The 55710-nt window shown below is 56.4% G+C and carries 59 protein-coding genes (1 of these 59 only partly in view); 24 read left to right on the top strand and 35 right to left on the bottom strand.

What is annotated here, in order from left to right; all coding sequences use genetic code 11:
- The 8 genes in view from flgH to ACR0IU_RS08140 are tightly spaced (at most 21 nt apart) and all read right to left on the bottom strand, a layout consistent with a single transcriptional unit that may run on beyond the window.
- Positions 1–404, bottom strand: partial view of a flagellar basal body L-ring protein FlgH gene (gene flgH, locus ACR0IU_RS08175; RefSeq protein WP_170781788.1) — the 5' portion only. It extends 328 nt beyond the left edge of the window; the window shows 404 of its 732 coding nt (coding positions 1–404); the start codon lies at positions 402–404; its stop codon lies off the left edge, out of view.
- Positions 404–817, bottom strand: coding sequence for a flagellar basal body P-ring formation chaperone FlgA (gene flgA / locus ACR0IU_RS08170; RefSeq protein ID WP_010442499.1), 414 nt, complete (start codon positions 815–817; stop codon positions 404–406). Before flgA ends, flgH begins: the two co-directional genes overlap by 1 nt.
- Positions 817–1602: a flagellar basal-body rod protein FlgG gene (gene flgG / locus ACR0IU_RS08165; RefSeq protein WP_480715903.1), complete on the bottom strand. Its 786-nt coding sequence runs from the start codon at positions 1600–1602 to the stop codon at positions 817–819. Before flgG ends, flgA begins: the two co-directional genes overlap by 1 nt.
- 21 nt (positions 1603–1623) lie before the next feature.
- The gene (locus ACR0IU_RS08160) at positions 1624–2334 is read right to left on the bottom strand and encodes a flagellar hook-basal body complex protein (protein ID WP_480715902.1); all 711 of its coding nucleotides are present in this window, start codon (positions 2332–2334) and stop codon (positions 1624–1626) included.
- Positions 2334–2606, bottom strand: coding sequence for a flagellar biosynthetic protein FliQ (locus ACR0IU_RS08155; protein ID WP_039541098.1), 273 nt, complete (start codon positions 2604–2606; stop codon positions 2334–2336). Before ACR0IU_RS08155 ends, ACR0IU_RS08160 begins: the two co-directional genes overlap by 1 nt.
- A gap of 3 nt (positions 2607–2609) precedes the next feature.
- The gene (gene fliE / locus ACR0IU_RS08150) at positions 2610–2900 is read right to left on the bottom strand and encodes a flagellar hook-basal body complex protein FliE (protein WP_480715901.1); all 291 of its coding nucleotides are present in this window, start codon (positions 2898–2900) and stop codon (positions 2610–2612) included.
- Between the two features lie 12 nt (positions 2901–2912).
- Positions 2913–3299: a flagellar basal body rod protein FlgC gene (flgC, locus tag ACR0IU_RS08145; protein WP_480715900.1), complete on the bottom strand. Its 387-nt coding sequence runs from the start codon at positions 3297–3299 to the stop codon at positions 2913–2915.
- An 11-nt stretch (positions 3300–3310) separates the two neighbouring features.
- On the bottom strand, positions 3311–3697 hold the full coding sequence (locus tag ACR0IU_RS08140) for a FlgB family protein (RefSeq protein WP_480715899.1): 387 nt from the start codon (positions 3695–3697) through the stop codon (positions 3311–3313).
- A gap of 87 nt (positions 3698–3784) precedes the next feature.
- On the opposite strand from ACR0IU_RS08140, the gene ACR0IU_RS08135 reads away from it, so the two are divergent.
- From ACR0IU_RS08135 to ACR0IU_RS08110, 6 genes are all read left to right on the top strand, one after another.
- The gene (locus tag ACR0IU_RS08135) at positions 3785–5128 is read left to right on the top strand and encodes a FliI/YscN family ATPase (RefSeq protein ID WP_480715898.1); all 1344 of its coding nucleotides are present in this window, start codon (positions 3785–3787) and stop codon (positions 5126–5128) included.
- Positions 5129–5211: 83 nt separating this feature from the next.
- Positions 5212–6051, top strand: a complete 840-nt coding sequence (locus ACR0IU_RS08130; protein WP_480715897.1) for a flagellar motor protein MotB — start codon at positions 5212–5214, stop codon at positions 6049–6051.
- A 98-nt stretch (positions 6052–6149) separates the two neighbouring features.
- Positions 6150–7445, top strand: a complete 1296-nt coding sequence (locus tag ACR0IU_RS08125) for a flagellar hook protein FlgE (protein WP_480715896.1) — start codon at positions 6150–6152, stop codon at positions 7443–7445.
- A gap of 33 nt (positions 7446–7478) precedes the next feature.
- The gene (flgK, locus tag ACR0IU_RS08120) at positions 7479–8930 is read left to right on the top strand and encodes a flagellar hook-associated protein FlgK (protein ID WP_480715895.1); all 1452 of its coding nucleotides are present in this window, start codon (positions 7479–7481) and stop codon (positions 8928–8930) included.
- Between the two features lie 2 nt (positions 8931–8932).
- Complete coding sequence (locus ACR0IU_RS08115; RefSeq protein WP_480715894.1) at positions 8933–9940, top strand: flagellin; 1008 nt, start codon at positions 8933–8935, stop codon at positions 9938–9940.
- Complete coding sequence (locus ACR0IU_RS08110) at positions 9937–11031, top strand: flagellar basal body P-ring protein FlgI (protein ID WP_480715893.1); 1095 nt, start codon at positions 9937–9939, stop codon at positions 11029–11031. Before ACR0IU_RS08115 ends, ACR0IU_RS08110 begins: the two co-directional genes overlap by 4 nt.
- A 45-nt stretch (positions 11032–11076) precedes the next feature.
- On the opposite strand, the gene ACR0IU_RS08105 is transcribed toward ACR0IU_RS08110, so the two are convergent.
- From ACR0IU_RS08105 to ACR0IU_RS08045, 13 genes are all read right to left on the bottom strand, one after another.
- Positions 11077–11721: a DUF1523 family protein gene (locus ACR0IU_RS08105; RefSeq protein ID WP_170775858.1), complete on the bottom strand. Its 645-nt coding sequence runs from the start codon at positions 11719–11721 to the stop codon at positions 11077–11079.
- Between the two features lie 10 nt (positions 11722–11731).
- Positions 11732–11998, bottom strand: coding sequence for a hypothetical protein (locus tag ACR0IU_RS08100; protein WP_480715892.1), 267 nt, complete (start codon positions 11996–11998; stop codon positions 11732–11734).
- Position 11999: 1 nt separating this feature from the next.
- Entirely contained in the window at positions 12000–13337 is a 1338-nt protein-coding gene (locus ACR0IU_RS08095) for a DUF6638 family protein (RefSeq protein WP_480715891.1), read from the bottom strand.
- Between the two features lie 57 nt (positions 13338–13394).
- On the bottom strand, positions 13395–14111 hold the full coding sequence (locus ACR0IU_RS08090) for a hypothetical protein (RefSeq protein WP_480715890.1): 717 nt from the start codon (positions 14109–14111) through the stop codon (positions 13395–13397).
- Positions 14108–16042, bottom strand: a complete 1935-nt coding sequence (locus tag ACR0IU_RS08085; protein ID WP_480715889.1) for an AAA family ATPase — start codon at positions 16040–16042, stop codon at positions 14108–14110. The genes ACR0IU_RS08090 and ACR0IU_RS08085 overlap by 4 nt, the downstream gene beginning before the upstream one ends.
- A 75-nt stretch (positions 16043–16117) precedes the next feature.
- Entirely contained in the window at positions 16118–17236 is a 1119-nt protein-coding gene (locus ACR0IU_RS08080; protein ID WP_480715888.1) for a hypothetical protein, read from the bottom strand.
- Between the two features lie 270 nt (positions 17237–17506).
- Positions 17507–18586: a hypothetical protein gene (locus ACR0IU_RS08075; RefSeq protein ID WP_480715887.1), complete on the bottom strand. Its 1080-nt coding sequence runs from the start codon at positions 18584–18586 to the stop codon at positions 17507–17509.
- Between the two features lie 301 nt (positions 18587–18887).
- Positions 18888–19355 (bottom strand): Hsp20 family protein, encoded by a 468-nt coding sequence (locus tag ACR0IU_RS08070; RefSeq protein WP_170775845.1) that lies wholly within the window; start codon positions 19353–19355, stop codon positions 18888–18890.
- Between the two features lie 121 nt (positions 19356–19476).
- Complete coding sequence (locus ACR0IU_RS08065; protein WP_480715886.1) at positions 19477–20295, bottom strand: trypsin-like serine peptidase; 819 nt, start codon at positions 20293–20295, stop codon at positions 19477–19479.
- Positions 20292–21077: a trypsin-like serine peptidase gene (locus tag ACR0IU_RS08060; protein WP_480715885.1), complete on the bottom strand. Its 786-nt coding sequence runs from the start codon at positions 21075–21077 to the stop codon at positions 20292–20294. The genes ACR0IU_RS08065 and ACR0IU_RS08060 overlap by 4 nt, the downstream gene beginning before the upstream one ends.
- A 117-nt stretch (positions 21078–21194) precedes the next feature.
- The gene (gene glcF, locus ACR0IU_RS08055; RefSeq protein ID WP_480715884.1) at positions 21195–22508 is read right to left on the bottom strand and encodes a glycolate oxidase subunit GlcF; all 1314 of its coding nucleotides are present in this window, start codon (positions 22506–22508) and stop codon (positions 21195–21197) included.
- Between the two features lie 3 nt (positions 22509–22511).
- Positions 22512–23606, bottom strand: a complete 1095-nt coding sequence (locus tag ACR0IU_RS08050; RefSeq protein WP_480715883.1) for an FAD-binding protein — start codon at positions 23604–23606, stop codon at positions 22512–22514.
- Between the two features lie 45 nt (positions 23607–23651).
- A complete protein-coding gene (locus ACR0IU_RS08045; protein ID WP_480715882.1) occupies positions 23652–25091 on the bottom strand; it encodes an FAD-linked oxidase C-terminal domain-containing protein in 1440 nt (479 codons plus the stop codon).
- Positions 25092–25171: 80 nt separating this feature from the next.
- Here ACR0IU_RS08045 and ACR0IU_RS08040 point away from each other — a divergent pair, with 80 nt between their 5' ends.
- Entirely contained in the window at positions 25172–25882 is a 711-nt protein-coding gene (locus ACR0IU_RS08040; protein WP_010438777.1) for a DUF599 domain-containing protein, read from the top strand.
- A 35-nt stretch (positions 25883–25917) separates the two neighbouring features.
- On the top strand, positions 25918–26265 hold the full coding sequence (locus tag ACR0IU_RS08035; RefSeq protein ID WP_480715881.1) for a hypothetical protein: 348 nt from the start codon (positions 25918–25920) through the stop codon (positions 26263–26265).
- Between the two features lie 3 nt (positions 26266–26268).
- Here the strand turns inward: ACR0IU_RS08035 and ACR0IU_RS08030 are convergent, their stop codons facing one another.
- From ACR0IU_RS08030 to ACR0IU_RS08015, 4 genes are all read right to left on the bottom strand, one after another.
- Complete coding sequence (locus ACR0IU_RS08030; RefSeq protein ID WP_480715880.1) at positions 26269–26754, bottom strand: flavodoxin family protein; 486 nt, start codon at positions 26752–26754, stop codon at positions 26269–26271.
- 1 nt (position 26755) lies between these two features.
- On the bottom strand, positions 26756–27226 hold the full coding sequence (gene rlmH / locus ACR0IU_RS08025; RefSeq protein WP_480715879.1) for a 23S rRNA (pseudouridine(1915)-N(3))-methyltransferase RlmH: 471 nt from the start codon (positions 27224–27226) through the stop codon (positions 26756–26758).
- 44 nt (positions 27227–27270) lie between these two features.
- A complete protein-coding gene (rsfS, locus tag ACR0IU_RS08020) occupies positions 27271–27630 on the bottom strand; it encodes a ribosome silencing factor (RefSeq protein ID WP_039541351.1) in 360 nt (119 codons plus the stop codon).
- Positions 27631–27795: 165 nt separating this feature from the next.
- On the bottom strand, positions 27796–29166 hold the full coding sequence (locus tag ACR0IU_RS08015) for a mechanosensitive ion channel family protein (protein ID WP_480716125.1): 1371 nt from the start codon (positions 29164–29166) through the stop codon (positions 27796–27798).
- 85 nt (positions 29167–29251) lie between these two features.
- Here ACR0IU_RS08015 and ACR0IU_RS08010 point away from each other — a divergent pair, with 85 nt between their 5' ends.
- From ACR0IU_RS08010 to ACR0IU_RS07985, 6 genes are all read left to right on the top strand, one after another.
- The gene (locus ACR0IU_RS08010; protein WP_224857982.1) at positions 29252–29347 is read left to right on the top strand and encodes an isopropylmalate isomerase; all 96 of its coding nucleotides are present in this window, start codon (positions 29252–29254) and stop codon (positions 29345–29347) included.
- 43 nt (positions 29348–29390) lie between these two features.
- Complete coding sequence (gene leuC, locus ACR0IU_RS08005) at positions 29391–30794, top strand: 3-isopropylmalate dehydratase large subunit (RefSeq protein ID WP_480715878.1); 1404 nt, start codon at positions 29391–29393, stop codon at positions 30792–30794.
- A 38-nt stretch (positions 30795–30832) separates the two neighbouring features.
- Positions 30833–31387 carry a DUF308 domain-containing protein gene (locus ACR0IU_RS08000; RefSeq protein WP_170775819.1) on the top strand — a complete coding sequence of 185 codons (555 nt, stop codon included), beginning with the start codon at positions 30833–30835 and terminating at the stop codon, positions 31385–31387.
- Between the two features lie 42 nt (positions 31388–31429).
- Complete coding sequence (gene leuD, locus ACR0IU_RS07995; protein ID WP_010438759.1) at positions 31430–32035, top strand: 3-isopropylmalate dehydratase small subunit; 606 nt, start codon at positions 31430–31432, stop codon at positions 32033–32035.
- A gap of 330 nt (positions 32036–32365) precedes the next feature.
- Positions 32366–33196, top strand: coding sequence for a hypothetical protein (locus tag ACR0IU_RS07990; protein WP_010438756.1), 831 nt, complete (start codon positions 32366–32368; stop codon positions 33194–33196).
- Positions 33193–34215 (top strand): endonuclease/exonuclease/phosphatase family protein, encoded by a 1023-nt coding sequence (locus tag ACR0IU_RS07985; protein WP_480715877.1) that lies wholly within the window; start codon positions 33193–33195, stop codon positions 34213–34215. Before ACR0IU_RS07990 ends, ACR0IU_RS07985 begins: the two co-directional genes overlap by 4 nt.
- 10 nt (positions 34216–34225) lie before the next feature.
- Here ACR0IU_RS07985 and ACR0IU_RS07980 read toward each other — a convergent pair whose 3' ends face one another.
- Complete coding sequence (locus ACR0IU_RS07980; RefSeq protein WP_480715876.1) at positions 34226–35131, bottom strand: Rossmann-fold NAD(P)-binding domain-containing protein; 906 nt, start codon at positions 35129–35131, stop codon at positions 34226–34228.
- Positions 35132–35214: 83 nt separating this feature from the next.
- Between ACR0IU_RS07980 and ACR0IU_RS07975 the strand changes: the two genes are divergently transcribed.
- Positions 35215–36108, top strand: a complete 894-nt coding sequence (locus tag ACR0IU_RS07975) for a LysR family transcriptional regulator (RefSeq protein WP_480715875.1) — start codon at positions 35215–35217, stop codon at positions 36106–36108.
- 6 nt (positions 36109–36114) lie between these two features.
- Here the strand turns inward: ACR0IU_RS07975 and ACR0IU_RS07970 are convergent, their stop codons facing one another.
- Positions 36115–36642 (bottom strand): redoxin domain-containing protein, encoded by a 528-nt coding sequence (locus ACR0IU_RS07970; RefSeq protein ID WP_480715874.1) that lies wholly within the window; start codon positions 36640–36642, stop codon positions 36115–36117.
- Positions 36643–36733: 91 nt separating this feature from the next.
- Between ACR0IU_RS07970 and leuB the strand changes: the two genes are divergently transcribed.
- Entirely contained in the window at positions 36734–37837 is a 1104-nt protein-coding gene (leuB, locus tag ACR0IU_RS07965; RefSeq protein ID WP_170775807.1) for a 3-isopropylmalate dehydrogenase, read from the top strand.
- 56 nt (positions 37838–37893) lie between these two features.
- On the opposite strand, the gene ACR0IU_RS07960 is transcribed toward leuB, so the two are convergent.
- Positions 37894–40080, bottom strand: a complete 2187-nt coding sequence (locus ACR0IU_RS07960; RefSeq protein WP_480715873.1) for a transglycosylase domain-containing protein — start codon at positions 40078–40080, stop codon at positions 37894–37896.
- A gap of 257 nt (positions 40081–40337) precedes the next feature.
- On the opposite strand from ACR0IU_RS07960, the gene ACR0IU_RS07955 reads away from it, so the two are divergent.
- Together ACR0IU_RS07955 and ACR0IU_RS07950 are read left to right on the top strand one after the other, a co-directional pair.
- A complete protein-coding gene (locus ACR0IU_RS07955; protein ID WP_039541190.1) occupies positions 40338–40676 on the top strand; it encodes a P-II family nitrogen regulator in 339 nt (112 codons plus the stop codon).
- Between the two features lie 33 nt (positions 40677–40709).
- Positions 40710–42032, top strand: coding sequence for an ammonium transporter (locus tag ACR0IU_RS07950; RefSeq protein WP_480715872.1), 1323 nt, complete (start codon positions 40710–40712; stop codon positions 42030–42032).
- A 67-nt stretch (positions 42033–42099) separates the two neighbouring features.
- Here the strand turns inward: ACR0IU_RS07950 and ACR0IU_RS07945 are convergent, their stop codons facing one another.
- The 4 genes from ACR0IU_RS07945 to ACR0IU_RS07930 form a co-directional block, all read right to left on the bottom strand.
- The gene (locus ACR0IU_RS07945; RefSeq protein ID WP_010438736.1) at positions 42100–43284 is read right to left on the bottom strand and encodes an amino acid aminotransferase; all 1185 of its coding nucleotides are present in this window, start codon (positions 43282–43284) and stop codon (positions 42100–42102) included.
- Positions 43284–44138: a 3-mercaptopyruvate sulfurtransferase gene (gene sseA, locus ACR0IU_RS07940; protein ID WP_480715871.1), complete on the bottom strand. Its 855-nt coding sequence runs from the start codon at positions 44136–44138 to the stop codon at positions 43284–43286. Before sseA ends, ACR0IU_RS07945 begins: the two co-directional genes overlap by 1 nt.
- A gap of 93 nt (positions 44139–44231) precedes the next feature.
- Positions 44232–44501 carry a CBU_0592 family membrane protein gene (locus tag ACR0IU_RS07935; RefSeq protein WP_170473430.1) on the bottom strand — a complete coding sequence of 90 codons (270 nt, stop codon included), beginning with the start codon at positions 44499–44501 and terminating at the stop codon, positions 44232–44234.
- Between the two features lie 12 nt (positions 44502–44513).
- Positions 44514–45071, bottom strand: a complete 558-nt coding sequence (locus ACR0IU_RS07930; RefSeq protein ID WP_170546847.1) for a helix-turn-helix domain-containing protein — start codon at positions 45069–45071, stop codon at positions 44514–44516.
- 104 nt (positions 45072–45175) lie between these two features.
- Here ACR0IU_RS07930 and ilvD point away from each other — a divergent pair, with 104 nt between their 5' ends.
- The gene (ilvD, locus tag ACR0IU_RS07925; protein WP_170473424.1) at positions 45176–47008 is read left to right on the top strand and encodes a dihydroxy-acid dehydratase; all 1833 of its coding nucleotides are present in this window, start codon (positions 45176–45178) and stop codon (positions 47006–47008) included.
- 164 nt (positions 47009–47172) lie between these two features.
- Here ilvD and ACR0IU_RS07920 read toward each other — a convergent pair whose 3' ends face one another.
- The gene (locus tag ACR0IU_RS07920) at positions 47173–47991 is read right to left on the bottom strand and encodes a sulfotransferase family protein (protein ID WP_480715870.1); all 819 of its coding nucleotides are present in this window, start codon (positions 47989–47991) and stop codon (positions 47173–47175) included.
- Positions 47992–48130: 139 nt separating this feature from the next.
- Here ACR0IU_RS07920 and ACR0IU_RS07915 point away from each other — a divergent pair, with 139 nt between their 5' ends.
- Positions 48131–49708, top strand: coding sequence for a DUF5928 domain-containing protein (locus ACR0IU_RS07915; RefSeq protein WP_480715869.1), 1578 nt, complete (start codon positions 48131–48133; stop codon positions 49706–49708).
- 55 nt (positions 49709–49763) lie between these two features.
- On the opposite strand, the gene amaB is transcribed toward ACR0IU_RS07915, so the two are convergent.
- Together amaB and ACR0IU_RS07905 are read right to left on the bottom strand one after the other, a co-directional pair.
- Complete coding sequence (gene amaB / locus ACR0IU_RS07910; RefSeq protein WP_480715868.1) at positions 49764–51260, bottom strand: L-piperidine-6-carboxylate dehydrogenase; 1497 nt, start codon at positions 51258–51260, stop codon at positions 49764–49766.
- Positions 51261–51278: 18 nt separating this feature from the next.
- On the bottom strand, positions 51279–52385 hold the full coding sequence (locus tag ACR0IU_RS07905) for a saccharopine dehydrogenase family protein (RefSeq protein ID WP_480715867.1): 1107 nt from the start codon (positions 52383–52385) through the stop codon (positions 51279–51281).
- Between the two features lie 701 nt (positions 52386–53086).
- On the opposite strand from ACR0IU_RS07905, the gene ACR0IU_RS07900 reads away from it, so the two are divergent.
- The 4 genes from ACR0IU_RS07900 to ACR0IU_RS07885 are packed head-to-tail and all read left to right on the top strand — an operon-like array spanning position 53087 to position 55532.
- On the top strand, positions 53087–53749 hold the full coding sequence (locus ACR0IU_RS07900; protein WP_480715866.1) for a MotA/TolQ/ExbB proton channel family protein: 663 nt from the start codon (positions 53087–53089) through the stop codon (positions 53747–53749).
- A gap of 31 nt (positions 53750–53780) precedes the next feature.
- Entirely contained in the window at positions 53781–54107 is a 327-nt protein-coding gene (locus ACR0IU_RS07895; protein WP_170775911.1) for a biopolymer transporter ExbD, read from the top strand.
- 4 nt (positions 54108–54111) lie between these two features.
- Positions 54112–54489, top strand: a complete 378-nt coding sequence (locus tag ACR0IU_RS07890) for an ExbD/TolR family protein (RefSeq protein WP_480715865.1) — start codon at positions 54112–54114, stop codon at positions 54487–54489.
- A complete protein-coding gene (locus tag ACR0IU_RS07885; protein WP_480715864.1) occupies positions 54486–55532 on the top strand; it encodes an energy transducer TonB family protein in 1047 nt (348 codons plus the stop codon). The genes ACR0IU_RS07890 and ACR0IU_RS07885 overlap by 4 nt, the downstream gene beginning before the upstream one ends.
- Positions 55533–55710: the final 178 nt, after the last annotated feature.

Here is a 55710-nt window from a genome sequence, read left to right as displayed (position 1 = left end):
ACAGCCTCATCAAGTGAGGCCCCTTCTGGCAGCCGTTCACCCGCGCGCTGAGGCAGGCCAAACAGATCCGGGACGGCAAGGCTTTCCGATCCGGCGCGTGAGCGGTTGGTATCGTTGGATATCTCCGCCTTTTCATCCAATTCGATCACGACCGTCAGAATGTCACCCTTTTTCATGGCCCGCTGATCCCCCAGCAGCGAATGCTGGCCGCCGCTCCACAACGAGGATTGGTCGACCGTGCGCCGCGGCTGGCTATGCAAAGGAAGCCCCGGCCACAGCATCGCGACATGCTCGGGCGATTCAGTGTTTGGCGTTAGGCTCGGCGGTTTACCCAGATGGTCCAAACGGCCGCAGGCCGAAACACTTAGGACGACAAATAACAGGGATTTGGATAGGCTTGGCATTAATTGACCTCGATTTGACCATCCGGGCGGATAACGCCCTCTACAGTAGTGCGGGACGCCAGGTTCATAACGCGAATGCGCTCTCCGACTGCACCCCGACCCAAGGCGCGACCTTCAGCGGTGATTGACAGCGCGACGTGATCGAAAACCAGCGTGACCAGATCGTTTCGGTCCACGACGGCTGGCGGGCCGATATCACCGGGGCGAATTGGCCGGCCGGGATAAAGCGCAACACGTGCCTCCTGACCGACCAACATCTCGGTGTTGCGAACCGCTCCTTTGACCTCGATAGCTTTGATCTCCAGATCAGATGCAACTATCACCTCTTTGGCGCGGATCGTCCGGATCGGCACGACAATCTCGGCCATGCTTGCGAATGGCGTCAGACACAGGATCAGGATCAGAAACCGCATCACCGCACCTGCGTGGTTGCGCCCATCATCTGATCGACGGCGGAAATAACCTTGGCGTTCATCTCGTAACCGCGCTGTGCTTCGATCAGCTCCGTGACTTCACGCACCGCGTCGACCGAACTGTCCTCAAGATAGCCCTGCCGCAGGGTTCCCAGCCCGTCCTCGCCCGGCGTCCCGACAACCGGAGCGCCCGAGGCTTCAGTCTCCTTGAAAAGATTACTGCCTACGGCCTCAAGACCTTTGGCGTTCGAAAAGCTGGCCAGTGTAAATTCTCCCAACAACTGGCCCTCAGCGGTATCGTCAAAATAGGCATAGACCTCGCCTGCGGCGTTGATCGAGATCGATCTGGCATCGTCTGGAATGGTGACTTCTGGGGCGACTGCGAACCCGTCGGATGTTACAATCAGCCCCTCGGCTGATCGTTTCAGACTGCCGTCACGGGTAAAGGCAGACTGGCCATTGGGCAATGTCACCTCAAGATAACCGCGCCCCTCGATTGCGACATCCAGATCACTGCCGGTTGCCGAAAGCCCGCCTTGTTCCAACTGCACCGTGACCGCGGCAGGCCGTACGCCCAACCCCAGTTGGATTCCCGTCGGAAGAACCGTCCCGTCAGAGGCATTCACGGCACCGGCACGCGCCATCTGTTGATAATGTAAGTCGGCAAACTCGGCCCGGCGCGTGTTGTAGCCCGTTGTATTCATGTTCGCGAGGTTGTTCGAGATCGTCTCGACCCGCATTTGCTGCGCGGTCATGCCTGTTGCCGCTATTTTCAAAGCACGCATTTGAATTTCTCCTTCAGGTGATCAGCGCATCAGCGCTTTGAGCGCCCCGCGAACGCGTTCGTCTTCGGCCTCAAGAAAGCTCTGCCCAAGTTCATACGCCCGTTGAACCTCGATCATTCGTGTCACTTGACCGATAGCATTGACGTTTGAGCCTTCGAGAAAACGGTGCAGCACAATCGGTTCATCGACCGGATCAATCTGCCCAGTGGGTCGAAAATGTGTTTTGCCCTCGCGCACCAGATTTTCTGGGTTCGCAACATTATAGATCCCGATCTGACCCAGTAGTTGTCCGTTGACACTTAGGGTACCGTCGCCGCCAACATCGATCGTTGCGGCATCCTGCGGAACAAAGACCGGCGCGCCATTGCTATCCAAAACGCGATATCCATCCATTGTTAGCAAGTCGCCCTCGGCGCTTGGAGAGAAACTGCCTGCTCGGGTCAGACGATTTCCCGCTGGTGTTTCGATCATGAAGAACCCCTCGCCTTCGATGGCGAAATCAAACGAGCCACCCGTTTCGGTCAGAACGCCTTGTTGCAACGAGGTGTTTCGCACTTGGGCGCGGCTGAGCGACAGCGAGGGATGGCCTGGCAAATCCCGAACAAACTCTGAAAACACCAATCCCTGCTGGCGATAACCGGTTGTGTTGGCATTGGCGATGTTGTTGGCGACCAGCCTCATCTCGTTCATTAGGCCAGATTGGCGGGATAGTGTGACATAGGCGGTGTCCATCAGCGGCCTCCGGCGATAAGCGGGATCAGCGTCCCGGTGAAGAAGGTGACAAGGGTCTGGGTCATGAACCCCATCGACATCCAAAAAACGACGACGATGGCGATCAGTTTGGGCACGAAGGTCAGCGTCATCTCCTGCACTGAGGTCAGCGCTTGGAACAGACCCACGGTGAGGCCCGAAATCAGCGCAACGGCCAAAATCGGAACCGACGTGATGACCGCAACCCAGAGCGCCTGACGGACAATATCGTAGAACAGACCTTCGCTCAGCATAGTTCAGACCGGCATCCGCAGGATTTCCTGATAGGCCTCAACGACTTTGTTTCGGACGATCACAGCCGTTTCCACCGCAAGTTCGGTTTGTGCCAATGCCTGAACCAAAGCGTGCGGATCGGCCTGCCCTACCATCGAAGATTGCGCCACCTGCTCGCTGTGTTTCAGCGTTGCGGCAAAATCCTGAAACGTGGCGCGCAAGCCTTGTGCGGCTCCTTGATGATCGGGATCGGCCTGCGTTGCGGGACGGGCGCCAGCATAGTTCTGCGCGGCTGTAACTGAGCGGATATCCATTCTGGGTTTCCTTTATTTGCGGAGAAGGTCCATCAAACTCGACGACATCTGCCGGGTCTGATCGAACATCTTGAGATTGGCTTCGTAGCTGCGTTGCGCCTCGCGGGCGTCGGCAATCTCGATCATCAAATCGACGTTGGAGCCGCGGTAGTAGCCGGTTGCATCCGCCATCGGATGGCTGGGATCGTAGATTCGGGTTAGATCGCGGCGATCGAGTTTGACCCGCCCAGTCCGCACCACTTCTTTGCCATTACTCTCGACCGTCTCAAACGGGACTGTTTTGCGCCGATAACCCGGCGTATCCGCGTTCGAAATGTTTTCAGAGACGTGACGCAGCCGCGCAGCTTGCGCCCGCAGGGCACTAGCCGACGCACTCAGGGAATGGGAAAAGTCGCTCATCCTGATCACCCTTACGCCCGGCCCAAGCTGGTGCGCAGTACGCCGATTGAAGATTTGTAGATCGCCAAGGCACGATCATGCTGTCGTTTGACCTCGACGGCTTTCAGCATTTCTTCTTCCAGTGAAACACCGTTGCCGTTTGGGTCGCCTGTTTCGGTGGCCGTATATTCGGCCCAGGGCTGTTGGTGCGGATCTCCGTGCAGATGGCCGGCACGGGTTGCCGTCATCGCCACCTCCCGGCCCGTGTTTTCAAATGTTGTCTGAAAGGTCTCGATATCGCGGGGTTTGTATCCCGGCGTATCGGCGTTGGCCATGTTGCGCGAGATGACAGCTTGCCGTTGCCCAGCATGGGTTGCCATTGCGTACGCTGTTTTAAAGACGTTCAGGTCAGAGAACATCGGGGCTTCTCCCTCGATCAATTTCAATCAAGGCTTAACCCCGATTCCTTTAGAAACCGTTTTCAGAAGCAAATTGGAGGACCCGTGATGTCCGAACTCGATCCGATGCACCTGAAATGTCAATTCGACAGAATGTCAGCAGTGCAGCACGTTGGGCGCGTTGCTGATGTTGCCCACGGCGTGATCGAAATCAGCGGTTTGGCCAATCGGGCTCGAATCGGCGATCACCTGATCCTGCGCAGGCGCAGTGGTTCAGAGCTGCAAGGTGAGGTTCTGCGTGTCGGATCAGATCAGATTCAGATGCTGCTTGGCGCCGCGCCTGACGGGGTGAGCCTGGGTGACCCGGTGCTATTGGAGCAGATGCCCGCATTCGCCCCCGGACAGCATTGGCTGGGACGTGTAGTTGATCCGTTCGGCAAGCCCCTGGACGGCAAACCGTTGCTGGCGGGCGTGCACGAGCGCGATCTGATGCAGGCCCCGCCCTCTGCCGTTTCGCGCAAACCTCTGGGCACGCGTATGGAAACCGGGTTGGCGATCCTGAATACTATGCTGCCCATTGTTCAAGGCCAGAGGATCGGTCTGTTCGCCGGGTCAGGTGTTGGCAAATCTACGTTGCTGGCCTACCTCGCCCGCTCGATGCAGGCTGATGCCGTTGTCGTTGCTCTGGTGGGGGAACGCGGGCGCGAGGTGAACGAGTTTGTCGAGACCGCCCTAGGTGCGGACGGCATGAAGCGATCGGTTGTTGTGGCGGCCACCTCGGACCAATCCGCTCTTGCCCGCAGACGCTGCGCGTGGTCGGCCATGTCTGTGGCGGAACATCTGCGGGATCAGGGGATGAACGTCCTGTTTCTGGCCGATTCGGTCACTCGCTTTGCCGAAGCACACCGAGAAATTGCCGTCGCCATGGGTGAGGCACCATCGTTACGAGGCTTCCCGCCGTCGGTTACTTCGCTGATCGCAAATCTTTGCGAACGGGCAGGCCCTGGAACTGCCGAACAAGGAGATATCACAGCTGTCTTCAGTGTGCTGGTGGCCGGATCGGACATGGACGAGCCCATCGCTGATATTCTGCGCGGCGTGCTGGACGGGCATATCGTGCTGAACCGTGAGATCGCAGAGCGGGGGCGATTTCCTGCGATCGACCTCAACCGGTCGGTCTCGCGCAGCCTGCCCCGCGCTGCCACTTCCGAAGAAAACGAAATGATTGCGGAAACCCGGAAACTGGTCGGTAGCTATGAGCAGTCCGAAGTCATGATCAAAGCAGGCCTCTATGCCGAAGGAGCTGATCCATTTCTGGACCGCGCGATTCGGATGCACGAAGAGTTGGACGATTTCTTTGCCAAGGCTGAGCCAGACGGGATCGACAACAGCTTTAATCGGCTGTCCCTGATCTTGCGGCGCGCGGTGGCGAACCCAGTTCAACGAGGATAGAATTCCAAACAGTTTTAACTGTTAAGCCCACCTTAAGACCTGCGCTGCTACCCCGGTAGACGGGTGAATAGAAGGTGGTGGAGATGGGTGCGCAATCCAATGCGGCGCCAATCATCATCAAGAGGAAACGTGTATCGGGTGGCGATGGCCACCACGGTGGTGCGTGGAAAGTTGCGTATGCCGACTTTGTCACGGCCATGATGGCGTTCTTCATGTTGATGTGGCTGCTGAATGCAACAACCGAGACACAACGCAAAGGGCTGGCAGACTATTTCTCGCCCACGATCCCGGTCAATCCGGTTTCTGGCGGAGGCGATGGTGCATTTGGCGGCGATAACATGTTCTCAGAAAAAACCATGGTGATGGATGGCTCTGGTGCGAGCAATCGGCACCCCACCGAAGCGAAACAGGCGCGCGGCTCAACCGGTGTAGACGTCCAAAGCGGTGATGAGGGCGCGTTCGAAGATTTTTCGTCGCTTGAGGCTCAACTGCTCGGGCGCGCTGGCGAAAGTCTCGTGTCTGACAAGATGCTCAAGCATATCGTAACCCGTGTTACCGACGAAGGGCTGGTGGTCGAGCTGTTCGCAACAGATGAACAACCGTTATTCGAATCGGGTACGGGTAAGCCGACGCAAATGATGCGCGCGCTGGCACTGCTGGTGGCACGGTCTTCTGATCTGGTGACAAACGCAATCGCGGTCGAAGGTCATGTGCGGTCTGCACCGGTCGTAGTGGCGCATAATCCGGTCTGGGATCTTTCAACCGAACGTGCACAAAGCACCCGTCAATTGCTGCAAAACAAGGGGGTCCAACCAACGCGGCTCGACCGTGTGACCGGGCATGCCGACCGGGAACTGTCGGTCAATAACCCAATGGCGGTCCGCAATGATCGGGTCGAGATCATATTTCTGCGCAATCCCTGAGAGGTAGAGGATAGACCGCATTTTAGCTGTTAGCGCGCTGTTAAGGGCCAGTAGGGTACGTGTTGCATCAACCAATGACGCAACAAAAGGGCGTGCCGATGACCATTTCCTCTTCGCTGAATGCCGGTGTGGCAGCGTTGAAGGCCAACGCAAACAGGCTGGCCACGATCTCTGACAACATCGCCAACTCGTCGACATTTGGCTACAAAAGGGTTGAGACCGACTTTCACTCCATGGTCACCTCGGGCCAAGGTGGCAGCTATTCGGCAGGCGGTGTCCGAACCACAAGCCAGCGTCTGATCGATCAGCGCGGATCGTTGGTTACTACCAACAACTCAACCGATTTGGCCGTGCGCGGCAGAGGTATGCTACCGGTTCGACCCAGCTCGCAAATCGCGGCGGGCTCGAATGAGATGCTGCTGACCACAACGGGCTCGTTCCGCACCAATGAAGAAGGGTATCTGGTCACACAATCCGGTCTTGTCCTTCTGGGCTGGCGCGCCAATCCAGATGGTTCGATCCCTAGCGTCCCGAGGGATACGCCCGCAGCGCTGGAACCCATTCAGCTGAGCGTCAATCAACTGTCCGGCGCCCCCACAACATCAATGAATCTACGGATGAACCTGCCTGCAACCGCAACCGACGCCGGGGCTCCGGGGGATACGCAACCTCTGTCAGTCGAATATTTTGACAATCTGGGCAAATCCGAAAGCGTCGATATCGAGTTGGTGCCAACCGTTCCCGCAACCGGCAGCAGCAACGAATGGACCATGACATTGCGCGATTCAGCCTCGGGCGGCGCTGTCATCGGAGAATATACACTGACCTTTACCGATAGCCGCACAGCCGGAGGGACGTTGGCCAGCGTCACCGCAGTGTCTGGTGGGGCTTATGACCCGGCAACCGGAAGTGTCGTCGTCAATGTGGCTGGCGGTCCAATGGAGATTAATATCGGCCAGATCGGAGATGCGGACGGAATCACGCAGCTCTCGGACACATTTGCACCGGTTTCGATCACACGCGACGGCTCGGCTGTGGGCACAATGACAAGCGTACAGGTCGACGAGAATGGCTATGTCTACGCATTCTATGACACCGGGGTCAGTCGCCGGATGTTCCAGATTCCGTTGGCAGATGTGCCCAATCCAAACGGGCTGACCGCTTTGGACAGTCAGACTTACGCCCCCTCACGTGACAGTGGCACCTTCTTCTTATGGAACGCGGGTGAAGGTCCGACGGGCGATCTTGTGTCCTTCGCGCGCGAGGAATCGACAACCGATGTTGCCACCGAACTGACGTCGATGATCCAGACCCAACGTGCCTATTCGTCTAGCGCCAAGGTCATCCAGACCGTGGATGAGATGCTGCAGGAAACAACCAATATCAAACGCTGATCCAGTTATTAAGAAACAAAGAGGACGCGCCCGATGAACATGTCGACAGCACTGAACAACGCTCTGGGAGGGTTAAGCGCGGCAAGCCGAGGGGCGGCGGTTGTCTCTGGTAACATCGCAAACGCGCTGACGCCAGGTTATGCACGCAGATCCCTTGAACTGGCGACCAGTCCAATTTCGGGAAACGGCGTTCGTGTGGTCGGGATCACGCGCCATCATGATCCGGTTCTGATCGCTAACCAGCGCGAGACGGATGCGGAGTTCGCAGCCGCCAAGACCATATCTCAGTTTCATTCAAACTATGAAAATCTGGTTGGGTCCGCAGATGACGCCGCTTCGATCGCAGCTCGGCTCGCACAATTCGAAAGCAGCCTGATTACCGCAGCCAGCTTGCCGGACTCGGCGCAACGCCTGGATCAAACCGCGCGCGCTGCTCGCGATTTTAGTTCTGCGCTCAACTCAGCGTCCGATGGATTGCAGCATATGCGATCAAATGCTGATCGCACGATTGGTAAGCAGGTTGATACTCTGAATCAGACACTGAAAGACATCGAGAAACTGAATGCTCGGATTCCTGCGATCCGTAACTCGGGCGGAGACATCGGCGCCCTTCTCGACCAACGTCAAATTTTGATCGATCAGGTCAATGAACTGGTTCCAGTCAATGTGGTCGCGCGTGAGAATGATCAGGTTTCACTCTACGCGGAGGGCGGGCTGATCCTTTTGGAAGAAACCTCCGCCCAGCTCTCGTTCACGACCACCGGCGATACGATGCCACATATGACCGTAGCAAGCGGATTGCTGTCCGGGCTCGAAGTCAATGGGCGCCCCATTCGGCTCAGCGGCGATTTCGCGCAAATCAAGGGCGGCGCGCTGATGGCGCAGTTCGCGGTTAGGGATGAACTTGCCGTCGAAGCACAAGCTGACCTCGACGCTGTGGCCCGCGACTTGATTGAGCGGTTCGAAACAGCCGGGCTTGACCCAACTGCAACAGCCGCCGATCCCGGACTATTCACCGATGATGGCAATCGCTTTGACGCAATTAGGGAAACCGGGCTTGCTTCGCGCATCTCCTTAAATGTCGTCGTCGATCCGGATGCCGGAGGCGACAGCTGGAAACTGCGCGCAGGATTGGGTGCCTTGACACCCGGTGCCCCTGGAGATGCAAGCCAGTTGCACGCCTTCGGTGTCATTTTGTCAGACGCACGCCCGATTCCCAGTGCCAGCTTCGGGACTGGGTCGATGCGTGCTGCTGAAATTACCGAAGCATTGCTCTCAAAAGCCGGTACAAACGCACATGCAGCGGACCAACGCAGCATCTTTGCAGCAAACGCCCAATTAGAGATGCAGAAAATCGTCGCAGAGCAAGGCGTTGACAGCGATGCCGAACTGCAGCGTTTGATGCAGATCGAGCAGACCTACGCCGCCAACGCCCGCGTTGTTACGGTTGTTGATGAATTGATGGATACCTTGTTGAGGCTATAAACATGGCGTTGAACTCTATCGGTGATCTGGCTCGGGGGTTGACCCTCAGGACCCGCAGCACCGAAATCAAATCGCAAATTGAAACTCTGTCCTATGAGATGTCTACAGGCAAGGTGCAAGATATTTCAGGCCACCTGGGCGGCGACTACGCGCACCTGCTGGATCTGGATCGCAGTCTCGAGCGGTTGGACGCATATTCAATCGCCACGGCGGAGGCGCGACTATTCACGGACGCAATGCAATTGAGCCTGACAACGTTCAGCGGATCGGTGGCCGAGATATCTGCATCGCTGCTGTCATTTGGTACTGCAAATCAGACCGTGACACATGAGCAAGCCTCGGTTCAGGCCCGCAACGAACTCGACACAATGATCTCAGCGCTGAACACAAGGGCCGGTGGGCGCAGCCTGTATTCCGGGACCTCAACCGATATCTCTCCGTTACTGTCAGCTGAAACTTTGCTGGGGGCACTGCAAGCAGAGTTGTCAGGCCTCCCAACCGCATCGGACATCCGCCGAGCCGCCGAAGACTGGTTCAACGACCCAACGGGGTTTGACGCGGTTATTTATCAGGGTGGCGCCGACACCCTAGATCCGATGCAAATATCCGAGAACGAAAGGGTCTCTCTTCCAATCACCGCTACCGATCCCGCGCTAAAGTCTGCGCTACGCGACGTCGCTGTTGCAGCACTGGCCACAGATGACGCGCTGGCATGGGCTCCGGGTCTGCGTACCGCGCTATTCACAGAGCTCGGCGTTGAACTGGCAAATACTCAGGACGCGACTATAAACCTGCGCGCCCAGGTTGGCGCCGCCGAAGCACGCATTGAGCAGGCCGGCACTCGCAACGCAGCTGCAAAAACAAGCGCCGAGTACGCACGTAATGAATTGATCTCAGCAGATCCTTACGAAACCGCGGCACGGCTGCAAACTGTGCAGTTCCAGCTGGAAAGTCTTTATTCCGTGACCGTCCGCAACGCCAACCTTTCGCTGGTGAACTTCCTCAGATGAAAATTCTCGCATTCCTGTTGATAATCTTGCCTTGTATCGCAAACGCCGGTGCTATCCGTCTGAAAGATCTGGTTGATTTCGACGGCGTGCGCGGCAACGACCTGGTGGGTTATGGCCTTGTTGTCGGTCTGAACGGTACCGGAGACGGCTTGCGTAACTCTCCGTTTACCGAAGAAATCATGTCCAACATTCTCGAACGGTTGGGTGTGAACGTGAATGGCGAGGATTTTCGCCCGAAGAACGTCGCCGCCGTATTGGTTACAGCCACACTTCCGCCCTTCGCACGTGTCGGTGGTCAGATTGATGTAACCGTCTCTGCGATTGGAGATTCCAAAGGACTTCTTGGAGGTACGCTGATCATGACACCCCTGAACGCGGCAGACGGTCAGATCTATGCCGTGGCCCAGGGAACAGTATTGGCTGGTGGTGCTGCGGTTGAGGGTGACGCAGCTTCGGTCGTAAGCGGCGTTCCCACATCGGGAGTCATACCCTCCGGAGCGCGCGTCGAGCGTGAGATTGACTTTACCCTTTCCGACCTAACGCAACTCAGGCTGGCTTTGAGGGAGCCGGATTTCACGACCGCTAGCCGTATCGAAGCCGCGATAAACAACGAATTTAACCGGGCCGTTGCACTCATGCGCGACTCCGGCACTGTGGAGCTAAGCATCGATGCAACGCGCGCAGTTTCTACCGCCCACGCAATCGGTCGGATCGAGAATATTTTGGTTGAACCCCAAAGCAAGGCCCGTGTTGTCGTCGATCAGAGATCGGGTACAATCGTAATGGGTCGAGATGTCAGGATTTCGCGCGTAGCGGTGTCGCAGGGCAACTTGACCCTCACCGTCGAGGAAGCCCCTATTGCCGTTCAACCCAATCCTTTTGCGCGTGGCGAAACAGTCGTCGTTCCGCGTACTTTTGCCGGAATCGAGGAAGAAGAAGGAACTGGACTGGCGGAAATTCCCGAAGCAACCACTCTTTCCGAAGTGGTTGCCGGGTTGAATGCCTTGGGCGTATCGCCACGCGACATGATCGATATTTTGAAAACCATAAAAGCTGCCGGTGCGCTTCATGCTGAGTTCATCGTCAGATGAGCAGTATCGCAAATGCTATCAACAAAGAACCTCTCTGATTTCGACTTACTTGGATTTCCAACTATCCAGCCAGCGGCGTAATCCTTTGCGTTTTTCATCAATCGCATCACCGGCGGCGTAAAGACCATCTTCCATGTTTTCCAAAACCGGATCGATCTTCTTTTGCCTGAAACGGCGCCACCGGACCCAGATAGCCCATACCAATGCCGCGAATATCGTCAGGAAGATGATATTGAACCAGGGTATGATGCGCACATCAGGTCCATCGACATGGCGAATGAAGATCGCGTTAGGAAAGATCGACATGAACTCATTGCGCCAGCCGTAATGCGTTACGACCACCCAATCGGGGTTTTCCTTGGTCGATTTCGCGTCGTTAGCCTCGGTATAGAGGTTCGCCGTGTCGAACTTGAAATAGGGCGGCCAGCCCCAGCCGGTGTCTTCGTTGCGATAGACAATGGGCTTTCCGTTGGCGCGCACCGCCTGAATGAACTGCACATCGCGGTTTGACAGGCTCGTGGATTGATCCTCGGGTTCAGACCAGAATATTCGGGTCCAATCCGTCAGGTCCTGACGTTCCTCATAGGTGTTGACGATCCGCACAACATCGTGCTGCGGCAGAGAATACTGCAGGATCACGGCAATCGTGCCCCAGAAGATGATAATGAACGCCCATTTTACATAGGCCATGCCTTAACCCTCACATGTAATTCACGATGTAGATCAGCGCGCCAATCGCCACCCAAGGCACAATATAGACACCCAAAATCAATTTGCGCCGGAACGAATTATCGTAGACGTGCAAACCACGCGCAACAAACGCTTCTTTGTTACCGGTTTTGCCCTTTTCGTCCCACCAGGTTTCCAGCTTTTGCCGCCTGACGCTGCGCGAATAAAAGGACAGCGCGAAATAGGCGATCGTCTGGACAACCACCAGGATCAGGAACAGGCGCATTGCTCCGAACATCTCAATCCCTCCCAACCGCGCCCCAGGGGCCAACCCGTGCGATGACCGTTTCGCTGCCCCGGTCGTTACCGCTCATGTCCGGCTCATGGCCAAACAAGGCCGCACGGGCACCAGCCTTGTCCACCTGATACTCGCGCGCAAGGAAATCGGCAACATAGGCTTTCTTGGCCTCGGGCCAGTTAGAGTAGGTCTTATAGAACAGCTCCTTGTGGCAGATGAACAGCTGGCGCGGGTCCAGCGGTGCAAGCTCTGCCAGCAGCATGTTCACCAGATCGCGGTTCGGCGTGTCTGCCGCGCGGAGCGTATAGAAATACGCCGGATGATCTGACGTGATGCGCGGCCACGGCCCACCATCGGTGGCCCAGCGCAGCAATTGCGCGAGGCCGTGATAGGCCTCGGGTAAACGGTCAGAGTGGTTGCGGGCCAGGCGCCGCATATCGCTGCGATCCAGTTCCGTCAGATCGAGATCAGCATCCGCGGCCGCGTCAACGGTCAGAAAGTCCATCTTCTGCTGCAGGATCGCAGCAGCATCCACGCCGCGTGCTTTGACAATCGGTTCGACCAGATCGTTGTAGTCCAGAAACTTGGCGATCTGGTTCCGCTGCGACGGGCCAAATACGTATTTGATCGGCATATCGTTGGGCTTTTCGCCCATGCAAATCGCCGCCGGGTGATCCATATCCGGGAATAGATAGAGCCCGCCGAAATGTGCCGTCCAGAAATTACGCTGCTCAAACGCGGTGTGGCGCAGGTGAACGGGGTTGCGGGTGACGTCGCCGGTTTCTTTGGCCGTTTCGATCATCTTGGCGATCAGAACGTCGTCGAACCAGGCATCCTCTTCGGTTTTGAACCGTTCGACCATGCCCGCAAGCTGCTGGGCCTTGCGCAGGGTGCCGCCTGCGGTATCAGCCTCAATCTCGATCTTGCTCAGGTTCAACAGGTCGCGCGGGGTAGTGAGTTTGATGACAGAGTTCACAAGCTCTCCCGCCACCGCATCGGTGGCGGTCAGGGCGAACAACTGCGCCTCGTTCATCTCGATGAAGTCGCGCAGGATATCGCGCGAGGTCGAGAATTTGACGTTCAGCAAAGGCGCGCGTTTCTGCTCAGTCGTCAGCAGGATGAACTGCCGGTTGACCCCGTTGGGGTTGAGGTAGAGCTCGTCCTCCAGCTCAATCCCCACTTCCGGTGAATAGCCCGAGATATCGACATGGAAATCCGTCAGCGCCGTGGTCTTGCCCGCCAGATGCTGCAGCGCGCGGTTATACCGCTCGACCAGAGCCGGGCTGGAGATGTGAACGAGATTGCCGAACATCAGGCCTTTTTCGATGAGGCGGATCATTGGTCGCTCCCTTTGCCCAGGGCCTCAATTGAAGGGTCGCGAATGCTTCGCAGCAGGTTATTCATCATTTGCCCGCAACCTAGCTAATGTCGCGGCAATCGCTTCGATTTTAGCCAAGTTCTCCTCTGATAACGCTGTATCCTGAACTTCTTCGCCATGTACCAACATGTTTCTTAGCTTACGGAAACCTATAAGCTCCAAAAATAGCTGAGACCCATCTGGTTCGGACGCCAGCATATCTCTTGCGTGTCCGAGGATATTCCCATTACGAAGCGCATTTTGCCCGACAACCGAGCGTTCGATCTGTATCCACGCTTGTAGAAACCGTCCAAGACGCTCTGTAGATTTGGAGCTGGGCAGTTTCGGTGAATAGTCGAACAGGCTTTCAAACAACTTCTCTGCGAGTTCCGCGTAAGCCTCTACCTTTGAGCGTTCGACAGTTAGGCCGTTTCCTTGATGGTATAGTTCGTTGCGGAGCCTGTGAAACCACTCGATGACCCCTAAATCTATTCCAACAATTTTTTCGGCTGCATGGTTCTCAACACCATCAAGTAGCCCCGGAAAATTCTGGCAATACTCGTCTCTTTGTTTCCTCGATATATCTATTCCAGAGATACGCTTCGGCAAAGTTATGAAAGTCTGAAGCATAAGCTCCACAGCGTTGTCGATATTGATCATGGCAAGTCGACGGTTTGTGTCCGTATCATTCACCAAAAGTGAAAAGCCATGACGTAGAATTTCGGCAGGTCCGGTTGCCCAATGCGCTTCGTTCACTTCCCCTTGCCCTCCAGATACCGACGCTTAGCCTCTTCCATCCGGCCCATCTCACGTACGGCGTTTTCGATGGCGACCTCGTCGCTCTTGTCGGCATAGCGGAACTCGCTGTCGGCGTAGCGGTTGATCTCTTGCATCACCATTTCCACCGTGATCGGCTGGCGCAGGTCCTCGATCATAGCCTTCTTGGTGTCGTAGTCGCGGAACAGGAACAGGTCAGGGTTTTCCATCCACTCGTCAGGCAGTTCGAAATCCATCGCGCGGACCTTGACTGCGTCGGTGATGTTCTTGATCGCGCGGCCGGTGAAACGCTCATCCGCCTGTTGGATCGCCTTGAGGTAGGTGCCCAACTTGGCAATCGTGTCCATCTGGCCGATATCGCCGGAGACCTGGTCATAGACCTGCAGCAAGGCATCCTCATGCGGGCGGGAGTGGCTTTCGAAACTGGCGGCGACGGCCTTTTTAATTTCCTGCGCAGCATAGGCTTCATGCTCGCCCAGCGGGATGTCGTGGTTGCGGCCCATCAGCAGGTGCAGAATGTCGATGTAGTCCTCGCGCGTCTGCGGCCCGTCCACCAGGAACCGCGCGCCCGCCCGCTGGCGTAGGGCGTCATCCACATTCTCGGGGTAGTTCGAGAACATGCCAAAGGTGCAGTTGCCACGCACAACGGTATTGGCGCCCGCAAAGCTTTCCATCAGCACGGCGGTGATTTCCAGCTGCCCGGCTGAGGATTGCCGGTCTCCACGTTTACCCGCAAGCTGGTCGATATCGTCGATTGTGCCGAAACCGATGACCGAGGGGTCGATAATCGTATTGATGAAGGCCTTAGCGTTCTGGCCGGATTTACCCTGATAGCTGTCGATATTATCGGTGCTGAGGTTCTGATAGCGGAACGGATAGCCTGCGTTTTGGCAGTAGTCGTTGATCAGCCCGGCCATCATCTGAATCAGAGTGGTCTTGCCAGTACCCGGTTTGCCGTCGCCCATGAAGGTGAAGATGAACCCGCCAAGCTCGGCAAACGGGTTCAGGCGGCGGTCGAAGTCATAGGCCATCACCATCTTGGCCAGCTTCATCGCCTGATACTTTGCGATATGGTTGCCGACCACCTCGTTTGGTTTCTTGAACGTCATGGTCAGGGTGGTGGATTTCGCCTTCGAGGCCGGTTCGAACCCCCGGATGGTCAGGTCGTCGGCTTCAATATGCCAAGCGGCGTTCTGGAACGGGGTCAGATGGCCGGCGGATTGGGCGCGCAAGGCGACCTTATCCATCAGCTGTTCCGCATAAGCGCTGGTGGCTGCGATCAGAAGGGCGTCGTCGGGCGCGTGTTTGGCCAGCGTTTGGTCCAGCTCCCACAAAGCGCCATGCAGAGCGAGTTGGCCGTTGTCGGTCAGAACCTCTTCGATCTCACTGATGTCGACGGTGGTCTCGCCCAGATAAGAGGACATCAGATAGGCCAGCGCATTGCCCAGAACATGGGACGTGATCAGCGCCTCGGCGGTCAGTAATTCCGAGAATTCGGTTTTGCGGGAGGCAGGCAGATCTCCGGCAAGGTTGGCGCGCTTCAGGTCGGCCAGCGGAGTCTGCTCCGCATACGCCTCGGCTACAGCCAGAGCGATGGCTATTGCACGGCGGATTGCCTGCTGCGTTGTGGCCTGAGGCGGCGAGACCAGCGTGTCGCCCTCATCCGAGGCCTCAATCCGTTCGACCAGATGCACCCCGTCGGCGCGCGCAACGCGGCGCGTCACCAGCCCCGGTGTCGTAGACCGAAACCGACGCCCCGTCGAAACACCCGGAGACCGTTCCACCGCAGCCTCAACAGGTTTGGCGATACGCGGCGCATGCTCGAACCCGTTCAACAATGCGGTCGCTGCTGCGTAATGCTTGCGAATATCGTCTTCTCGCAATTCCATCTGATCTGACGTCAAACTCATCTTTTTCCTCGCAATGCCGGGCTGAAACCCGACCTACTCAAATTCTGTAGGGCGGGCTTCATCCCGCCACTTGTCTCAATACCTCAAAACCTGTCCGGCCTTGCTGACCACGAACTTGCGCACATCAGCAAAGCCCGGAGGGTTGCGTTCGGCGAGAACCTGAAACGGACGCTGGGGCAGGATGATGGATCGCTGGGTGCGAGTGGCGCCGGTCTCAGCCCCCTGCCCGCCGAACGGGTCCAGCGCAAAAACCTCGCGCTCGACGGTCGAGAACCACCCGGCACGTTCCTCGATCACGTCTTCGCTTTCCAGTTCCTCGGTGGTCCAGGCCAGTGCCCAATCCTGACCTTGCGGAGATTGCGCATCTTCCAGCACCTGCCGCAGCGGGCCGGATTGCTCGGTATAGGCCGAGGAATACATCGGCCCCACATGGATGCGGCGCAGGTGTTTGGGGTGCAGGTCGTCGAAATCCTGATCGAAGCCCTTGGCGATGGTCACCAATTTCAGCCCGCCCAGCGATTGCGCCATCAGATGTGCCTGCACTTCGGGCCAGCGGCGTTGATCCTTGGGCAGGGCAGTTTTGCCGCTGTCCTCCAACTGCATCAGATAGATAACCGGCAGGTTGATCTGGCTGTCATAGACCGCCCAGTGGATCATGAACCAGCGCCGTTCGCCCTCATTCCCAATCCAGTGGCATTCGGGATCGTTGCGGGCCCAGAACAGCTGACCTTTCAGCAATTCCTCGTAATAGAGTCTTTGGGACAGCGCGAATTGCAGTTTGGTTGGGATTTCCTGATCGCCAATGATCGTCCGCACCATGTCGGTTTTCAGGTCGTCTTCCGAGGGCATATTCGCCAGATGCACCTGCGCCTGTTGCGCGTCATTGGCCATGGTCAACAACTCCGCCGCCACCGGAAACCCGCTGTCACGTTTGTCCATGGCAAGGCTGCCAAAGAACCGCCCCGTATCGCGCCCGACCAGCAGGTATTTCATGCTGAGCGCTCGGAAAGTGTAGAGCAGCCCCGAAAGGTAGCGCGACACAATCCGCACTTCTTGTTTCGAGATCGCCCCTTCGGCCTCCATCGTCGCGGCCACGCGCAGGAGGTGGACAGTGATCACCTCAAATTTGCGGAAGTACCGGCGCGAGGCGAAGGTGTCGGTCAGGCCGACATGGTCTTGGGTGGGGTCAGACATTAGGGGAATTTCTATCACCGGTTCCACAGCATTGATTGAGCCGCCAAGGCAGGAGAAGAACTTCTGAGATCAGGTACAACGCGAAAATGATAAGCCCGAAGATCATGCTGCCCGGCCCGACGTAAAGGGTGAAGAAGCCGAGCAGTTTGTACGCTCCGCCTTCAACACCAAATTTGTGCAAAAGGGCAGTCAGACCATAAATCGGCATCGGCCAAACTACGAGAAGGAGGCCAATCCTTAGCAGCCTTACGTCTTTTCGGCTAAAGCGCTTCATCCGCCATACAAATTCTTATCATGCTTCTCGACGATCGAGGCGAACCGGCGGGCAAAGCGTTCATCCGCCCTGGCCTTTTTCTCCAGCACGTCGCGGGCAAAGACCATGTGATCCTCATGCGCCTCAAGCATGTCGGCCATTTTCTGGTTGGTCGCGGTACCGATGGCGGCCATGGCGGTTTGCGCCTCTTGATCCGTTTGCACGCCGATCTCGTTGATGCGGTGGGCCACGTCCTGCTGCTGCGCGGTTTTTAGCGATTTGGTCAGGGCGTCATACAGCACGACGCGCTGCCGGGTGTCTGTCTGTAGCTTGTTGATCAACACCATCTGCGTCGCCGCCTGGTTTTGCAATGAATCGACCCACGTCTTGCCCTTTTCGATATAGCGCTCAAGTGTCTGCGATTTGGCCAGCTTGACTTGCTCTTCCTGAACCTTGGCGTTGTACTGCTTGTTCAACTCGGCCAATTCAGTCTCTAACTGAGTCCGCGCGGCTGCGTCCTGTTCGACGCTGATCTTGTTTTCCAGCGTTATGATCGTCGGATCCATACCCTGAATCTCAGTGCGCAGCGCTTCCAGTTCGGCCACCGTCGCCTCGCGGTCATCCAAAGTGACGGTCAGATTGTCCTCGACCTTCACACGTTGCTCTTCCAGCACCGACAATTGCCCTTCCAGCAGCTTCACGATCACGTCGGATTTGGCGATCAGGTCCTGCAGTTTGTCGTCGATATTGGCGGTGCGCATACGCTCCTGCCGCATCGACTCGGATTTGGCTTTGGCGAAGATGCCGACAAACGACTCCCACCCGGTTTTCGACCGCATCTCGTCGAAATCTTTGGAGAACGCGTTGGTGACGTCATCCAAGCCCATGATCAGCTCGGCGATGTTTGCGTTCATCACCTCAGTATGGGCATGCACATCTTCAAGCGTTGCATTTTCGATGTCGATATCCGCCTCTGACGTGCCGATCTTGGCGCGTGCCGCTTCGATCCGCGAGGTCAGCCCTTCGATCTGCGACTGGCTTTCGCGCACTTTGGCCTGAGTTTCCTGAATCAACGCTTCAAACTGCTGGTTCGACATCTGTCCTATTCCTTTTTTTCTTATCTACCCAATAAGATAGGGGATGTTACACAGATTTACATCCCCACAAGCGGTAAAATCCCGCAGAGTGTCGCAAACTCGGACATGAAAAGATAGGCGGGACAACCCTAAGACGAACGGAAAGCCTAAGGCGCGCTTCTGGTACAACGCATCAGGATTGAGACGGGAACAAAAGCAACAATTGTACCCCAGAACGACAACGCCCCGCGTCTGGAGGAACGCGGGGCGTGTGTTGCGATAACCCAGAGAGGAGAAGATTATCGCGACGTGATCAAAGGCGTCAGTTCACGGCTTTTGCGTCAACCACATCCTTTTCGATCGCACTAGCTGAAGAGATCTCGATCCGGCGCGGCTTAAGTGCTTCGGGCACTTCGCGCTTCAGGTCGATGTTCAGCATGCCGTTCTCATGGCTCGCACCGGTGACGCGAACGTGGTCGGCCAGGGCGAAGCGGCGCTCAAATGCGCGGGTCGCGATGCCACGATGCAGGTAGCTGCGATCCTTGTCTTCGGCGGATTTCTTGCCAGAGACAACCAACGAATTTTCTTTTACTTCAACTGACAGATCAGCCTCAGAGAACCCGGCAACAGCGACCGAGATGCGATAGGTGTCAGCATCGGTCTTTTCAATGTTGTAAGGGGGATAGCTGGGCTGAGCCACATCGTTGGTCAGAACTCGGTCCATCATGTCTGCGATCTGATCGAAACCGATAGTGGCGCGGTGAAGCGGTGCAAAGTCAAATGTACGCATGTCGTATCCTCATCATTGAGCGATTTACGAATTTGCCCTCCGGTATGGACGGGCGGTGAGTTTCCCGGACCCCAATCGTGGCGATCCGGTAAAATTCAGATGGGAAGCGGTTGGTTCGGGTTCAAGACCCGCCGGCGCTGATGAATTTGGCACCCGAACTGGATTTGTCTGATCCGGGCTGCAATCTGCGGATCGTGGCCGTTGGCCGGGGTGCATCACGGCGCAGGATCGCCTTCAATTCTGAAACGATTCCCGACAACTCCATTCCGTAACCGACTTTCTGACCTCCATTCGTTGAAATTGCCGAGGCAACCGACAATATCTGCCAGCGCGGCCCCTTCTTTGCCAGAATGGCCGAGCCAGACGATCCAAATGTGACGTCGCAGTTAAAGACGATCAGGCCCTGTCCACGCTGAAGAATGTGACAGGATCGCTGCCGCAGGATCGCGTCTTCCCTGCCGAGTCCATAAGATGCGACGCTGATTTCATTGTCGGTTACGCGGCCACTGTGCAGGGCAAACGGATCAGCAATAGAGTAGGGAATCGGCTCATCCAGCCGCATTAGAGCCACATCAACCCGAACCCGAGGGGCCGAGACAGGGGCGTTCGCGACAAAATCCGGGTGCGCGGCGATCTGGATGACCTTCCGCTCGGCCAGCGCTTCGCCATCGCTTAGCCCGGCGCGAAATGTCACTTCGCCGGGGGCGTATGGTTTACCAGTCACCTTGTCCAGCGCGCAGTGGGCGGCCGTCAAAACGATATCCTGAGCAATCAAGGTGCCCGTGCAAAAACCCTTATCGCCAAAATCCAGTCGGCCAACCGCTTCCCATCCGTACAGATCATCCCGGTCCGTCAGACGGCGCTTGTTTCCGGTCTGGGCCTGCGATGTGGTTGCAATAACAGAAAAACATAAAATAATTTTGAATAATAACCGGGTCATGGCTTAACGAATTTTGCTCCAAGGTGTTTGGTGTTGTTGTCCAGAGACGCGTTCATACCTCGCCCTTGGGAAAGCTCGGCCTGCAACAATTCGAGAGATTCGTTCAAGTCGGTGCCCAGCGCAACGCGTTGACCCTGCATTTCAGCTTTGGCGGCTACGACTGAAACGATGCGAGGGCGTTCACCCTCAAACGAAAAAATCGGCGCACCGGACGCTCCGAAATCCACGTCACAAGACATGATCAGGATGCCCGCCTGACGGCCGATGACTGAACAGACCTCTTGCAGAGACGGTGCTTCGGCCCGGTCATGGGCGTAAGAGACAACACCGACCTCTTCACCGCGAGTTAGGCGGTGTCCGGTTTCAAAAGGTATGACCGATGTGTTTCGGATCGGCTGCCAGAGCTCGATCAATGCAATATCGTGACGTACGCGAGTCGCCGACAAATCACCGACATATTCATATTCCGGATGCACCACCGTGCGCCGTGCCGGTCGATATGCCGACGCATGCCCAAGACGCCAACCCGCCAGAAACTCGATCCGCGCCGGATCAATCCGCTGTTTCGTCGCTTTATCGAAAAGGCAATGCGCTGCGGTCAGAACCAGCGTTGGAGATATGAGCGATCCGGTGCAGAACCCGGTTCCATCAATATCCAGCCGACCAACCGCCATCCACTCTCGCCCAGCGTCAGTGGTATCAAGGCTTTTAAGCCCTGAATCCTGCGCCTGCCCTGCCAAAGGCAGCAAGCTAAGCGTAATAGCGGTGATCCAGTTGCGCACACAGGTCTCCGGTCAAGTGGTCCGATCAACAATCGTATGCTGTGGGTACGGCGAAAATAGGGCAAATTCGGCCCGTTCTGGATTCGCTGTGATCTGATGCCCGCTTGCAGCAATTGGCTAACGTAATTGCGGTATGCCGCTGGTATCACCGTGCAGCGCGCGCGGTTTGGGCCCACCTGTGGCCCAATCCAGCAGTTCGACGGTATGGATAACGGGCGTGTCGGTTCCGGACCCGATCTGCATCATGCACCCTATGTTTCCTGCTGCGATCACATCGGGATTTCTGGCCTCAAGCGAGCGCACCTTGCGCTGTTTTAGCTGACTGGAAATTTCAGGCTGCATAAGGTTATAGGTTCCGGCGCTGCCGCAGCATAAATGACTATTATTAGGCTCTAACACAGTGAATCCAGCAGATTTCAACAGACTTTTGGGGTGAGTAGTAACTTTTTGGCCATGCTGCAGAGAGCATGCTGCATGGTAGGCAACGACCAGTTCTTTTTTGTCTCTGAATGGCAAATCCAACTGAACCAACAGTTCGCTGATATCCAGCGCCAACGCCGACACCCGCGCGGCATCTGCAGCAAGTGGGTCGTTGCGGAACATGTGGCCATAGTCCTTCACCGTAGTCCCACACCCCGATGTATTAATGACAATCGCATCTAAGCCATCGCCATCCATTTCGCGCGTCCAGGCCCGGATGTTGGTGGCGGCAGAAGCGTGGCTTTCGCCCGTTTTACCCATATGATGAGTTAAGGCTCCACAACACCCTGCCCCTACAGCAACCACTACCTCACATCCCAAACGTGTCAGCAGACGAATCGTGGCATCGTTGATGTCTGTATTCAGCGCTTTTTGCGCGCACCCTGTCATCAACGCCACACGCATGGTTCTTGAACCTTTTGGTGCAAAACTCTGGGGATCATCATTGCGACTAACCGGTGGAATATGCTTGGGCGCCATATCCAGCATCGCTTTCAGGCGCGCATCCGGCATCAAAAACCGGAACGGGCGGCCCAGCTTTGCACCAATCAGCGCCCATCGAAAGCGCCTAGGATAAGGTAAGATTTTGGCCAGTATCCAACGCAGTGCCTGATCCGAGAATGGGCGTTTGTAATTATCTTCAATGTATTCCCGCGCGTGATCGACCAGATGCATATAGTGCACACCCGAGGGACAAGTGGTCATACAGGCGAGGCAAGATAAGCAGCGGTCGATATGCTTGACGGTCTTTTCGTCCGGGACACGTTCATTCTCCAACATATCCTTGATCAGATAGATGCGTCCGCGAGGACTGTCCAATTCATCACCAAGAACCTGATAAGTGGGGCACGTTGCAGTACAGAAACCACAATGAACGCAGTTCCGCAGAATTTCATTGGACCGCTCAATCGCGGGGTCCTGCAGCTGCTTTTCGGTAAATGTCGTCTGCATCGTCTACCCCATAAGACCCGGATTGAACACGCTACGCGGATCGAATTTCAGCCGTATTGCCTTTGTTAGAGCCTGAATTTTTTGGTTCTCTGGTTGAAACCGACGAAATTCTTCCATCGTATCGGCACCTGCACGTACAAGGCTCGCATGGCCCTCGAAGGCCCCCAAGCGCGCACGCAAATCCGTGCCCTTTGGCACCAGCGCCCATATCAAACCACCACCCCAATCAAGCAAGGTTCTCCCTGCTTCGATCCGATCCGCAATGACCGGGGCATCACCGGGTTTCACCGACAAGCGCCAGACATCGCCTTCCAGATCATGGAACGCACGCACATCGCGCAGATCAGCCCACCGCTTGCGCGACTCCTCCAACTCGTTGCATTCGTTGCCAAGTGTTTCGCTCAATCGATTAGCCCGATAAGCGACCGAGTCGGCAAATCCCTCGATCCTCAAAAACGCCTGTCTATCCTGCGGATCATACGCCGCGCCGCTCACTTCGTATGGGGATCTCAGGGCAGTCGACATAAGATCAACTGCGGTTCCTACATCATCGGCACTGACAGCCAATGTGGCCTGTGTCTCTGGCTTGGGCAAAACCTTCAACGAGACTTCTGACAAAACCCCTAATGTGCCCCATGACCCGGCCATCAGTTTCACCAAATCGTAGCCGGTGACATTTTTCATCACGCGTCCACCATTTTTGATGACTTGCCCAAGGCCATCGACATAACGGACGCCGAGCAGGAAATCCCGGCAGGCGCCGGCCTGAATTCTGCGAGACCCCGAGATGTTGGCTGCAACAACGCCACCAATCGTCGGTTCACCAGTCGTGCCCAACAAACCGCGGTGATCCATTGGCTCGAATGCCAATTGCTGACCCTCGCCATCCAGAGCCGCCTCAATTTCAGCAATAGGAGTTCCCGCACGTGCGACCAGAGTCAGCGCTCCGGGTTCATAGAGAGTAATCCCGCTCAGTCCAGCGGTGCTCAGCTCCGGTTCCGCACCGACAACGCCGCGCGTGCCACCGCCCGCAATACATACGGGTCCGTTAAGCCCAGCAACGGTTTCTGCAAGTTCAGCCTCGGTTTCAGGTCTCATTGCGTTCATCTTTTCACAAATTACTTGAGGCTGTGGGCAAAGCCCCTATTCCGCCGCCATCCTGCGCCCCGCTGACGACGCCAATGGGAACACTTTGGCTGGGTTCAGCAGCCAGTTGGGATCAAACACATCTTTCACAGCCATCTGTGCATCAAGATCCTGAGCCGCATATTGATGGGTCATCAGATCTCGCTTTTCGATGCCAACCCCATGCTCCCCCGTCAGGCAGCCGCCCGCATCGACGCAAAGCTTTAGGATGTCCGCCCCGAACTCCTCACATTTCTCAAGATCACCCGGTTTATTGGCGTCAAAGAGGATCAAGGGGTGCATGTTCCCGTCACCGGCATGAAACACGTTGCCAACAGGTAGGCCGTAGTCCTTGCTCAACTCTCCGATGCGGCGCAGCACAAAGGGCAGCGATGAGACCGGAATCGTCCCATCAAGACACATATAATCGTTGATCTGCCCCATCGCACCAAAGGCCGATTTCCGCCCCAGCCAGATACGCGCGCTTTCATCAGCGGATTGGCTTTCGCGCAGCTCAACGGGATTGTGGCGTTTGGCAATCTCGATGATCTTCGAAAGCTGGCTGTCGATCTCAGCCTCTGACCCTTCAACCTCGACAATCAGCAACGCCTCACAATCGGGATATCCAGCATGGGCGAAATTCTCGCAGGCTCTGATACAGAGGCGGTCCATAAACTCGATTGCGACGGGTAGAATGCCCGATTTGATAATGTCAGAGACACAATGGCCCGCAACTTCGTTGTCATCGAACCCCATCAGAACAGGTCGCGCCCCTTCGGGTTTGCGCAAGATCCGCAGCGTTGCTTCAGTCACCACGCCCAGCTGCCCTTCGGATCCGCAAATCACACCCAGCAGGTCCAACCCACCAGCATCCAGATACGCGCCTCCAATTTCGACCACACTGCCATCCATCATCACCATGGTGACGCCCATCAGGTTGTTGGTCGTCACGCCATATTTCAGACAATGTGCTCCGCCCGAATTCATCGCGATATTCCCGGCGATGGCGCAGGCAAGTTGGGACGAAGGATCAGGGGCGTAGAAGAAATCCTCTTCTTCAACGGCTCCGGTCACACTCAAATTGGTTCGGCCGGTCTGCACCTTGATAAACCGATTGTCGTAGTCGACCTCCAACACTTCATTCATCCGAGCAACGCCTAGGATCACGCAATCCGCTGTCGGCAAAGCACCGCCGGCCAACGAGGTCCCCGCACCGCGCGGCACCACGGGCACACTCAGTTCGTGGCAAATGAGCAAAACATCAGAAACCTGCTGTGTTGTCGACGGCAGTACCGCCAACAAGGGCGGACATTTGTAAGCGGTCAACGCATCACACTCATATGCACGTGTTTCGGCCACATCGTGGATGACGGCATCCCCCGGCAGGACCTGCTGCAAACGCGCAACCAAAGCTTGCTTACGCGCCATGACATCCGGATTTGGCTTGGGCATTTCCATCGCTGACCCTCCATTTGGTAAAATTATATTACCAATTTTAGCGGCTGGCAAGTTTCTGAATCCAGCAATAGTGTCGCGGCATGACCTGGATCGACCGCGCATTGCTGTTCTCTCCGTTAGACTACGTTGCCGTACTGCTTCTGTTTGCAGCTTGGCTGGGAATTGGGTGGAGGATCGAGAATCCTTCCTCTCAGAAACCGTCGGTATCGTTGATGATGGATGATTTCCGCAAGGTCTGGATGCGAGAGATGGTGACGCGCCAGCCACGTGTGTTCGATGCTCAGGTGATCTCGGCCATGCGTCAGGGCAGTACGTTCTTTGCGTCAACGATCATGATTGCAATTGGCGGTGGCTTGGCGCTGCTTGGCAATACCGAGCGCTTGGCCGGAGTTGCCGAAGACCTTGCCATTGGCCGTGCGCCCGCAATGGTGTGGGAGGTCAAAATACTGATTATTCTTCTTTTTCTGTCGAACGCATTTCTGAAATTTGTCTGGTCGCATCGTTTGTTTGGATATTGCGCCATCTTGATGGCCGCGGTTCCAAACGACCCCGATCATCCGCAGGCCTATGCCCGTGCCGCTCAGGCAGGCGATATCTGCATCACGGCGGCGCGTAGTTTCAATCGTGCGTTGCGGGCAACCTACTTTGCGTTGGCATCCATTGCCTGGATTTTGGGACCAATGGCATTAATACTGAGCTCAGCCGTTACATTTGGCGTCCTATATCGTCGCGAATTCGCCTCGCATTCGCGAACTGTCATGATGACAGCGCCACCAAACACAGAGTCGTGATCGCAATGCCGCGCCCGAGCGCATAGTTTGACCCTATGCGATATCTGATTCTCAGCGCCTTACTGGCCAGCCCCGCCTTCGCTGACTCTCCGACGATCGAACAGGTCTCGGCCCGTTCGAACGGTGATACCTGGCGATTCGATGTCACGATCCGTCATCCCGATACCGGATGGGATGATTATGCCGACGGCTGGCGAGTTCTGGATATGCAGGGAAACGAACTGGGGATGCGCGTGCTGCACCACCCTCATGTTGACGAGCAACCCTTTACCCGGTCTTTGGGCGGGGTGATGATCCCGGACGGGACCACGCAGGTGCAAATTCAGGCGCGCGACAATGTCGGTGGTTGGAGCGAAGACACGTCAGTGGTCGATCTGAACTGACCTTTAGAACACCCCGAGGCTGAGACCTGCCGCTAAGGCCGCACCAATATCGCGACAGTTTTCAAGTTGTTCCTGAGGAATGATCTTCTCAGCCAGGATTGCTTCGGGCGTTTGCGCATGAGTGCAGATGATCAGGGGCGGTTGCACCTCTTTCAACCGCCACCCCGTTGCGATCCGTGCCATCTGTCGCGCGGCATTCTCACCATCTGATCCGGCGCAGACCATCTGCGCATAGGGTCGACCTTCGATCCTCCCCAGTACCGGATAATAACAGCGATCGAAAAACTCTTTCATCAGCCCAGAGATCGCGGCCAGGTTCTCGGGTGCGCAGAAGATATAGCCATCAGAGGCCAGCAGGTCTTTCGGCCCGGCCTGATCGGCGGTTTTCAGGATGGTGTTCGCCTCGTCGCGCGCTGCATCTGCTGCGGCTTCGGCCATCTGCCGGGCACCGCCGGTGCGCGAATGGTAGACGATCAAAAGCTGCGCCATGTCAGACCCGGTGATAAGGACCGCCCGACAGGATGGTAGCGGCCCGGTACAGTTGCTCGGCCAACATCACACGGACCAGCATATGAGGCCAGACCATTGACCCAAAGGACAGGGAGAAATCGGCCTCGGCCCGCAGATTAGGGTCTATTCCGTCCGCTCCGCCGATGATCAGCGCCAGATCCTGTCGGCCCTCATCACGCCATCCACCCAGCTTTTTTGCAAAATCGGGTGAGGACATCACCCGTCCGCGCTCATCCAGCGTACAGATAACCGCGCCCTTGGGCAGAGCTTTCCGCAGCAACGCGGCCTCGGCCCCCATGCCTGCGTTTTTCTTGTCTTCGACTTCGATCACCTTTGCAGGCCCAAGGCCCAGCGCACGGCCGGTTCGGTCGAAACGAGTCAGGTAATCATCAAGCAGGGTCTTCTCCGGTCCGGCACGCAATCGCCCGACCGCACAAATGCTGATACGCATGTCTCTCTCGCCTCCGGCCTGTTAATGCAGGCCGGGATCGCGCCTCAATTCGCCGAGGCGCTGCCGCCCTGAGGCAGCCACATCTTTTCCAGCTGGTAGAATTCACGCACTTCGGGGCGGAAGATATGAACGACCACGTCGCCCGTATCGATCAACACCCAGTCGCCGGCATCCTTGCCTTCGACCTTCGAGGTGAAGCCGAATTCCTGCTTGATGCGATCCGTCAGCTTTTCCGCCATGGCCGAGACCTGACGGGTCGACCGACCCGAGGCAATCACCATGTGATCCGCGACAGAAGACTTACCTTGCAGGTTGATCTGCACGACGTCTTCGGCCTTGTCATCGGAAAGTGAGGAAAGGATACGTTCAAGCAGCTTATCGCTGATTGACTGAGAGTGGGCCATTACTTTGGCCCCATCATCGGCGGGCAAACCCGCCTGTGTATGTAGAGACAGGACATAGTCCTCCTTTGCAACGCGCCGCCAAATCCCCGGCGCTGGGGTACTAATAAGGTAACAAGGGGATTGCAACATTTCAATGAACGGGCTGCTTCACGCAGTGACATCGGCTCACTCTTTGGCGAGTTGTTGCGCCTCTGCGTCGTCCGGCAGCAGACGAACTTCACGTTGTGGGAAGGGTAGCGAGATGTCTTCAGCCTGGAATGCGTCCCACAACGCCAGATAAACATTGCCCCGGATGTTCGTCAGCCCTTTGGTCGGATCACTAATCCAGAACCGCAGCACATAGTCCACGCTGCTGTCGCCAAAACCGGTGATGTGGCAGACGGGTTCATGGGATCCTCCACTCAGTACTCGACCAACCGATTTGACGGCTCGTATCGCCGTTGCCCTCACTTTGTGAGGGTCGTCGCCATAGCTGGTTCCGAATTCCAGATCCAGCCGAACAAACTTGTCCGAATGCGACCAGTTCACCACCTGATTGGTGATCAAATCCTCGTTTGGGATCAGGTATTCCCGCCCATCGCGCGTGACAACCGAGACATAGCGCGCGCCCAGCGCATTGATCCAACCGAACGTATCGCCCAGCGAGATCACATCGCCCGGCTTGATCGATCGGTCCATTAGAATGATGATGCCCGAAATCAGGTTCGAGACCACTTTTTGCAGCCCGAACCCGATCCCTACACCAATCGCGCCGGACAACAGCGCAATCCCGGTCAGATCAAAGCCAAGCGTACGGATCGCAGCCATGAACACCGCACCATAGAGCAGCACCTGAATTCCCTTGGCGAGTAACACCTGCATCGATGGCGTGATGTCATCATTACTCTTAAGCCCGCGTTCAGCCGCGCGGGTCCCGATCCTTGCGAGCGTTAGTAGAATGCCGATCAGCAGGACGGCTTTGATGATCCCCAGCGCCGAGATATGGAGATCACCTATCGAGAGCGCCACACCGTCCAGAAAACCGGCGACATCATCAGTCAGATTCAGCGCGATTAGCGTTGCATAGACCCACATTGACCATTTGAAAATCTGCCGCAGTGTCCGGTTGCGCACCAAGCGCGATACCAACGCAATGGCCAACCAAGCCGCTGCCAGGGTCGCAAATACACCTATGATATAGCTGCGCGAAGGCCACGTTGTTTGCTGCATGACCCAGTAGAGACCCCAAGTCAGCAAGACGAAATAGACCAGCGTCAAACGCCGCATCAGTTGGATCAGAATGCGCAGCCGCCATTTCGGCCAGCCGGTACGCGCGCGCGCCCATATATCCCATCTTTTTTGCGTCAGTAGTTTCAGAAGAAACGCCAACGCCCATAGGAACAGGATGATAACCAATTGATACTGCCGCCAACCGGGCGTGACGATCAGCTCGATCAAATTTTCAATCTGTTCTGAAAAGGCCGCCGTCATATTGCCGTAAAGCTCGGACAGCGTTTCTGGTAACAGATCCTGGTTCATGCCTGCCAGCTTGGCCATCCATGTGAGGGGATGCAAGCCCGTACCCGGATTGAACCTTGATTGACGGCAAACCCCGTTATATCTGGAGCGCATGAGACTCAATGTGGCCCAAGAACAGAATCTGGAAGATCGCGCGCGGTTGCGTGAACGGTTCTTTGGTGCCGCCCGCACGGTTCTGGCACGCCTACCCGTCGCCTAAGCCACCTCGCCAGCCATTTCTCATCACATACGGGAGAGGACCGATGTCCCCCAAAACACTCTATGACAAGATCTGGGATGCCCATGTCGCGCACGAAGCCGATGATGGCACCTGCCTGCTTTATATCGACCGCCATCTGGTTCACGAAGTGACCAGCCCACAGGCGTTTGAAGGCCTGCGCATGGCGGGCCGCAAGGTGCGCGCGCCAGAAAAGACGATCGCTGTACCGGACCACAACGTTCCGACCACCCCGGACCGCGTGAACGGGATCGAAAACCCGGAATCGCGCATTCAGGTCGAAGCACTGGACAAAAACGCCAAGGATTTTGGCATTCACTATTACCCAGTGCACGATGTCCGTCAGGGCATCGTCCACATCGTTGGCCCCGAGCAGGGCTGGACCCTGCCCGGCATGACCGTTGTCTGCGGCGACAGCCACACAGCGACCCATGGTGCTTTCGGCGCTCTGGCGCACGGTATCGGCACGTCTGAGGTTGAGCACGTTCTGGCCACGCAGACCCTGATCCAGAAGAAGTCCAAGAATATGAAGGTGGAAATCACTGGCAAACTGCAGCCAGGCGTGACCGCCAAAGACATCACCCTGGCCGTAATTGGTGAGACTGGTACCGCTGGCGGCACTGGCTACGTCATCGAATACTGTGGCGAGGCGATCCGCGATCTGTCGATGGAAGGGCGCATGACCGTCTGCAACATGGCGATCGAAGGCGGTGCGCGCGCCGGCCTGATCGCGCCGGATGAGACCACCTTTGAATATGTCAAAGGCCGCCCGCATGCCCCCAAAGGTGCACAGTGGGAAGCCGCGATGGACTGGTGGAAGACACTTTTCACCGACGAAGATGCGCATTTCGACAAAGTCATCACGCTGCGTGGTGAAGATATCGCACCGGTCGTCACTTGGGGCACCAGCCCCGAGGATGTGCTGCCGATCACCGCATCCGTACCGCATCCCGAAGATTTCGAAGGCGGCAAAGTCGACGCGGCCCGCCGTTCGATCGAGTATATGGGTCTGGAAGCCGGTCAAAAGCTGAGCGACGTTGAGATCGACACTGTTTTCATCGGTTCGTGCACCAACGGTCGCATCGAAGACCTGCGTGCTGCGGCGGAGATCCTCAAAGGCAAGAAGATCAAGGACGGCATGCGCGCAATGGTCGTACCAGGCTCGGGTTTGGTGCGTGCACAGGCCGAAGAAGAAGGATTGGCCGAAATCTTCAAAGATGCCGGATTCGAATGGCGTCTGGCAGGATGCTCGATGTGTCTGGCGATGAACCCCGACCAACTGCAGCCGGGTGAGCGCTGTGCAGCGACTTCGAACCGCAACTTCGAAGGTCGTCAGGGCCGCGGTGGGCGCACCCATCTGCTCAGCCCCGCAATGGCTGCCGCAGCGGCTATCACTGGACGGCTGACAGACGTCCGCGAAATGATGTAAGACTCTCTCATATCTAGATATTTGATGGAGAGACTAACATGAGTGATTGGGTCAAATGGCTACTGCTGGGACTTTTGTCCATAGCATTCGGTGTGTTCGTATTGGGCGCGCCGGTCGTGGCGTCCGTTGCCGTAACAGTAGTAACCGGTGTGTTGCTGCTGATCGCGGGCGGATTGCAGATCGTTGGCGGCTTCACGGTTGAAGGCACTGGCAACAAAATCCTGTCACTCATCATGGGTGCGGTCATGCTGTTCCTGGGCTGGTCCTTTCTGGATCACCCGCTGCAGGGCACGCTGACGCTCGCGACTGTGGTGCTGATCCTGTTCATGGCAGGCGGCATCGCGCGGATCATCCTGTCGTTCCAAATGAAGGGAACACAGTTTTTCTGGCCCACGATGATCTCGGGCATCTTGTCGATCATCCTCGCAGGCATCATCTGGAGCTATGTGGGGCAAGAGCCGCAGGCATTGCTGAGCATACTGGGGATCTTCCTGGGCATTGAGATGCTGTTCAACGGGTTCGGATTGGTCTTCATGGCGTTCTTCGTCAAGAACGCACCCAAGGACGAAACAACGGAAGCGAAAGAAGCTTAAACGCGGGGCATGGGCGCGGCCCTCTCCCGCAGGAGTGTAGAAATGGAAAAGTTCGAAAAAGTCCACGGGGTGGCCGCCCCAATGCCATTGATCAATATCGACACCGATATGATCATTCCCAAAGTGCACCTGAAAACGATCAAGCGGTCCGGCCTTGGCGTCGTGCTGTTTGACGAGATGCGTTATCACGACCACGGGGGCGAGAACGAAGAGTTCGTGCTGAACAAACCCGCCTATCGCCAAACCGAGATTTTGGTGGCGGGCGACAATTTCGGCTGCGGCTCATCACGTGAACACGCCCCTTGGGCGATCAAGGATTTCGGCATCAAGGTCGTGATCTCGACCAGTTTCGCCGACATCTTCTTCAACAACTGCTTCAAGAACGGCATCCTGCCCATCGTGGTTGAGGAAGAGCATCACGCGATTCTGATGGATGACGCGCATAAGGGCGAGAATGCTCGTATGACCGTGCATCTGGAAGATCAGCAGATCACCACATCGGATGGCGTGGTCATCGAATTCGACATCGACCCACACCGCAAACACTGCCTGCTGAACGGTCTGGACGATATTGGTCTGACGATGGAAAAAGACCATCACATCGACAAGTTCGAGGATCACGCAAGCCAAGCCCGTCCCTGGGTATGATTCTGGGGGCGCATCTGTTGATACTCAACCTAACGGGGTCACAAGCGCGGCCCCGTTCGCATTCTTGGGGTTAAATTGCCCCAATCTACTACATCTAGGTATCATTTTGATATACACGTCGGATTTGCGTCGAAATTGATGCAATCCCGCACCAGTTGCGCCATCATTTTGCCCGAAACTCAGTGTTTTCTGCACTCTGACTTGAGCGAATTACCGCTTATCAGCCAAGGTGGCACCTAACAGGTAGCCGCCAGTGAACGAGTGGCGCGCGCAAGTTGGACGACAAGTCGACTTAGAATCGACAGCTCCGGTTTGGAAAGGGTTCGGATTGTGATTGCACGCACGACGGGCGCGGCGATACGTGGATTATTGGTGGCACTGATGGTGCTAACCCCCGCGTTATACCTGCCCACATCGACGTCTAACGGGACTGAGATTATCGTCTTTCTGGCGATCCTTGCGTTTATTCTAACATTCTCGGAATATAATTCGGCCTTCCCAAGCTTTATCGAGTTCCGTGACGCCCCGCCGGTAAACAGGTTGCGTTTTGTTGGCCTGATGTCGATGGTCACCTTTCTGACGCTGATCTGTAAGAATGCGTATGCCCCCACGGATCTTACGGGCGTATTCTATTCTATTGGCTTGATGGTCGCGAATGTGGTGGACTTTCCCTATTCGCCTGTTCGGCTCGTGGTTCTGGTGCTTCCCGGAAACGCCAGCGCACCACTTATTGAGCTCGTCAGTATATCAGCCAGCATCGCCTATGTCGCGGCTTTGGTCACCATCGCGAGCTTTGCCTACGCCGTAAAACTCAGAGGATGGCCAACAGGAAATGGCGCGTTCAACGTTTGGACCAATCTGCCTTTGTTTGACCCGACCAAGGGTGGAGATGTTGTTGCCCGATTGCAGCGTGATGGGCGGCTGAACATCGCAATTGGGGCGTTGCTGCCCTTCCTGATCCCTGCTGTAATCAAATTGACAGCCGAATTTATCACGCCGATCACGCTCGGCAATCCCCAGACTCTGATCTGGACGCTTTGCGCCTGGGCGTTCCTGCCTGCCAGCATGATCATGCGCGGTATGGCGACACTGCGCATTGCCAACCTGATCGTCGAAAAACGCCGCGCCTATTCAACATCCGAGTCTACTCAGATCGCATGATCCGACTGCTGGTCCTGTTAATGCTGCCCTACGTGGCGCAGGCAGAGACATTGCGCGTCGCAAGTTACAATACTGAACTTAGTCGCAAGGGACCTGGCCTGTTACTGCACGACATCTGGCGGGAAGATCCGCAGGTTACGGCGGTTATTGAGGTGTTGGTAACAACCCGCCCAGACATCGTTGCACTGCAAGGGCTCGATTGGGATCTGGACGGGCTTGCGCTCGACGCTCTCGTTGATGCGCTTGAAGGCCATGGCTTGAATTATCCCTACAGCTATTCCGAGCAACCCAATTCGGGGCTCGAAACCGTTGAAGACTTAGATGGGGACGGAAAAACTGGTGGTCCTGGCGACGCACAGGGATGGGGGCGCTTTACGGGCCAAAGCGGCCTGGCAGTCTTATCCCGCTATCCCATCGCAGCCAGAGAGGTCCAGTCCTATACCGAGATGCTTTGGAACGAACTTCCTGGTGCCCTGTTACCAAAAATAAACGGAAATCCATTTCCCTCACCTCAGGCACAAGCGATTCAGAGGCTGTCATCCACATCACATTGGGTCGTCCCGATCGACACCCCTGTCGGTCGTATCAATTTGATGACGTTTCACGCTAGCCCCCCTGTCTTTGATGGTCCCGAAGATCGCAACGGGTTACGCAACAGGGACGAAGTTCGATTCTGGTCGCAACTGCTGGATGGTAAATTGGGGCCTACTCCTTCAGATCGGTTCGTCATCGCAGGCGATGCCAATCTGGACCCGCACAACGGCGAAGGGCACAAGGCTGCAATCAACAATCTTCTTACCGACCCTCTGATCCAAGACCCTGTGCCATTGGACCCTGCCGGATCGGCCGCAACAGTTCTGTGGAAAGGGGTAGGCGAAATGAGAGTGGATTACGTATTGCCCTCATCCGATTGGCGCGTGCACGATGCAGGTATCTACTGGCCTGAGACCGAAGCCCGAGCTTCGGCAGAAGCAGCAAGTCGTCACCGGCTTGTCTGGGTCGATCTCATCAACCAATAGGCGCCTGCGGTCATGATCGTAAAGCTGCACCGGTTCGTTGCGGCACATCAAAGACTTTGGGTTTTGGGATCGCATTTCTAAGTGCCTCGTTCGGTTCAGTCAGCGAAAATCCCGGCAGCAATTCGTTAAAGAAACTTCCATCCAGACGATGCGGTGTATCCCATAGGTAGCGCATTTCAAGCAGATGTGGGGCTAGACGCCAGAAGGGGCGGGCCAACTGCAACGGCCACCACGCCATCTGCTTAAGCGCAATGTCTTGCCCAGTCATCTGTGACAACATCTGTGCCATTTCATTGCCGGTCAGAGTGTAACCTGCAAAGGGAACATCACAGAATCGCGGCAGCTCGCCACGTATGTCTGCCAGGGCCACGGCGGATCGGGTCAGATCGGGCAAGTAGGCCCAAGAATGCTGGATGTCGGGATTGCCCGGGTACACAAAGCGACCGCGCTGCAAGTGTTTGATCATGATCTGATCGAACCAGTTGCCCGAGGCCGTGGTGTCGATGAAGTCACCTGCGCGCAACATAATTGTCCGCACGGATGAAGCGCGATATGCCTCTTCCATTTCGATGCGGATGCGCCCCAGCGGATTGCGTGCAAGATGGGGTGTTTCACTTGACCAAGGTCCAGGCGTATCCGCGCCGAAGACATAAACGTTGCCGGGCACAATCACTGTCAAATCATGTTCAGATGCCACATCTATGACCCGTCGATGCAATTCAGGGACTTGCTTCGCCCAATCGGGATACAGCGGGTTCCATGCGTTCACGATAACGTCTGCCCCGCGTGCCGCCGAGTGTAGATTGTCGCTGCGTCGATCAAACCGGCGCACGCCCCAACCCGCGTTGGAAAAAGCCTGTGCAGCATTGCGACCAAAGCGGCCACTGGACCCGAGAATAAGTGCTGTTTGTGACATCGGTCCCTCCATTCAACACCAATCTATTCATTCATCAGTATTTGGAAATTGCCAAAAACCGCAGATTATGTATTCGTTTTTGAATGGCAAATTCTCTTCGACTTTCTGACTGGTCCTTGATCCAAAGTTTTCTCGCTGTTGCGGAAACGGGCTCATTATCCGCGGCCGCGAAGCAACTTGGGCGCAGCCAGCCAACGCTGGGGCGTCAGGTGCATGCGCTGGAAGAAGAACTGGGCGTGTCGCTGTTTGACCGCCACGCGCGTGGGTTGACGCTCAGCGAGGTGGGGCAGCAGGTGCTGCCGATGGCACAGCAGATGTACAGCGCGGTCAATGCGCTTGGTTTGACGGCGGCCGGGCAGGCCCAGCAGCTGGAGGGCTCGGTCAGGATTACCGCCTCGGTCTTTGTATCGCACCATTTACTGCCACCGATAATCGCCGCGATTCGTCAGGCTGAACCGGCTATTCAGCTTGATCTGGTCGCCTCGGATGCCAGCGAGAATCTACTGTTTCGCGAAGCCGACATCGCCGTGCGCATGTACCGCCCCGAACAAGTCGACATCGTGGCAAAACATATCGGCGAGGTGCCGTTATGTTTCTGCGCCTCACGGTCCTATCTGGACCGCGCAGGACGGCCAGCAACACCGACAGAGTTGATGCAGCACGACCTTGTGGGGTTTGACACCAACGAAGACATCATCACCGCCATGCGGAACAAGGGCTGGCCCGCCAGCCGGGACAGCTTTGCCACGCGCTGCGACAACCAGACGGCATATTGGGAACTGATCCGCGCAGGATGTGGGGTGGGGTTCAGCCAACTCAGCATTGTGCAGGCTGACCCAGAGGTCGAGGTGTTGGACATTGATGTCGAGATACCGGTGCTGCCGGTCTGGCTGGCCGCCCCTCAGGCGATGCGACAGACCCCGCGCATCCGCAGGGTCTGGGATCTGTTGGCCGAAGGGTTGAAGGCGCGGCTGTAAAACCGCCTACAGCGCGCCGGTATAGGTGCCACGCGTGGGATAGTTATTGGCCAAGGTGAATTTCAAACCGCCGACGATGTCGGATATTGGCGGTCGCGCAAAAGGCGTTGTCTGCTGCCAGACGTAATAGAGGGTCTGATCAGGCTTGATATAGAAATGCCCCGGTTCGGCGAATAACGCTGGCTCGGCACTACCTTCACGAGCCACGGAGATGTTCAGACCCCAGACATCCCGCGCGTCCGCCATGGACAGGCTGTGCCCAACACGCACTTTTGAGACCCCGGCTTTCTCCACCGTTTCCGCCGCTCGTTCGCCGGTATCCGTGGTGATCATGATCACCTCGACCCCCAGTTCGGCGAAATCACCCAGCGCCGCTTCGATCTCACCCATCTGGCGAATGCAGATCGGGCAATGCAGGCCGCGATACTGAATCACCAGCGTTCCGTTTTCGCCCGCGTCACGCTCAAGATCAAAGGTGCCATGGCCTACGGTTTCGATTTTTAGCGATGGGGCCGGATTTCCGGGTGTCAGCATGTGGTTTCCTCGTGATTTGACGGGTTCGTCTCATTGACCCGATGCGCCGCAAACGCTAGGGCCTGTGCGACAAAACGCAAGGAGACTGTCGATGTCCAACCCCTCGCTCCTCATCCTGCCCGGAGACGGAATTGGCCCGGAAGTTATGGCCGAAGTGCGCAAAATCATCGATTGGTTCGGTGCCAATCGCGGTCTTCAATTTGACGTGAGCGAGGATCTGGTCGGCGGTGCTGCCTATGACGCGCATGGCAAGCCCCTGTCGGATGCGACCATGGCCAAGGCGCAAGAGGTCGATGCCGTTCTGCTGGGTGCTGTTGGTGGCCCTAAGTATGACGATCTGGACTTCAGCCTGAAGCCCGAACGCGGCCTGCTGCGTTTGCGCAAGGAAATGGACCTGTATTCCAACCTGCGCCCCGCTCAATGCTTTGACGCGCTGGCGGATTTCTCGTCGCTGAAGAAGGATGTGGTAGCAGGCCTCGACATCATGATCGTGCGCGAGCTGACCTCGGGCGTTTATTTCGGCGAGCCGCGCGGCATTTTCGAGGAAGGCAATGAACGCGTTGGTATCAACACCCAGCGTTACACCGAATCCGAGATCGAACGTGCTGCGCGTTCCGCGTTTGAGCTGGCGATGCGCCGGAACAAGAAACTGTGCTCGATGGAAAAAGCCAATGTAATGGAGTCGGGCATCCTTTGGCGCGAAGTCGTAACCCGCGTGGGCCAAGAATACCCCGAGGTCGAGCTGTCGCATATGTATGCCGACAACGGTGCGATGCAGCTGGTGCGTGCGCCCAAGCAGTTTGACGTGATCGTCACCGACAACCTGTTCGGCGATGTGCTGTCCGATTGCGCCGCGATGCTGACCGGGTCTTTGGGCATGCTGCCGTCCGCCTCACTTGGCGCACCGATGGCCAATGGTCGCCCCAAGGCGATGTACGAACCGGTACATGGATCCGCCCCCGATATCACGGGTCAGGGCAAAGCCAATCCGATCGCGTGTATCCTCAGCTTCGCCATGGCGCTGCGCTACAGCTTCGATCAGGGCGACGAAGCAGGTCGCCTGGAAGCCGCGATTGAAAAGGTTCTGGCCGATGGAGTTCGCACGGCAGATCTGCTGGCAGAAGAAGGTGTTCAGCCGGTATCGACCAGCGAAATGGGTGATGCAATTTTGGCGGCACTCGACGAAAGCGTCTGATCTTACGATCATTCAGACATCAAAGGCGGTGCCCAGCGCACCGCCTTTTTTGTATTTCAATTTCCGAAAATGTTGTTCAGCAGATTGTTGATCGCCTTATCCAAGCCGGTCTGTTTCTTACGGCGCTGCTGCTGAGGCTGTGCAGTTCTGACCGGTGGGTCCGGCTCCAGCATCGGCAATGGCGTTGGCGTCATTCCTTCCGTGACGCGCAACATCGTCTCTTTCCAAATTTCCGCCGGTAGACCGCCGCCCGTCACACCCGACAAAGGCGTATTGTCATCATACCCCATCCAAACACCCGCAACGTAATCGGCTGTGAACCCGATGAACCACGCATCCCGCGCGGCCTGAGTCGTTCCCGTTTTGCCCGCCACCTGCCAGCCCGGCAGTTTTGCGCGCCCACCAGTGCCTTCCGAGACCACGCGCTCCATCATCCAGGTTAGTTGCTTGGCGGCCTTGTCGTTGATGACACGTTCACCGATGCCGGTTGTCGTGACCATAACGGGATCAGACTCACCCAGCAGCTTCAGTTCAGTCAGTCCATACGGCTCCACCGCTGAGCCGCCGTTCAGGATACCGGCATACGCGCCGGTCATCTCGATCAGAGTGCTTTCCGATGCGCCCAGCGCCAGCGCGAGCCCTTCAGCCAAATCACTTGAAAGGCCGAAACCGCTGGCAACGGTGCGGACATTATCAAGCCCAGAAATATCTGCCACTTTGACCGCCGGGATGTTCAATGAATTCTTCAGCGCATCCGCCAGTGTCACCCTACCATAGAACTTGTGGGTGTAGTTCTTCGGGCACCACTGGCCCGAGCCTGCGATATCCCAGCAGGTCGGTTCGTCCATAACCGTATCCAACGGCGAATACCCCAGCTCCAACGCTGTCGCATAGACAAACGGTTTGAAAGACGACCCGGTCTGACGCAGAGCCTGCGTGGCCCGGTTGAACGCGCCTGATACACGGGTCTTTCGGCCACCGACCATACCGCGCACAGCGCCATCGGCGGACATCACCACAATAGCGGCCTGCGCTTTGGAGCCTTCGCGCACTTTCTCCTGGAAGATGAACTTCAGTGCCTCTTCCGCCGAGGTTTGAATGCGCTGATCCAGCGTTGTCCGGATCACCACGTCCTCAGTTGTGTTACGTGTGAAAAACTCAGGCCCACTGGCCATGACCCAATCGGCAAAATAGCCACCGGCCCGGGCGGCGGCGGCTTCGGACAACTGCGCCGGGCGACTGCGCGCCTCGCTCGCCTGCGCGCTGCTCAGATAGCCCTGAGCTTCCATTAGCCCAACCACCAACCGCGCCCGATCTTGCGAACGTTGCAGGTTATTCGTGGGCGCATAGCGAGAAGGTGCCACCAGCAGCCCCGCCAACATCGCGGCCTCGGCCGGAGACACTTCGGCAGCCGAAATCCCGAAATAGCGCTGGCTGGCGGCTTCGAACCCACGTGCACCTGCACCAAGGAAGGCGCGGTTCAGATAGATCGTCAGAATTTCATCCTTGGAGTATTTGACCTCCATCGCGATTGCGTAAACTGCCTCTTTCGCCTTGCGCCAAAGCGAGCCCTGACGGCAATCGGCTTCATAAGCGGCCTCGGATTCCCACGCGCTGGGATCATAAGGCACTCCGAGACACAGCAGCTTTGCTGTCTGTTGTGTAATGGTCGAGCCGCCATGGCCCGACAACGGCCCGCGCCCTTCGCTCAGGTTGATGCGCACCGCGCTCGCGACACCGCGCGGGCTGACACCGAAATGGCGGTAGAACCGCTTATCCTCGGTTGCGATCACAGCGTTCTTGAGATGTGGCGAAACTGTATCCGCGGTGATCACGCCACCGAACTGATCGCCGCGCCAGGCGAAGACCTTGCCATCGCGATCCAGCAACGTCACCGAACCCTTGGCCCGCCCATCCAACAAGGCATCCACATCCGGTAGCGATGTGTAAACGACACCGACGGCCAGCGCCAACAACAGCCCCGCCACCGCACCAATCCGCCACGTGACGCCCCAGAACAGGCGCCAGAGCCACCGGAACAGACGGCGGAAGAAGCCACCGCCCTTGCCGCCAGAACTGCGGCGCGTCTTCTTGCGGGCCGTCTTGCGCGGCGCCGATTTGCGGGCGATTGATTTCTTGCCCGCAGGTTTTGCAGACCGCTTGGTCGCCGCAGGTTTTCGACCTTTGGACGGGTACCTTTTGTCCGCGACAAGGCGCGGTTTGCGGCGGTTGGACTCAGTCATGCTCAAACTCTGCCCGGTTATGCTTTTGGGGCACCATACCCCGCTGGGCCGGTCATGTAGAGGTGTGAAATTCCGGTATTTCCCCTTACAGGTTTGCCTATATTTTCACCAAACAACATATTTTGTGCAAAAATTGTGCATGATTGCTGGTTTTTCACCCCCGCTCACCCCCCGAAAACGTTCCATCTGAACCTCCGTCGCGCATTTTTCTGCAGGTGCAAAATACCGGGCCGCCCGGAGTAGCAGAGGGGAAAGACGTGAAACTGATCATTGCGACAATCAAACCGTTCAAGCTTGAGGAGGTGCGCGAGGCGCTGACCAACGCGGGCGTGCGCGGCATGATGGTGACCGAGATCAAAGGGTTCGGCTCGCAATCGGGCCACACCGAGATTTATCGCGGTGCCGAATACGCTGTGAATTTCGTGCCCAAGATCAAGTTGGAAATCGTGGTGCCCGCCACCATGGCCGACCAGATCGTTGAGACCATCACCACCACCGCCAAAACCGGCAAGATCGGTGACGGCAAGATTTTCGTCCTCGATGTCGAGCAAGCCCTGCGCGTGCGGACCGGGGAAACCAACGAAGAGGCGCTTTAAGCGCGCTCATTCACAATCACTCGAGGACTGACAATGAACCTGATGAAATCTCTCATCCCTGCCGCTGCGATCGTCGCACTGCCGCAGATGGGTCTTGCGCAAGAGGCCGCTACCGGCGAGCCCGCGCAACACACCCAATACATATTCACCACGCTGCTGTTCCTGATGGGCGGCTTTCTGGTGTTCTTCATGGCAGCAGGCTTTGCCATGCTCGAAGGTGGGCTGGTGCGCTCAAAGAACGTCGCGATGCAGATGACCAAAAACATCGCGCTGTTTTCAATCGCCGCGATCATGTACTGGCTGATCGGCTTCAACCTGATGTACCCCGGCGATGGCTGGACTATTTCAGGCTGGCTGGGTCCGTTCTTCTCGACCACCGTGCTTGACCCGGTGGGCGTCGGTGCAGATGTAGCGGCGCTTGACTACGCCTCGATCGGTTCGGATTTCTTCTTCCAACTGGTCTTTGTCGCAGCGACCGCCTCGATCGTGTCTGGTGCGGTGGCTGAACGGATCAAATTGTGGCCTTTCCTTGCCTTCGTTGTTGTCCTAACCGGCATCATGTACCCGATCTCGGGCTCGTGGCAGTGGGGTGGTGGTTGGCTGTCCGAAGCAGGCTTCTCAGACTTCGCTGGATCGACCATCGTGCACTCGGTTGGTGGCTGGGCGGCTCTGGCAGGTGCCCTCATCCTTGGGCCGCGCATCGGTAAGTACAAGGACGGTAAAGTGCACCCGATGCCTGGTTCGAACCTAGCTCTGGCCACCTTGGGTACCTTTATCCTGTGGCTGGGTTGGTTCGGCTTCAACGGTGGTTCGCAGCTGGCGATGGGCACTGTAGGAGATGTCTCAGACGTATCGCGCATCTTTGCCAACACCAACATGGCTGCTGCATCCGGTGCCGTTGCCGCCCTTATCATGACACAGCTGCTGTACAAAAAGCCCGACCTGACCATGGTGCTGAACGGCGCGCTGGCGGGACTGGTGTCGATCACTGCTGAGCCGCTGGCCCCGTCCCTGTTCGGCGCCCTGTGGATCGGTGCCGTAGGTGGCATCATCGTGGTCTTCGCGGTTCCGATGCTGGACAAGTTCAAGATCGACGACGTCGTGGGCGCTATCCCGGTTCACCTGTTCGCCGGTATCTGGGGCACGATTGCCGTGATCTTCTATGGCGAAGCCAGCCTGATCACGCAGCTGACCGGCATCATCGCGTACGGTGTATTCACCTTTGTCGCCGCTCTGATCCTGTGGACCTTACTGAAAGCCACTGTCGGTATCCGCGTCAGCGAAGAAGATGAGATCAACGGTCTCGACATGGCTGAGCTTGGTATGGAGGCCTATCCGGAGTTCTCCAAAGGTTAATAGCCAACCATATACAAACAAAAACCCGGGCTTCACGCCCGGGTTTTCCATTTTTCAAAGACGCGCTTCAGACACCAACATCAATGATCGCCTGAGCCAGAATCGGCACGGTCGTCGCATTCAATCCCGCAATATTCAGACGGCTATCACCAACCATGTAGATACCATGATCCGCACGCAGCTTCTCGACCAGCTCCGGGGCAGCGCCCAGCCGCGAAAACATTCCTCGGTGTTGCGCGATAAACCCGAACCGATCCGATCCGCTGAGGCGCTGCAACTCGTCCGCCAGTTGTTGACGCAGGCCCAGCATCGACAAGCGAACTTCTTCCAGCTCGGCGGCCCAATCGGCGCGCAGAGCCTCATCATTCAGGATCGTGGTCACAACGCGCGCGCCATGATCGGGTGGGAAAGAGTAATTTTGGCGATTCAGAAACGCCAGAGAGGATTGGTTCAACGCCGTCTGAGCTGGATCATCACTGATCGCCATCAGCAGACCAGTACGTTCGCGATAGACGCCAAAGTTCTTCGAGCAGGACGCCGCGATGAGGCAGCGTTTCACGGAAGAAGCCACAAGACGCGTCGCCTGCGCATCTTCCTCAAGACCATCACCAAAGCCTTGATAGGCGATGTCGATCATGGCCACGAGACCGCGTTCGTTGATCAGGTTCACGACTTCCTGCCACTGCACCATGTTCAGGTTGGCACCCGTTGGGTTGTGGCAACAGCCGTGCAACAGAACCACGTCGCCTGCATTGGCGGTTTTCAGATCTTCGATCATGCCATCGAAATCAACACCACGGGTTTCGCTGTCAAAATAGCGGTACTCGGCGGTTTCAATCCCCAGATAACGCAGGATCGACGGATGGTTCGGCCATGTGGGGTTCGACAGGAAGACACGGGCCGACGGATTAGCCATGCGGATCAGTTCAAACGCCTGACGACAAGCCCCGGTTCCGCCGGGGGTCGCCACGGCAGCAATATTGCCACGTGGCACGGCGTCCCCAAGGATCAGCCCGATCATCGCGTCTGCATAAGCCGGATCGCCCGCCAACCCGGTATAGGCCTTGCTTTCTTGCTCTTCGAGAATTCGCTTTTCGGCAGCCTTCACTGCACGCATCACCGGTGTGACACCTTCGGCGTTCTTGTACACACCGACACCCAGATCGATCTTTTGATCACGTGGGTCCTCGCGGTACATCTGCATCAGCGCCAGAATCTTGTCAGCGGGTTGCGGTTTGAGGTTCTCGAACATCAGTTCTCTCCGGTTGCGACGGGCAGGGTCGGGAAGGCACCCCATTCAGCCCAGGAGCCATCATAAAGCGAGTGGTCTTTCTTACCCATGCGCTCAAGCGCAAGGCTGAGGATCGCTGCGGTCACGCCCGACCCACAGGATGTGATCGCGGGTTTCGACAGGTCCACACCTGCAGCTTCGAATATTGCACGACAGTCTTCGGGTGACTTCATCGTGCCGTTTTTGTTCAGCAGCATTCCAAATGGCACATTGCGAGAACCGGGGATATGGCCCGAACGCAACCCTTCGCGTGGCTCAGCCTCGGCACCAGCGAAACGTGATGCCGAACGGGCATCGATTATCTCGTGATCATGCAGTTTGGCAGCCGCAGAAACCTGCGTGACATCGCGGATCAGATGGTTCTGCACCCGCACAGTCATGTGACGGTCGCGAATGACCGGAGGCAGGTCCTCAATCTCTCGACCTTCGGCCTGCCATTTGGGCAACCCACCATCCAGAACGGCGATGTTTTCCTGCCCCATCAGACGGAACATCCACCAGACCCGTGCTGCCGACATCAGACCAGCGCCATCATAAACCACTACCTGATGGCCATCACCCACTCCCATCGCCCGCAAGCGCGACATGAACTTCTCGACCGGAGGTGCCATGTGCGGCAGATCCGAACGATGATCGGAAATCTCATCAATATCGAAAAAACGTGCACCAGGAATGTGGCCCGCGTCATACTCTGCCTTGGCGTCGCGGGCTTGCTGCGGCAGGTACCACGACCCATCCAGTATCCGTAGATCCGGATCCTTGATATGAGCGGCAAGCCATTCGGTAGTAACGAGGGTTTTTGGATCGTCCTGCATCAAAGCCTCCCCTAAGCGAGCTTGGGTTTTCCCTATACTCGGCGCGATGCGGGTTCAAGGCTGGATAGCGCTAGCGCTTCGGTAGCATTGGATTTAACCCGCCCGGCGCAGGCGAAAGTGCTGAATAATCCCGATCACGCTGATGATGATCCAGAAGCCTTCGATCAGCATCGATGCCAGATTGAAGTTCTGCATCAGCGAAAACACGATCAGAACCGAACCGATCAGGTTCACCACCGGAAAGCCCAGATCGTCTGAATTCATCATGCGCATCTGGGTGGCAAAATAAGCTACAACCACGATCAATGCCCCGAAGGAGCCGATCGCATCGACGAATGTCAGGCTGTCAAAGAATGCAGTCACGGTGGTTCGATCCTACTCTAGATTTTCGACCAATTGGGAATAGTGGTGCATGTTCAGGAACGCCGCCCCCTGATCACCAGCGCGGTATCCATGCGGCAAATCAGCAGCGAAGCGCAATCCCTGCCCGGCTTGCAGCGGAATCCATTTGTCCGCGCGCAGAATTTCCAAAACTCCGCTGAGCACAAAGACCTCTTCGGTCACCCCCGCCGCATGGGCTGGCGACTCATGGCTTTGGTTCGGGGACAGCTCAACATGAAATGTCTCGGCTCCCAATGCCGGATCAAAGGGAAAGACAATCTTGACCTCGATACTTCCCGGGAATGTCACGGTACTGAACACATCGGTATCTGCCGTGTCGCGCATTGCGGCGGTGCCAATCAAAGCGCTCAGCGGCAATTGGAAGCCTTTCGCGATCTTCCACAAGGTCGCGATGGTCGGGCTTGATTCGCCGCGCTCGATCTGACCCAACATGGCTTTACTAACCCCGGTCAGTTCGGCCACTTTAGACAGGCTTAAACCCGATGCAGCGCGAACATCCCTTAGTTTCAGCGTTAACTCATCTGATTCCATACCCAAGCCTTGCGATTTGCCTTGTGCGTTATAACGTACATATGATACGTGCGCTATAACGTACACACCCAATATCGCAGCTTGGGCAATAGGGAAACAGCATCATGCCAATGTACCGATCCAGAACCTCCACCCATGGCCGCAACATGGCCGGCGCCCGTGGCCTATGGCGCGCCACCGGAATGGGCGACGACGATTTTGGCAAGCCAATCATAGCGATCGTCAACTCGTTCACTCAATTTGTACCTGGCCACGTGCACCTGAAAGATTTGGGCCAGATGGTCGCGCGCGAGGTTGAGGCCGCAGGCGGCGTGGCTAAAGAGTTCAACACCATCGCGGTGGATGACGGGATCGCCATGGGACATGACGGGATGCTGTATTCCCTGCCCTCGCGCGAGGTGATCGCGGATTCGGTCGAATACATGGTTAACGCCCATTGCGCTGATGCGATGGTCTGCATCTCGAACTGCGACAAGATCACACCCGGTATGCTGATGGCTGCCATGCGTCTGAACATCCCGGCAATCTTCGTCTCTGGTGGTCCGATGGAAGCCGGCAAAATCGACATCGCCGACCTAGACGCCAAGAAGATCGACCTTGTGGATGCGATGGTCGCTGCTGCTGACGACAAGTTCACTGACGAACAGGTCCAGCATATCGAAGAGAACGCCTGCCCGACCTGCGGTTCGTGCTCGGGTATGTTCACCGCAAACTCGATGAACTGTCTGGCCGAAGCGCTGGGGCTGGCCCTGCCGGGCAACGGCTCGACGCTTGCTACGCACGCGGACCGCAAAGAGCTGTTTCTCGAGGCTGGTCGCCGGATCGTCGAGATCACCAAACGACACTATGATTTGGACGAAAAAGGCTTCTTGCCGCGCGAGATTGCGACGTTTGATGCCTTTGAAAATGCCATGAGCCTCGACATCGCAATGGGTGGCTCGACCAATACCGTGCTGCACCTGCTGGCCATCGCGCATGAGGGTGAAGTTCACTTCACCATGTCCGACATGGATCGGCTCAGCCGCCAAGTGCCCTGTCTGTGCAAGGTCGCGCCAAATATCGAAAATGTGCATATGGAAGACGTCCACCGTGCCGGTGGTATCTTCTCTATCCTCGGCGAACTCAGCCGCGCGGGTCTGTTGCACGAGCACTGCCATACAGTGCATTCGGGTACGATGGGTGAAGCGATTGCCAACTGGGATATCAAGATCGCCAACAACCCGAAGGCGCAGGATCTGTTCAAGGCCGCGCCCGGAGGCGTGCGCACCACGCAGGCCTTCAGCCAATCAAACCGGTTCAAAGAGCTTGATACCGATCGTGAAGGCGGCGTTATCCGCTCGAAAGAACACGCGTTCAGTCAGGATGGCGGTCTGGCTGTGTTGTTCGGGAACATCGCGCGCGACGGCTGCATCGTGAAAACGGCAGGTGTTGATGAGAATATCCTGAAATTCACCGGCTCTGCTTATGTTTGCGAAAGTCAGGATCAGGCGGTGAACGATATTCTGACCGGTAAGGTCAAAGAGGGGGACGTGGTGGTTATCCGTTACGAAGGCCCACGCGGAGGTCCGGGCATGCAAGAAATGCTGTATCCGACTTCGTACCTGAAATCCAAAGGTCTGGGTAAAGCCTGTGCCTTGCTTACCGATGGGCGTTTCTCGGGTGGAACCTCGGGGCTGTCGATCGGCCATGTCTCGCCAGAAGCCGCTGAAGGTGGCGAAATCGGTCTGGTACATACCGGCGACAAGATCGAAATAGACATCCCCAACCGCACAATTCATTTGGCAGTCTCTGACGAGGAGCTTGCGGCCCGGCGCGAGGTACAGGACGAAAAAGGCTGGCACCCCGCCAACCCACGCAAACGCAAGGTCTCAACCGCCCTCAAAGCCTATGCAAAACTGGCAACCAGTGCCGCAAAAGGCGCAGTACGCCAGGTTTGACCTATTTCAAACGTAAGTGCTTCCGCGCCCGCAGCGGAGCATCGGCTGCACCGATAGCCCTTGCGGACTTGGGCCCGGCGCCGCGCCATGCGCGGCGCCGGGCCCAACCAGAGGAGACGTCTTGTCAGAGACGTTGACGACGGGCGGGAGCCTTCTGATTTAGCTCAGTCACCCAGTTTTGCGTGAATCTCGTCCAAATCGATTTCACCGATTGGCATCTTGTTCGCGGGATTCTCGAAATCATATTTGAACAGCTCGAAATCCTGCTTGTAGATTTCATAGACCAAGTGCATGGACAGGTCGTCAAAATAGTCCTCGACCGGATGCGCACGCTTTGGCCCGTGGCCTTCAGATTCATTGAAGCGTGGAATTTCGGACAGAGTCACCGTATGCGCTGTGTCCAGGTGATCCAGAACATCCTGCATTCCATCATTGAACTTCTCGGTCCAGAAAATGCGATCATATCGGCCACCATTAGCGATCAACGTTGAGACATGACCGGACATGGCGGACCAATGAATGTCTGGATCCATCGGGCGTCGCCAGCGGATCGTATCGCGCGCAAACAGTAGAAACCTGCGGAAACTGGCGATTTGGTCAAACTCAGCTTTGCCATCCTCACCGCCAACCTCAATCCCGTAGTTGTAAATCAACGTCGGCACCAGATTTCCGCGATAGCGTTTACCGTTCCGCTGAATACCGCAAATCTTGTCGAAAAACGAACTTAGGATGCGCGTATATGGATTGCGCACACAGGTAAAAGTGTATGACCCATGCGACTGAACATTCCGCGCTATTGGGTCCTGACTGGCATTAAAAGCCCACTTATGCATCCCATCATTGGCGTCGTGAATATCACCATCAAAAAACCGGCCATGATCCGAGAAGTACATGATCTGCCCAATGGTCGAGCAAGCACATTTTGGCACGACACGATAGACCATGCTCTGACTTTCGGTCATCCATGTACCGGGAAAACCCATCTGCTGTGCCTCCTTAGCCAGTTATCGTATTGATACTCCGGCATATTGGCTCAAAGAACCAAAAATATTCTGTTTATTCAATCGCTCATCCTCAGTATCACGGTTGCAAACGGCAGAAACGGGGAAATACAAATATAGAATGGCAAAGATTGCCTTTATCTTGCTGTGTCACAAAGATCCGGACGCGATCATCGCGCAGGCCGGTCAGCTGACGGCTGCCGGTGATTGCATGGCGATCCATTTTGATGCCCGTGCCAGCGACACAGATTATGCGCGAATTCGCGAGGCCCTAAGCGACAACCCTAATGTCACCTTTTCGAAGAAGCGCATTAAATGCGGATGGGGTGAATGGTCCCTGGTACAGGCTACGCTGCATGCGCTTCAGTCGGCTGTAGAGCAGTTCCCCAGGGCCACCCATTTCTATATGCTGTCTGGCGATTGCATGGCCATCAAGACCGCTGAATATGTGCACGGTTTCCTTGATGATCGCGATGTGGATTTCATCGAGAGCCACGATTTTTTCGCAAGCAACTGGATCAAAACCGGGATGAAAGAAGACCGGCTGATCTATCGCCATTACTTTAACGAACGTAATCAACCGCGCCTCTTCTACACCGCTTACGAGATGCAAAAACGGTTTGGCCTCACTCGCGACATACCGTCAGACCTTCAGATCATGATTGGCAGCCAATGGTGGTGTCTTCGCCGTCGTACTGTCGAGATGATTCTCGAATTCCTGCAACAACGCCCGGACGTGCTTCGGTTCTTCAAGACAACGTGGATTCCGGATGAGACGTTCTTTCAAACTCTCGTTCGCCATCTGATACCAAAGCACGAGATCGAGAACCGAACGCTGACATTTCTGATGTTCTCCGATTACGGCATGCCCGTTAGTTTCTACAACGATCACTATGGCATGCTGCTGGGTCAGGATTACCTCTTCGCACGCAAGATCAGCCCCGAAGCCCATGAACTCAAGGAACGGTTAGGGCAGTTATATGCCAGCGAAGGGGTCGCGTTTGGTATTTCTGGGGAAGGGCGCAAACTGTATCATTTCTTGACCAGCCGTGGACGCGTCGGACGACGGTACACACAACGGTTCTGGGAAGCGGGAAACACCCTGGGAACCGATCGCGAAATATACTTGATTGTCTGCAAAAAATGGCACGTTGCCAAACGATTGGTTGATCAGATTGCCTCGGAAACCAGCATTCCCTGTATTGAATACATATACGATGAGCAAGACACTCCGCTTCCCGATCTGGGTGGCATTGAGACGACATTAACCAAACGCTCCCGACATCGTCGCGTAGTCGCGAAATTGCTGTTCGAACATTTCGACAGCGACAAACTGATCTTATGCGTTGATCCTGCGAACTTAGACGTCATTCAGGACTTTGGCGGGGATCAAGCCCAGACGCGTGTACTGGAAATCGAATGCGATTATTCCGACGAATACCTTGCTGGTCACGCCTTGCGTGTCGGGTTGGCTGGTCAGAACAGCTCGGCCGAGTCAATGGCCCGATTGCTTCCTACTTTGCGGAACGCACTTGCCTATGAATCTGAGCAGATCCGATATTCCAAGAACGATGGTTTGTTTCATTTGCGCGAAACTGCTGATCGCTTGGTCAACGAAGAGGCAATAGCCGAGTTTCTGAACCTAACGGAGGCCCAGGCCAAATCGATTATGCATTTGGATTACCTTTTCGCGGATTGATATCCGGCGGCGCACATAAACTCCGACGGATATGCTAATGATCGAGACCCGCCAGTCAGATGTCGAATTTGACTCCCTGTGCCAACGGCAACTCGGCTGAGTAGTTCACCGTGTTGGTCTGACGGCGCATATAGGCTTTCCAGGCGTCCGAACCACTTTCGCGCCCACCACCAGTTTCCTTTTCACCGCCAAACGCGCCTCCGATCTCGGCACCGGACGGGCCGATATTGACGTTTGCAATGCCACAATCCGAGCCAGCTGCGGTCAGGAACTGTTCCGCCTCACGCATGTTCAACGTGAAAACACAGGATGACAGGCCTTGGGGCACATCGTTTTGGATCTCGATCGCCTCGGCGAAATCATCATAACCGATGACATACAGGATCGGAGCGAAGGTTTCTGTCTTCACAGTTGCCGTCTGGCTGGGCATTTCAACAATGGCGGGTTCCATGTAGACGCCACCAGGCATTCCCTCGGTTACTCGCTTGCCACCAAAGACCGTTCCACCCTCGGCTTCCGCCCTCCTAAGCGCTCCGGTCATTGCGTCGCCGGAGGCTTCATCGACAAGCGGACCTATCAATGTCCCTTCCGCCAGCGGGTCGCCAATTGGAAGGCCCGAGTAAGCTTTCTTGAGGCGGGCAACAAGCTCTTCACGGATCGAGTTGTGCACGATCAGACGGCGTAGCGTGGTGCAGCGTTGACCCGCCGTCCCGACGGCTGAAAACACGATCGCCCGGACCGCCATTTCCAGATCGGCCGAGGGACCGACGATCATCGCATTGTTGCCACCGAGCTCCAGAATGCATTTACCAAAGCGCTGCGCCACGATCGGAGCAACCGCACGGCCCATCCGGGTGGAGCCGGTGGCCGAGATTACCGGCACATCCTCGCTCGCGACCAGAGCTTCACCCAGCGCGACACCGCCGATCAGGGTCTGCAGCAGGCCGTCAGGCGCATCCCCGAAGCGGGCCAATGCGCGCTCGAAGATTTTCTGACAGGCCATCGCGGTCAGAGGCGTTTTCTCCGAAGGCTTCCAGATCACGGGATCGCCACACACCAACGCCAACGCCGCGTTCCATGACCAGACCGCAACCGGAAAGTTAAAGGCCGAGATCACACCCACTGGTCCTGCAGGATGCCAAGTTTCCATCATCCGATGGCCGGGTCGTTCCGATGCAATGGTCAGACCATATAGTTGACGTGACAGGCCCACGGCAAAGTCGCAGATATCGATCATCTCCTGCACTTCGCCCAGCCCTTCCGAGGTGATCTTGCCAGCTTCCCAACTGACCAGCGCGCCCAGATCATCTTTGGCCGCACGCAACTCTTCGCCCAGAAGGCGGATCAGTTCTCCGCGGCGCGGGGCAGGCACAACCCGCCATGCTTTGAACGCTTCCTTCGAGCGCGCAAATATGCAGTTCATCTCGGACAGAGGCGTTTCGTGCACTTCAGCCAGCACACTTCCATCAATTGGAGAAGTCACGCGCAGCGATCCACCAGTCAGCTCTGCCGCCGTCAGGTCCAGTTTCGCAAGAGTAGCTTCAGCAGTCATTACAACATCTTTCATATCTCAGGCCGCCTTGTTCTGTTCGGTGACATCGCCGGCGCGGTAGAGCCGACCAAATTCTGTGTTCAGGAAATCAGCAAGCTTTACCTGCTCCTGCCGGACAAAACCCTTGGACGGCAAAGCACCCGTCCGCATCAGATCGACGACACCCAGCACACCTGCTGCGGTGGTGATCTGGATCGCACTCCAGATTTGCCCATCAATGGTGCGGGCAAAGGATTTGTTGATCAGGGACTTCTCGCGCAGGGAACCATCAATCATTCCCTTGGCAGTGCAATAGACCAGCACTACATCCTGATCGGTGCGCGGCAGAGCGGTTTCAAAGATCTCTTTCAACAGATCGCGCCGACGCTCTAATCCCAAATCACTTAGCAACAATCGAAGAATATCCCGATGTCCCGGATATCGGATCGACCGATAGGACACAGCCCGCGCTTTACCTTCAAGCGTTTCGGGCAGCGTGCCCAGCCCACCGGACGTGTTGAAGCATTCATACTCCACACCATCATGGCCAATCAGTTCATAATCTTCGAGTGGCGCTGTCTTAACCCGCTCGCCGTTCACAATGGCATCGCAAGGGTTACAGTACTCATTTATCAATCCGTCAGTGGACCACGTCAGGTTATATTTCAATGCATTGGTCGGAAACAGCGGCAGTGCCCCAACCCGCATATGTAAGCTTTCCAACTCATCGAATTCCGAAGCCAGCGCGGCGCCAGCGATACCGACAAATCCGGGTGCCAATCCGCATTGCGGCATGAATGCTGTGTCACTGTTCTGCGAAAGTTGGCGTACCGCATTGGTCGCTTCAACATCTTCTGTCAGATCAAAGTAATGGGCTCCGACTGCTTTTGCTGCACCGGCAATTGCTGGCGTCAGGAAAAATGGAGCTGCCGAAATAACAGCATCAAACCCCCTGAGCCCCCGTTCGAGGCTTGCACTGTCACGGGCATCGATCTGCCGCGTTGAAATCCCGCGCTTGTTGAACACAGACAATGCCGAGAGATCATGATCGGCAACAGTTACCGAGTAATGCGCCGAGGATTTCAACAAGGTCGCGATCATCTGACCGATCTTCCCCGCCCCGACTACGCAAATATTCCAGCTCAAAACGCGCCTCCATACTGTATTTCTTTCGATTATGAGGGGCGAATTGTTCGGAATGCAGATCATGTCTTGACGAAATGAGGCAGATATCCGTCATATCGTCATATGTTATGTCAATTTGCTGGACTACATCTTAAAACTCGCACTCAAATATTGTCGAATTCACAATCGTTTCAGCGATCCTTTGAAGTGAGAGTGCTATCAGGTATGAGAGGACCATTGTCGGCTACACAACGCAGACAAACGCGGTTCGCCCAAGCATATAGGTGCCCTTCAATGAGATCTCTCCGTGTCCTGCTTACCTGTTTCGCATGCCTGCTCTCATGCGGAGCTCTGGCGCAATCCGCTGAGGCACCTGCCGCTGAGATTTCTCTGGAGCTCAATGCCTTGGGAGACGTCGGTGGTGCCTGTAGATTAACTTTCCTGGTGACCAACCAATCCGGAACCAGCATCGATGAGGCAATATTCGAGACGGTGATATTCGACAATGAAGGGAGTGTCGTGACCCTTTCACTTTTTGATTTTCGAGACTTACCCTTGGATCGCCCGCGTGTCCGTCAGTTTGACCTGCCAGGGATGTCTTGCACGTCTGTTGGGCGAGCATTGATCAATGGCGCGAGTTCATGCGTGATAAACGGATCTCAGAGCGACGTCTGTCAATCGACTCTAACGCTCAGCAGCCGAGTTGAAGTGGAGTTACTTGGATGAATATTCTCTCTTCTCTTCGGGAAATCCTAGCCCTTGGCGGGCCCGTAGTGGCTATCCTTATTGTCATGTCGGTCCTGACCGTCGCGGTCAGTATATACAAGCTGTGGCAGTTTGCAGCCTGTGGCGTGGGACGGCACAAGGTGCTGTCCCAAGCACTACAAGCCTGGGATGCTGGGGATCGGGCCACTGCGCGCGCACGCCTCGCACAGAGCAGCAGCTATCTTGCACCGCTTGTCGAAGCCGCAATGGACGCGCCGGACACTCCCGATCTGGACGCCCGGCTGGATGCCGAAGCCGGGTTGGCACTTGCCGGGCTTGAGCGGGGGTTTCGACTTTTAGACACGGTTGCCCAGCTTGCCCCGCTGCTTGGGTTGTTCGGGACAGTTTTGGGAATGATCAATGCGTTCCAAAGCCTTCAGTCGGCCGGGTCTTCTGTCGATCCTTCATTGCTGGCAGGCGGCATCTGGGTTGCCCTGGTAACCACAGCTGTTGGCCTTGCGGTGGCGATGCCAACCTCGATGGTCTTGTCCTGGTTTGAAAGCCGAACTGCCCGGGAACGCGTATTTGCGGACAAAGCACTACGCACGGTTCTGGTCCCAAACCATTCGAACCAGCCCGCCACCGGCGCGACCGAGATTCTGAACGCTGAACATGCGTAACACGGCACCCTTTGTCAGACGACCGATGTCGATGACGCCGCTCATCGATGTCATCTTCTTGCTGTTGCTGTTCTTCATGTTGTCTTCAACCTTCTCAAAATTCGCGGAGATCGAAATCAGCAGCGCAACCTCAGGCGCATCAGAATCGGCTGAGCCCGTCGAGCGAATTTTCATCCAGATCGGTACCGAGCGGGTGACTTTGAATGGCGAAACACTGACGCTGGATGAACTGTCTACGCGGATTGGGGCCGGTCAGGCTCTGGTAAGCCTTGATGCGGATACGTCCGCCCAACGACTTGTAGATTTGCTGGTTATTTTGCGTGGCCGCGATGGCTTGACCGTCACGGTGTTGGAGTAGACCGATGATCTGCTTTGGTCGCCCAAGCCGAAAACGAGACTCGACCATCCCTCTGATCAACGTCGTCTTTCTGATGCTGATCTTCTTTCTGATTGCAGGCACCCTGGCACCACCGCTTGATCCCGAGCTTCAGCTTGTCGACACATCGGAACTGGAAGGCCGCGACCCTCCCGATGCGCTTGTCCTGAACGCTGATGGCATCCTCAGCTTTCGCGGAGTGCAAACCGACCCTGAGGCTTTCATGTCCAGCCATGATGACGGACCGGTCAGGATTGTCCCCGACCGCAATGTTTCAGGCCAACGGTTGATGGAGGTAACCGGTGCCCTTCGACGGTATGGCGCGCCGTCTGTGTTCCTCGTGACCCAGCAGGCGTCAAAATGATCCGGAAGTCAGCAGCCGTCGCTGCGTTGGCGGGTGCGCTTTCGCTTGTCCTGCACATCCTTGGGATCAGTTTCTACGGACCCAGTCTGCCACAATTGCGATCCAAGGGGGAATCGGTCAGCTTGATCGAGCTTGGCAACACATTCGAAGAATTCACCGAAGACACGACTAACCCGGTGCAACCGGAATCTGCTGAAACACCCGTGCCTCCGGTTGAAGACACTATTAGGCCCGATACTGCCGACATCCCGATCAGCGAAACACTCGTCGCCTCCCCCGATCCTCAGCAGGTATCTTCACCCGATGTCGGAGCGCCCGTCGCCCCACAATCAGAATTGCAGGAAGGGGTGCCGACCGAACCGGTCGCCCCGTCCAGCGCCGAACCAGCCGCAGACGCGGTGACTATCGCAACACCCCCGGCGCCCGAGCGCTTGGCAGCGCTACCACCCACAGACGCCCCAACTGCTCCGGTCCCTCCGCTGGAGAGTGCTGTGGTCGAACCGGAAATCCCAAGTTTCGTCGATGAGCCAACAACAGAACTGCCGGAAGAACAAACCGGGGCTTCCGATCAGGCTGTATCTGTCTCCAAGCGTCCCCGCCTTCCGGACAGAAGGCCCGCAACGGAAACACCAAAATCGCTCGATGGGTTCAGTAACTTCGACAATTTGCGCAACCCTTCGCGGACAGTAGAGTCGCCCTTAAGCCTGTATCAAAAGAAAGGGGCTGACCCGTTCCGAACCAGCAGTGGCAGAAATCAATCCTCAGGCCGCGGCGCAGGAAACTCCGACACTACGAACTATGCCGGACAGGTTCTGGTCCATCTAAATCAAACACCCGTCGTCTATGTCCCGGTCCGAGGATTTGCGCAGGTATTCTTCGAAATTAATACTGATGGATCACTGGCTTGGGTCGATATCGTCGACAGCTCAGGCTCACCCGAGATCGAACGCGCGGCCAGAGATCAAGTCATCCGCGCCGCCCCATTTCCTCGCCCACCAAGCGGATCAAGCCGCAGGCTGTCGTTTTATTACCAGAATAGTTGAGGTCAGAGACAGCGGCTCAGTTGCATAGCTATTCGTTAACCGCACCAGACTTATAGCTTGGAGTGCTTTAAGCAATTGAACCGTGTGATCAATTGTAGTCTGAACGGGCTATACTGATATTTTCTGACGTTGGTTGCGGGAGCAGGATTTGAACCTGCGACCTTCAGGTTATGAGCCT

It is taken from the genome of Ruegeria sp. CL5 (assembly GCF_056536485.1).
Note: the sequence above shows the minus strand (reverse complement) of the source record. Positions and strands in the feature narration are given on the sequence as shown.

Coding starts and splice junctions, on each gene's coding strand:
- ACR0IU_RS07915 (WP_480715869.1), top strand. CDS start 48,131: ATGGCAAAGATTGCCTTTATCTTGCTGTGTCACAAAGATCCGGACGCG.
- leuB (WP_170775807.1), top strand. CDS start 36,734: ATGTCCAACCCCTCGCTCCTCATCCTGCCCGGAGACGGAATTGGCCCG.
- ACR0IU_RS08135 (WP_480715898.1), top strand. CDS start 3,785: ATGTCCGAACTCGATCCGATGCACCTGAAATGTCAATTCGACAGAATG.
- ACR0IU_RS08125 (WP_480715896.1), top strand. CDS start 6,150: ATGACCATTTCCTCTTCGCTGAATGCCGGTGTGGCAGCGTTGAAGGCC.
- ACR0IU_RS08075 (WP_480715887.1), bottom strand. CDS start 18,586: ATGTCGAACCAGCAGTTTGAAGCGTTGATTCAGGAAACTCAGGCCAAA.
- flgG (WP_480715903.1), bottom strand. CDS start 1,602: ATGCGTGCTTTGAAAATAGCGGCAACAGGCATGACCGCGCAGCAAATG.
- ACR0IU_RS08040 (WP_010438777.1), top strand. CDS start 25,172: ATGACCTGGATCGACCGCGCATTGCTGTTCTCTCCGTTAGACTACGTT.
- ACR0IU_RS08045 (WP_480715882.1), bottom strand. CDS start 25,091: ATGGAAATGCCCAAGCCAAATCCGGATGTCATGGCGCGTAAGCAAGCT.
- ACR0IU_RS08130 (WP_480715897.1), top strand. CDS start 5,212: ATGGGTGCGCAATCCAATGCGGCGCCAATCATCATCAAGAGGAAACGT.
- ACR0IU_RS07985 (WP_480715877.1), top strand. CDS start 33,193: ATGATCCGACTGCTGGTCCTGTTAATGCTGCCCTACGTGGCGCAGGCA.
- ACR0IU_RS07950 (WP_480715872.1), top strand. CDS start 40,710: ATGAACCTGATGAAATCTCTCATCCCTGCCGCTGCGATCGTCGCACTG.
- ACR0IU_RS07895 (WP_170775911.1), top strand. CDS start 53,781: ATGACGCCGCTCATCGATGTCATCTTCTTGCTGTTGCTGTTCTTCATG.
- ACR0IU_RS07890 (WP_480715865.1), top strand. CDS start 54,112: ATGATCTGCTTTGGTCGCCCAAGCCGAAAACGAGACTCGACCATCCCT.
- ACR0IU_RS08155 (WP_039541098.1), bottom strand. CDS start 2,606: ATGCTGAGCGAAGGTCTGTTCTACGATATTGTCCGTCAGGCGCTCTGG.
- ilvD (WP_170473424.1), top strand. CDS start 45,176: ATGCCAATGTACCGATCCAGAACCTCCACCCATGGCCGCAACATGGCC.
- flgK (WP_480715895.1), top strand. CDS start 7,479: ATGAACATGTCGACAGCACTGAACAACGCTCTGGGAGGGTTAAGCGCG.
- amaB (WP_480715868.1), bottom strand. CDS start 51,260: ATGACTGCTGAAGCTACTCTTGCGAAACTGGACCTGACGGCGGCAGAG.
- ACR0IU_RS08110 (WP_480715893.1), top strand. CDS start 9,937: ATGAAAATTCTCGCATTCCTGTTGATAATCTTGCCTTGTATCGCAAAC.
- rsfS (WP_039541351.1), bottom strand. CDS start 27,630: ATGGCCCACTCTCAGTCAATCAGCGATAAGCTGCTTGAACGTATCCTT.
- ACR0IU_RS08015 (WP_480716125.1), bottom strand. CDS start 29,166: ATGGCCAAGCTGGCAGGCATGAACCAGGATCTGTTACCAGAAACGCTG.
- ACR0IU_RS08115 (WP_480715894.1), top strand. CDS start 8,933: ATGGCGTTGAACTCTATCGGTGATCTGGCTCGGGGGTTGACCCTCAGG.
- ACR0IU_RS08105 (WP_170775858.1), bottom strand. CDS start 11,721: ATGGCCTATGTAAAATGGGCGTTCATTATCATCTTCTGGGGCACGATT.
- ACR0IU_RS07960 (WP_480715873.1), bottom strand. CDS start 40,080: ATGACTGAGTCCAACCGCCGCAAACCGCGCCTTGTCGCGGACAAAAGG.
- ACR0IU_RS08000 (WP_170775819.1), top strand. CDS start 30,833: ATGAGTGATTGGGTCAAATGGCTACTGCTGGGACTTTTGTCCATAGCA.
- ACR0IU_RS08035 (WP_480715881.1), top strand. CDS start 25,918: ATGCGATATCTGATTCTCAGCGCCTTACTGGCCAGCCCCGCCTTCGCT.
- ACR0IU_RS08080 (WP_480715888.1), bottom strand. CDS start 17,236: ATGTCTGACCCCACCCAAGACCATGTCGGCCTGACCGACACCTTCGCC.
- ACR0IU_RS08100 (WP_480715892.1), bottom strand. CDS start 11,998: ATGTTCGGAGCAATGCGCCTGTTCCTGATCCTGGTGGTTGTCCAGACG.
- flgC (WP_480715900.1), bottom strand. CDS start 3,299: ATGAGCGACTTTTCCCATTCCCTGAGTGCGTCGGCTAGTGCCCTGCGG.
- sseA (WP_480715871.1), bottom strand. CDS start 44,138: ATGCAGGACGATCCAAAAACCCTCGTTACTACCGAATGGCTTGCCGCT.
- ACR0IU_RS07930 (WP_170546847.1), bottom strand. CDS start 45,071: ATGGAATCAGATGAGTTAACGCTGAAACTAAGGGATGTTCGCGCTGCA.
- ACR0IU_RS07975 (WP_480715875.1), top strand. CDS start 35,215: ATGGCAAATTCTCTTCGACTTTCTGACTGGTCCTTGATCCAAAGTTTT.
- leuD (WP_010438759.1), top strand. CDS start 31,430: ATGGAAAAGTTCGAAAAAGTCCACGGGGTGGCCGCCCCAATGCCATTG.
- ACR0IU_RS07920 (WP_480715870.1), bottom strand. CDS start 47,991: ATGGGTTTTCCCGGTACATGGATGACCGAAAGTCAGAGCATGGTCTAT.
- ACR0IU_RS07980 (WP_480715876.1), bottom strand. CDS start 35,131: ATGTCACAAACAGCACTTATTCTCGGGTCCAGTGGCCGCTTTGGTCGC.
- flgA (WP_010442499.1), bottom strand. CDS start 817: ATGCGGTTTCTGATCCTGATCCTGTGTCTGACGCCATTCGCAAGCATG.
- ACR0IU_RS07945 (WP_010438736.1), bottom strand. CDS start 43,284: ATGTTCGAGAACCTCAAACCGCAACCCGCTGACAAGATTCTGGCGCTG.
- ACR0IU_RS08065 (WP_480715886.1), bottom strand. CDS start 20,295: ATGACCCGGTTATTATTCAAAATTATTTTATGTTTTTCTGTTATTGCA.
- ACR0IU_RS08085 (WP_480715889.1), bottom strand. CDS start 16,042: ATGAGTTTGACGTCAGATCAGATGGAATTGCGAGAAGACGATATTCGC.
- glcF (WP_480715884.1), bottom strand. CDS start 22,508: ATGCAGACGACATTTACCGAAAAGCAGCTGCAGGACCCCGCGATTGAG.
- ACR0IU_RS08095 (WP_480715891.1), bottom strand. CDS start 13,337: ATGATCCGCCTCATCGAAAAAGGCCTGATGTTCGGCAATCTCGTTCAC.
- fliE (WP_480715901.1), bottom strand. CDS start 2,900: ATGGATATCCGCTCAGTTACAGCCGCGCAGAACTATGCTGGCGCCCGT.
- ACR0IU_RS08140 (WP_480715899.1), bottom strand. CDS start 3,697: ATGTTCTCTGACCTGAACGTCTTTAAAACAGCGTACGCAATGGCAACC.
- ACR0IU_RS07900 (WP_480715866.1), top strand. CDS start 53,087: ATGAATATTCTCTCTTCTCTTCGGGAAATCCTAGCCCTTGGCGGGCCC.
- rlmH (WP_480715879.1), bottom strand. CDS start 27,226: ATGCGTATCAGCATTTGTGCGGTCGGGCGATTGCGTGCCGGACCGGAG.
- leuC (WP_480715878.1), top strand. CDS start 29,391: ATGTCCCCCAAAACACTCTATGACAAGATCTGGGATGCCCATGTCGCG.
- ACR0IU_RS07885 (WP_480715864.1), top strand. CDS start 54,486: ATGATCCGGAAGTCAGCAGCCGTCGCTGCGTTGGCGGGTGCGCTTTCG.
- ACR0IU_RS08160 (WP_480715902.1), bottom strand. CDS start 2,334: ATGGACACCGCCTATGTCACACTATCCCGCCAATCTGGCCTAATGAAC.
- ACR0IU_RS08030 (WP_480715880.1), bottom strand. CDS start 26,754: ATGGCGCAGCTTTTGATCGTCTACCATTCGCGCACCGGCGGTGCCCGG.
- ACR0IU_RS08050 (WP_480715883.1), bottom strand. CDS start 23,606: ATGAGACCTGAAACCGAGGCTGAACTTGCAGAAACCGTTGCTGGGCTT.
- ACR0IU_RS07970 (WP_480715874.1), bottom strand. CDS start 36,642: ATGCTGACACCCGGAAATCCGGCCCCATCGCTAAAAATCGAAACCGTA.
- ACR0IU_RS08070 (WP_170775845.1), bottom strand. CDS start 19,355: ATGCGTACATTTGACTTTGCACCGCTTCACCGCGCCACTATCGGTTTC.